Source organism: Bradyrhizobium sp. CCBAU 11357 (genome assembly GCF_028128865.1).
Classification (GTDB): domain Bacteria; phylum Pseudomonadota; class Alphaproteobacteria; order Rhizobiales; family Xanthobacteraceae; genus Bradyrhizobium.
Genome location: NZ_LBJW01000108.1, coordinates 280,671 through 328,680, shown reverse-complemented (window position 1 = coordinate 328,680; position 48,010 = coordinate 280,671). Strand labels below are relative to the sequence as shown.

Sequence of the window (48,010 nt, the reverse complement as noted above, 5' to 3'; positions counted from 1 at the left end):
GCTACGGCGTTTGTTGCTGCGTGGGCCCCGGCTCTGCAGGGCATCACTTCGTGCTACGCAGCGTCCGGGGCACGAGAGCGGAGGTTGGCGCACACCTGCCTCAACATCGTCATTGCGAGCGCAGCGAAGCAATCCAGAATCTTTCTGCGGATGCATTTCTGGATTGCTTCGCTGCGCTCGCAATGACGGAGTGTGGCAGGAGATCGCCCTGCAAATGCGACTGTCATTCCCCGCGAAGGCGGGGAATCCAGTACGCCGCGGCCTATCGATTGAGCCATAACTGTCTCGGAGTACTGGATCGCCCGGTTAAACCGGGCGATGACAGCGAGTGTGTCGTTGCAGGCACGCCTTCGCGTCCTCGCGGCGCATCTCGCCCGAGCTTTGCCTGGTGGCTTCGCCCTCTGTGAAAAGGGCGCAGGGAAGACCGGGTGCCGGCCGGGCACCCACGGTCCACTGTGCGAAAGGTGGCAACAAGAATTTGCACAGCGGCATACAGGTGAAGCCAAACATCCGGCCTTCCCTGCGCAGTGGTTTTACGGCTTATGTCGCGCTCTCCCCGGGGAGCGATGCACTATTGCCCCCGTCGCCTTGCGGATGGCTGATGCGCATCGCCCGGTCGGGCAACCACATCACCACAAGACTTGACACACAGACCCCGGGCGTCAGGACCACACGATTTTGCCGTACGCCGATGGCACCGGTCGTATGCGCGAGGTCCTCGCTCACGGTTGCCCGCCCTGCAAAGCCGTTCGCGCCGACGCCATCCGCGTCCACCGCCGCCCGGCCCGCGTTCGTGACGATCGCGATACGCCCCTCTTCCTTGGGCCGGGTTGCGCGACACATACGTCATTTCCGAATTTCGGTAAAGTGGAATATTTCATCGGCCTCGTCTTGACCGATGCCTTGGTGTTTTGCCCGACGGACAACGCAAGGTTTGGTAGACCTCCCCGTCATTCCGGGGCGCGACGAAGTCGCGAGGCCGGAATGACGGCTGCGGTGTTGATTTGCCCATCCCACCGCCACGTTGGTATGGTTCCTGCAGGCACCTCAGCCTTCCTGCTCTCCAACAGAATATGACAATGCCAAGCTCAAGACCCGACCGCATCCGAAAGCTCCTCGCCGACCTCGTCTCGTTCGACACCGTCAGCGACCGCACCAACCTGCCCCTGATTGCCCATATCGAGAGCTATCTCGCCTCCTTCGGTATCAAGGGCGAGCGCATCGTCGACGACACTGGCGAGAAGGCTTCGCTCTGGGTCACGATCGGGCCGGAGGATCGGCCGGGATTCGTGCTGTCGGGCCATACCGATGTGGTGCCTGTCGTGGGCCAGGACTGGAGCCATGATCCGTTCAAGCTGGTGGAGCGCGACGGCAAGCTCTACGGCCGCGGCACCACCGACATGAAGGGCTATGTCGCGGTGTGCCTCGCCATGGTGCCGGAGATGGTGGAGGCGAGACTCAAGACGCCAATTCATCTGGCGATCTCCTATGACGAGGAGATCGGCTGCGTCGGCGTGAGGCCGATGCTGCACGAGGTCGCGAAGAAGACGATCAGGCCGCTCGGCGCCTTCATCGGCGAGCCGACCCAGATGCAGGTCATCATCGGCCACAAGGGCAAGCATGGCGTGCGCGCCACGTTCCGCGGGCTCGCGCGTCATTCCTCGATCGCCCCCGACGGCGTCAATGCGATCGAATATGCCGCCGAACTGATCGTCGAGATCCGCCGCCGCGCCGTGGCGCTCGAGGCTGCGCGATCGAGCGACAGCATCTACGACGTGCCGCATTCGACGCTGCTCACCAGCATCGTGCATGGCGGCGCGGCGCTGAACATCGTGCCGGATACCTGCACCGTGGATTTCGAATGCCGCGGCATCGGCATCACCGAGTCCAAGGAGGTGACCGATGCGATCGTCGCCTGGGCCAAGGCCGAGATCGAGCCGGCGATGAAGGCGAGGCATCCCGACTGCGGCATCGATTTCGAGGAGATCCTCGACTATCCCGCACTCGACACCGCCGCCGGCGCCGCCATCGTGACGCTGGCCAAGAGCCTCGCGGGGCGCAACGACCACGCCAAGGTCGCTTTCGGCACCGAGGCGAGCCTGTTCGCCAGCATCGCCGACATCCCCTCGGTGGTGATCGGCCCCGGCGCGATCGCACAGGCGCATACGCCGGACGAGTTCGTGGAGATGGCAGAGCTGGAGAAGTGCGCGGGGTTTGTTGAGAGGCTGATCGCGCATTGTGCGAAGACGGCGTCTTAGGCGGCGCTGCCGTAGGGTGGGCAAAGCGAAGCGTGCCCACCACTATTACCTGATCGCGCAAAGATGGTGGGCACAGCGCTACGCGCTTTTGCCCACCCTACGAGAGCCAGGCTGGCCGCCTCACCGCTCCTGCAGGGCGAGCCGAACGCCGACTGCGCAGTAAATGGTCCCGACCACCTTGCCCTGCCATCTGACGACAGCCGGGTGACGGCGAAGAAGTTGGCCGAGACGCCCCGCCCCTACGGCGAACACGACCGTGCTGACGAGGCCGAGCAGCACGAAGACCATGCCGAGGATCGCAAGCTGAAGAGCGGTTGATCCGGACTCCGGCTGGACGAATTGCGGCAGGAACGCCAGGAAGAACAGCGCGGTCTTGGGATTGAGCACTTCGGCCAGCACGGCCTCGCGGAATGCGCGACCTGCGCTGATCGTGGGGGCGCTGCCGTTCAGCTCGATCGGCGCCTTGTCCAGCATCGCGCGAATGCCGAGATAGATCAGGAACGCGGCGCCCGCATATTTGACGATGCTGAACAGCAACGCCGATGTGGCGATGATCGCCGAGAGTCCGACAATCGCCATCCCCGTGTGTACCACGTCTCCAGCGGCGATTCCCGCACCCGTGGCGATGCCGACCTTCGTTCCCGAGCTTGCCGCCCGCGCCATGGTGAGCAGCGTTGCCGGTCCCGGAATGAAGACGAAACCGAGCACGATGAGGACGTAAGTGATGAGGGTAGTGTGGTCGATCATGCGCGGGTCTCCCGGAGCGGATTGGGCACACAAGGAATACAAGGACTCGGTCGCTGCGAAAGGCGCTTGCGCGGTGTGAATTGCGAGTCTCGCATTCCGCCTCCTCGTCATTGCGAGCGCAGCGAAGCAATCCAGGCTGCCACCGCTGAAATAATCTGGATTGCTTCGCTGCGCTCGCAATGACGGAGACTACGAAGCGTAGGTGCCGTAGGGTGGGCAAAGCGAAGCGTGCCCACCGTTTTCGTGTGATCGCGGAGAGATGGTGGGCACGGCGCTACGCGCCTTTGCCCACCCTACGAAACCAGCCGCGAAGAAAAAAGGCGCGGCCATCAGCCGCGCCTTCGTTGTTCCTACACCGCGCCTGCCTTCTGCGCGTATTCCCATGAGGCCTTTGACAGCGGCACGGTGCGCTTGGCTGACTCCAGCGCCTTGGCGTTGGCGGCGGTGCCGTCGCGGACGCGGCCGGCGATGCCTTGGGTGATGCCGGCGAGACGGAACAAATTGTAGGCGAAATACCAGTTGAGATCAGGCACCGTCATCTGCGTGACGTTGCAGTAAATCTGCGCCGCCTCCTCCACGCTCGGGATATTGAGCGCCTTGAGATCGGCGCCCTCGAGGCCCGGCATGATCCACTGCATCAAGAGATAGGTGAAGTCGGCCATGGGATCGCCGAGCGTCGACAGCTCCCAGTCCAGCACGGCCTGCACGCGCGGTTCCGTCGCGTGGAAAATCATGTTGTCGAGGCGGTAATCGCCATGGACGACCGAGACGCGCGCCTGCTCCGGCACGGTCCTGGGCAGCCATTCGGCGACCTTCTCGAACTCGGGAATGTGCTGGGTCTCGGAAGCCCGGTACTGCTTGGTCCAGCGGTCGATCTGCCGCGCAAAATAGTTGCCGGGCTTGCCGAAGTCGCCGAGCCCGATGGCAACAGGATCGAACATGTGGAGCTTGGCCAGCGTCTCGATCTTGCTGGTGAAGATCTTTCGGCGCGCGTCAGGATCCTGGCTCGGCAGCGTCGGATCCCAGAACACGCGCCCCTCCTCCATCGACATGATGTAGAAGGCCGCGCCGATGACGCCGTCGTCCTGGCACAGCGCATAGGCGCGCGCGACCGGAAAGCCCTGCTTTCCAAGGGCCGCGATGACGCGATATTCGCGGTCGACCGCATGCGCCGAGGGCAGCAGCTTGCCGAACGGCTTGCGGCGCATCACGTAGGAACGGTTCGGCGTGTTAAGGCGATAGGTTGGGTTGGACTGGCCGCCCTTGAACTGGAGCACGACCAGCGGGCCTCCATAACCTTCCACGTTCTCGCGCATCCACGCCTCGAGGCGCAGCTCGTCGAAACGATGCCGCTCCTCGACCGGCTTGGTGCCCGAGAACTCTTCGTCTTTCCTGACGCCGTCAGCCACGGTGACGCTCCCTCTTCAGTCCTGACCATTTCAGGTCGAGCATGATCCTAATCGGTAACCGCTGACGCACTTGCGTCAAGCGGTCACCGGATCAAGCCCTGTCGTTGCTTCAGGTCGGGAGCGCCGTCGGGCCCTCCCTCTCAGTGACTTGGAGAGTTTGCATACTTCCGAAGCTCGAGCCTGGCAATGGCGCGGTTGTGCACCTCGTCCGGGCCGTCGGCGAGACGGAGCGTGCGGATGTGGGCGTAGTCCTTGGCAAGGCCCGCTTCATCCGAGACGCCGCCGCCACCGAAGGCCTGGATCGCCTCGTCGATGATCTTCAACGCCATGTTGGGCGCGGCGACCTTGATCATGGCGATCTCGGCCTGTGCGGTCTTGTTGCCGACCTTGTCCATCATGTCGGCCGCCTTGAGGCACAAAAGCCGCGTCATCTCGATGTTGGTGCGGGCTTCGCCGATGCGCTGCTCCCAAACGCTGTGCTCGACGATCTTCTTGCCGAACGCGGTGCGCGAGGCGAGCCGCTTCACCATCTTCTCCAGCGCCTCCTCGGCCTTGCCGATGGTGCGCATGCAGTGATGGATACGGCCCGGACCGAGACGGCCCTGCGCAATCTCGAAGCCGCGGCCTTCGCCGAGCAGGATGTTCTCCTTCGGTACGCGCACGTTCTCGAGCAGCACCTGGGCATGGCCGTGGGGCGCGTCGTCGAAGCCGAACACCGGCAGCATCTTCTCCACCTTGATGCCTGGCGTGTCGAGCGGAACCAGGATCTGCGACTGCTGCTGGTGCTTGGCCGCCTTGAAGTCGGTCTTGCCCATCAGGATCGCGATCTTGCAGCGGGGATCGCCGACGCCGGACGACCACCATTTGCGACCGTTGATGACGTAATGGTCGCCGTCGCGCTCGATGCGGGTCTCGATGTTGGTGGCGTCGGACGAGGCGACCGCCGGTTCCGTCATCAAGAAGGCGGAGCGGATCTCACCGTCCATCAGCGGGCGCAGCCATTTCCGCTTCTGCTCCTTGGTGCCGTAGCGGATGAACACTTCCATGTTGCCGGTGTCGGGCGCGGAACAATTGAACACTTCCGAGGCCCAGGTGATGCGGCCCATCTCTTCCGACAAAAGCGCGTATTCGAGATTGGTCAGTCCCGCGCCGCGGAATTCGTCGTCCTCATGCTCGCTCGGCGGCATGAACATGTTCCAGAGGCCTTCGGCCTTCGCCTTCTTCTTGAGGTCCTCGAGGACCGGGATCACCTTCCAGCGGTCGCCGCTCTTGTCCTGCTGATCGTAGATCGGCACAGCCGGGCGCACGTGCTTGGCCATGAAGGACCGCACGCGGTCGAGCCATTCCTTCTGCTTGGGCGACATATCGAAGTCCATGGGACGCTCCTCTCTTTCGCTAGTCCTTTTGCCCGGACTGTCCTCCCGCATCGCGTGACCCGCAAGCGCGAATGCGCCGGCGTTGCGGACCTGTCGAAACCCGGCCGCTTTTGCGAACGAGTCCCGAATGCGGATTGACTTTTCCCGGCCTTCAAACGATAGTTTCATACAACTGTTTGAATTGCAACTCCCTCCCCGAGGGCATCCATGGCCAGCGATCATACGAGGTCTGCCATTCTCGCCGCCGCCGAACGGCTCTATGCCGACCGCGGCTTCGGCGACGTGACGCTGCGCGACATCGTCGCGGAGGCCGGCGTCAACCTCGCCGCGGTGAACTATCATTTCGGCTCCAAGGACGAGCTGATCGCGGAACTGTTCGTCACGCGGTCGATCGCCACCAACCGCGAGCGCCTGCGCGAATTGAAGGCGGCGGAGGAGCAAGGCGGCGGCCGCGCGCCGATCGAGGTGATCCTGCGCGCGCTGGTCGGGCCGACCTTGCGCGGCTGCCTGGGGCCGGAGAACCAGCGCTCGACCGCCGCGCGCTTCATGATCCGCGCCTCGATCGAATCCGTGCCGCCGATCCGGCGCATCAAGAACCGCGAGATCGACCATTTGCGCAAATTCGCCGGCGCGATGCGACGATCCCTGCCCGACCGCAGCGACGTCGATATCTATTGGGGCCTCAACTTCGCGCTCGCGATGGCGCATCACACCATCCGCGAGAGCGAGCGGCTGACCAAGCTGTCGGAAGGCAAATGCGATCTCGACGACGTCGAGGACGTGGTCGCGCGCGTCGTCAGCGTGGCGACGATGGCGCTGACGGCGGGGCGGGCGGAGAGCAAGGCGCCTTCAAAGGTAGCGGCGCGCTAGCGCATGATCCGGACCCGAAGGGCCGCGTTAGCGCAAAGTGCGAAGCGGTTTTCCGAAAAGACCATGCGTACTTTGGAGCCTCACATCATCGCGATGCAGTCGATCTCGACGTCGAAGGGGCCAAACCATTCCGGCGTGCAGACGAAGATCCGCGCCGGCGGGTCATGCGGGAAGTAACGCGCATAAACCGCGTTGAAGGCGGCGAAGTGTTTGGTCGAGGTGCAATAGACGTTGCACTTCATAACGTTGTCGAGGGAGGCGCCGGCCGTCTCGAGGCACAGCTTCATCTGCTCCATGATGATCTCGCTCTGACGCTCGATCGGGGCAACGGCGATCTCGCCGGTGCCGGGGTCGAACGGTGGCAGGCCGGACACGAAGATCATGTTGCCGGCGCGCGTCACCGGCGAGGTCGGCGCCTTCCAGCGATCGAGGAACGACGAGATCGGTTCGACGCGGAGCGCTTCGCGTTTCATGGCGGCCACCTTCGGTTCGAGCGAGTCTATCCGCTGACTACACGATTCTGCAGCCGGCATGGTTCGCTTAAGCTCGAAGTGTGGATGCGGGGAACTACGCCCGCTGCGGCATCTCCTCGGCCTCTTCCTTGGCAAGCAGCAGCAGCATCTCGATGCCCATCTCGCCTTCCTGCGGTGAGCGGATGAACTTGATCTCGTCAGCGCTTTGCCGCAGCGCGGCAATGATGGCGACGGCCTGATTGGCGGTGGCCGCCTCGGTCGCCAGAACGGCCTTCTGGTCCTTGGCCTGGAACCCGATCGTGTAGGACATTCACTTCCCTCCCCGAACTCAAGTGGAGAGATCGAAACAGAGTCTGAGGCAAAGCGGAAGCCTGTGCGACTACGGACCGGGATTAACGGGGGTTGCGGGCAAGCTTCACGCAAGCCCCAGCATGGTGCGCGCGTCGCATGGCTGCCGCAACAGTCGCGCTGCGCTTGAATCCCGGCCTCTTGGCGGCGGGAACAGAGAGCGTCAGATGATGCCCTGCTGCTTCAGCGCATCGATCTTGCCGGCATCATAGCCGAGCTTGCCGCCGAGCACCTCCTGGGTGTGCTCGCCCAGAAGCGGCGGGGCACGGTAGTCCTTGATCGGGGTCTCCGAGAGCGTCAGCGCGTTGCGGACCAGCGACAGATCGGGCTCGAAGGGATGGTTCACATTCACCCGCATGCCGCGCGACTGAACGTGCGGGTCGGAGAACACCTGCTCGAAATTGTTGATCGGCCCCGAGGGCACGCCGGCCTCCTCCAGCTTGTCCAGCCAGTAGGCCACCGGCTGCTTCAGGAACAGGCCGGCGAAGATCGCCATGATCTCCTTGCCGTGCACAACGCGGTCGTTGTTCTTGACGAAGCGCGGATCGTTCGCGAGCTCGGGCGCACCGAGCACGGCGCAGGTGCGCTGAAACTGGCCGTCATTGCCGACCACCAGCATCAGCTCGCCGTCGGCGCAGCGGAACACGCCGGCCGGCATGCCGCCATTGCCCCAGGTGCCGCGGCGCGGCGGCGTCTTGCCGTTGACGAGATAGATCTGCAGCCAGTGCGACAAGGATGCGATCACGGTATCGAACAGGCAGACGTCGATGTGCTGTCCCTGCCCGCCCCTGGCGTCGCGATGGTAGAGCGCCGAGAGAATTCCGATCGAGGCGTTCATGCCGGTCATGTAATCGACGATCGACGGGCCGACCTTCATCGGGCCCTCGCCAGGCTCGCCGTCGATATGGCCGGTGACGCTCATCAGCCCGCCCATCGCCTGCAGGATGGCGTCGTAGCCGGCGCGCGGCGCATAGGGTCCGGTCTGGCCGAAGCCGGTCACCGAACAATAGATGATGCCGGGATTGATCGCCTTGATGGTCTCATAGTCAAGGCCGTAGCGCTTGAGATCGCCGACCTTGTAATTCTCCATGAAGACGTCGGCGTCCTTGGCGAGCTCGCGGACGATCGCCTGCCCTTCGGGCTTGGCGATGTTGACGGTGACCGACTTCTTGTTGCGGTTGGCGCAGAGATAGAACGAATTGTTGTTGTTGGCCTTGCCCTCGGGGTCGGCCAGGTAAGGCGGTCCGAAGGCGCGCGCGTCGTCGCCGGTGCCCGGCCGCTCGATCTTGATCACCTCTGCACCGAGATCGCCCAGCATCTGGGCCGACAGCGGCCCGGCCAGCACGCGGGTGAGGTCAAGGATCTTGATGCCTGAGAGCGGCAGGGCCGACATGTAAGCTTCCTCCGGGAACTGGATCTTGGCGCGGCGCGCGGGATCGCAGGCGGCGCTTCCTGCGGATACCATCATTTTCGCGCCCTGAGCACTGCACTGGCGGCATACGGCTATCTCCTCCTGTGGCCGGAGGTGATCGCCATCCGCAAACTTTCCGCGCCGCGAATATTGCGTGATCGGTTCAGGTCGCAACCACCGCCACCCGCGGCCGGCGTCGAGCGAGCAGAACCAGGATCAGCACCGTCGCGCAGGAGAACACCAGCGTCAGGCCGAGCGCGCCGCGGCTGCCGAATTGGGTGAGCAGACCGACCAGGAGCGGCGGCGAGATCGCGGAGGCCAGATTGAGCGGCAGCGCGATCATCGACATCGCCTTGGCGAACTCGGCCTGGTCGTAGAACACGAGCGGGATGGTCGCCCGCGCCACCGCCATTGCGCCGCTGCCGGCGCCATAGAGCAGGATGAAGACCGCCACCGCCCAGGTGGCGCCCTCGCTCGTCATCAGCAGCAGCATGGCGAGCGGCAACGCACTGCCCGCGACGAGCCCGGTGGTGATGCCGTCCCATCGCCCGCCGCCGAGGAAATCCAGCCCGCGGGCGCTGACCTGGATCACGCCCAGCATCGAGCCGAACAAAAGCGCCTGAGCCGGCGCCAGCCCCTCCGCCCGCAACAGCTCGATCAGGATCGCGCCGATGCCGAAATTGACGAAGGCGTTCAGCGTGATCGCGGCGACGACGAGGCCGAAGGTGCTCCGTGCAATCGCGGGTGGCGGCAGCCGCTTCGCCGGCGCGGCGCCATCGTCCTTTGCGATCTTCCGGCGCGGCGCGGCGAACGCATAGAGCGGGAGGCTGACGAGGAGCATCATCGCCGCGTAGACCAGGCACGTCCCCCGCCAGCCGAGATGACCGCTCAGGAACGAGGTCGTCGGCCAGAAGATGCTGCTGGACAGGCCCGTCACCAGCATCAGCGCGCCGATCGCGTTCTTGGCCTGCCGGCCTGCGATCTCGTTCAACATGATATAGGCGCCGGTCGACAGCGTGGCGCTGCCGGCGACGCCGAGGATGATCCATGCGGCGAAATACAGCATCGGCTCGCGCGCGAGTGACAGCAGCACGAAGCCCGGCGCAGTGACGATCGTGCCGACCATCATGACCGTCCGCGCCCCGTGCCGCGCAAACGACTTCGCGAGCAGCGGGCCGCACAGCCCCATCGAGACGTAGAGGACGGACGTCCCGGCGAACACTGCCGGCAGGCTCATGCCGAGATCGGCGGCGAGATCGCGCCCGACGATGGCGGGAAGCCCGATCGTGCCCCATCCGACCAGCTGCGTGATCGCAAGCACCAGCAGGACCCCGATGAGCCTGCCGTCAGATTTCAAGAACTGCATTCCAAACGTCGCCTGCCCGGCAGGCGCCGAGTACGCCTGTAGCACCTGTCTACTCGGAGACTCGGGCCACGGGAACGCCGGCCGCCGAATGGCAGGCGGGAGCCGGAAGCATGTCAGGCGAGGAAGTCGCCCTACCCTGCTATGGCGAGCAGCGATCGCGCTTCGGTCGCGGTCGCAACGCGCCGGCCATGGCGCGCGACCGCCTCGCAGGCCAGGGTCACGAGCTCGGCGTTGCTGGCAGCAAGGCGCGTCTTGTCGATGCGGATATTGTCCTCGAGCCCGGTGCGGACGGCGTCCGCGCCGCGGGCGAGCGCCCAGCCCATGACTTCGGCCTGGTGGCGGCCGATTCCGGCCGCGGTCCAGGTCGCCTTCGGGATCAGCCGCCTGAGCTCGCCCAGGAGAATGTCGAGCACATGCTCGTCCGCCGGCATGGCGTTCTTGACGCCCATGACGAACTGCACGTGCGGACGCGCGTCGATGAGGCCCGCCTCGATCAGGCGGCGGGCGCCATGCAGATGCGACAGATCGAAAATCTCGATTTCCGGCCGGATGCCGTTCGCCTTCATGCCGGTGGCGAGCGTCTCGACCAGCGCGGCGCTGTTCTCGTAGACGATGGTCGGAAAGTTCACCGATCCGGTCGAGAGCGAGGCCATGTCGGGCTTGAGGTAGAGCGCCGATCCGCGTGCCGAGGGATCGCGGCCGCGCCCGCCGGTCGAGAACTGGACAATCATATCCGGACAATGCTTTTTGATCCCCTCCTGCACCCGGGCAAAACGCTCGGGGTCGGAGGACGGCGTCTCGTCATCGTTGCGGACGTGGATATGCGCGAGCGTGGCGCCCGCCTCGAAGGCCTGATGCGTCGATTCGATCTGCTCGGAGGGCAGGATCGGCACCGCCGGATTGTCCTTCTTGCGCGGAACGGAGCCGGTGATGGCGACGGCAATGACAGCGGGGTTCATCCAGCGACCTCATGATCTTCGCGCTCGCGCGCACAACGTTCGGCTCGTCTTGCTACGCGTGAAACCCTGCCGCCGCAACATTGGTCAATCGCAGCGACAGGGCCTTGTTCGTCCGGGTCAGGTCGGAAGTGCGGTCGCCCGGCTTGCTGCTGCCGCACGCTGCCGCTCATAATCGTCCCGGGCCATCGGAACGGCCTGGGGATTGCCGAGATCGTCGATCTTGATCCGATAGGTCTCGCGGGCCGTGACAGCCGCCAGCGCCGCGATGACCGTGATGCCGAAGGCGATCGCCCCGACCGTCAGGGGAATGTTGGCCGATCCGGGAGGCGCCACGGTCGCGAACAACGCAGGCAGCAATGCGGTGATCGTGGTCCCGATGTTCTGCGAGATCGCCATCGCCGACACCCTTGTGCGGGTCGGAAACAGCTCCGGATAGAAGCTCGGGAAGATCGCGTTGTAGCCCTGATAGACCACGCCCCACATCAACAGCGACAGCAGGATCGCGAGCGGCACGTTCCGGATGCTGATGGCATAGAGATAGCCGAAGGCGAGCAGGCCGGAGAGCAGCGCGCCCACGATGATCGGAGGCTTGCGGCCGACCTTGTCGGAGAGATGGCCGACGAAGGGAATGACGAATACGGCCAGCATGTTGCCGAGCACCGGGATCCAGAGATAGACGTCCTTCGCAAAGCCGATGCCATAGGCCGGCTGCACCGCATAGGCCGCGCCGAAGATGGTCGCAACGACCGGAATCACGTTCATCAGCGCCATGCAGATGACCCGGAGCATGTCGGGCCAGCTCAAGCGGATGGCCTGGACGATCGGAGCCCGCGGCGTTTCTCCGCGCTTCTCCTCCCGGGCAAAGGCCGGCGTTTCGTCGACTTCGCGGCGGATAATGTAGCCGGCGACGATGACGAAGAAGCTGAGCAGGAACGGGATCCGCCAGCCCCAGCTGTTGAAGGCCTCGGTCGGCATGTAGGCCGCCAGCGGCAGGAAGACGGCTGCCGCGAGAATTTGTCCGGCCTGCACGCCCTGAAGAGCGAAGCTCGCATAGAAGCCGCGCCGGCCGAACGGCGCGTGCTCCAGGATCATCGAGCTCGCGCCGGAGATTTCGCCGGCCACGGCAAATCCCTGCACGAGGCGCAACATCACGAGCAGGATCGGCGCCAGGATGCCGGCTTGCTGATAGGTCGGCAGCAATCCGACCGCCATCGTCGAAATGCCCATCAGGAACATGCAGACGATGAGCACGGTCTTGCGGCCATGCGTGTCGCCCCAATGACCGAGCACGAACGCCCCGATCGGCCGCGCGACGTAGCCGACGCCATAGGTCGCAAGCGATGCGACGATCGCAACGGTGGGGTTGTCGGATGGGAAGAAGATCTGCGGGAAGATCAGCGACGCCGCCGTCGCGTAGATGAAGAAGTCGTAATATTCGAGAGCCGAGCCGATCCAGCCGCTTGCAGCAGCCTTTCTGGACTGACTCATGTCATGGATCGCACGCGTGGTAGCCATCAGAGAATGTCCTCCCGATCTGTCTTGTTTGTTGACGTCCCGTTGGCGGGCTTCGTTGGAAAATTCGGCAGCAATCCCCAGGCGCTCTGCGGAGCTCCGCGAGCGCTTGGCACTGCCGATCGGTGTCTTGAGTGAGGAGGAGCATAGGCTTTCGCCTGGATAACACAATTACCCAGTTATGCGATAAACCTAACATGATGTTATGGCGGGCGAACGCCCGGGCAGCGGCGATGCTCGGGGCCGGCGGCACGCACGATGTCCTCGAAGCCGATGGCTCGATTTCAAATGCCTATGCGGAAATGATGGGGGGTTGCCGCGCGCCGCGTGCGGTTCATCGGGTAGCCGCGGCGGAGCCGCCTCAAGCCGTGTGGCCGGGATCGACCTGCTTCGGTGTCTTCTTCTCGCGCTGCGGCGTCATTTTGGCCGGATCGGGCGCGCCCGGCACGCCGCGGGGACCGAGCTGCTCGCGCTGAATGTCGTCCTCGGAGCGGGATGGCTCGACGCCGTTGGGCTCACGGGGCTTGGTCATCGCGTCTCCTTTTAAAAGCGTAGCCTTGCTTCTCAAGCGTTGTCCTTGACGCCGAGCGCGTTGCCTCCCACCTCGCGGCCGGGCACGCTGACCTGGACTTCATGTCCCTCACGCAACGCGAGGGATGCGGCGGCGACTGCGGACTCGAAAGCAGCTTCCTTGGTGGCGTATGTGTTCTTGACGTCGCCGTCATGAAGCACGCCCCACTCGTCTCGCACCGGCACGATGGCATATTGCGCAAGGCCCATTGTCCACTCCTGGCTCTGTCAGAATCTGGCTTTCAGCACCTGTTGTCCGATAACGCGCCGGCGGGCTTAACGTTGCGTCAGCTGCGGATGGGTCGCGCTCACCCGCCAGACCGTGTTGCCGCTGTCGTCCGCGACCAAGAGCGCGCCGGTTTTGTCGAAGGCGACACCGACCGGGCGGCCGCGCGCCTTGTTGTCGCTGTTGAGGAACCCGGTGACGACGTCCTGCGGCGGGCCGCTCGGCTTGCCGTCCTGGAACGGCACGAACACGACCTTGTAGCCATTGAGCACCTGCCTGTTCCAGCTGCCGTGCTCGCCGACGAAGGCGCCGCCGCGATAGGCGGCCGGCAGGCCGGTGCCGGTGTTGAAGGCAAGCCCGAGCGGGGCGACATGCGAACTCAGCGCGTAATCAGGCACGATCGCCTTGGCGACGAGATCCGGCCGCTCCGGCTTGACCCGGGGATCGACGTGCTGGCCGAAATAGCTGTAGGGCCAGCCGTAGAAGCCGCCGTCCTTCACCGAGGTCATGTAATCGGGCACGAGATCGGGACCGAGTTCGTCGCGCTCGTTCACGACCGTCCACAATGCGCCGGTCTGCGGCTCGAAGCTGAGGCCGTTGGGATTGCGCAGGCCGCTTGCGAAGACGCGCCAGCGGCCGCTGGCGCGATCGATCTCGAGGATGGCGGCGCGGTTGTGCTCGGCCTCCAGGCCGTTCTCGGTGATGTTGCTGTTGGAGCCGACACCCGCATAGAGCTTCGAGCCGTCGGGGCTGGCGACCAGGCTCTTGGTCCAGTGATGGTTGATCGGACCGCCCGGTAGCGGGGTCAGCACCGTGCCGGGTGCGGTGATCTTGGTGTCCCCCTCCGTGTAGGGATATCTGACGATGGCGTCGGTATTGGCAACATAGAGGTCGTTGCCAACTAGCGCGACGCCGAACGGCGAGTTGAGATGGTCGAGGAAGACGGTTTGCGTCTCCGGCACGCCGTCGCCATTGCTGTCGCGCAGCAGCGTGATGCGGTTACCCGGCCCGGTGTCGTCACTGCCGGAAGTCGCCCAGGATTCGATATATCCCATGACGAATTCCTTGGGCCGCTTGATCGCGCCTCCCTTGGGCGCCTTGGATTCCGCCACCAGCACATCGCCATTTGGAAGAACGTAGATGAAGCGAGGATGCTGCAGGCCGGTCGCGAAGGCCTTGATTTGCAGCCCCTCAGCCACATTAGGCGTCTCATCCTTCTTCCAGCCGACGATGCGCGCAATGTGGACCGGCGGCAGCAGATATTGCTGGATCTCCGGAAGCGCCGGGTTGGCGCCGACTTGGGCGTTGGGATCGCCGCTGCCGTCATTGCAGCCGGCCAGACCCAGCAGCGACGCGCAGAGCAGCGCGCGGACCATCGCAGACTTCATCGCGCAACTCCCACGCCGTGGCGATAGACCATGGCCCAGCCGAGCCAGCCCGTGATCGGCAGGATCAACACAGTGACCGCGGACAGAATGAGCCCGCTCGGCCACACCGAGGTCCAGGCATCGCGCATGTGGATCATGGTGTTGAAGATCGCCAGGATCAGCGCCAGCGCATTGCCGATCAGATGCGGCCAGGCCGGCGCCTGCGCCCGCACCAAGCGGTTGCCGAGGAAATCGATCAGCCCCGCGATCGCCGCCAGCACACCGAAGATGACGCCGGCGAGCAGCAGCCAGGCCGAAAAATCCGCCCACATGATCTCGGCGCTAGCGACATAGGCGATGTCGGTCAGCAGCGCCCCGATGAAACACGCGATCGGGATCGGCACCAACATGGGATGAATCGGATGACCCGCGATCTCAGCGGTCGAACGCACGCGCACGTCATCTTGCACGGCTGACCTCGTGACTTTTAGCCTTGCCCGTACGGCGAACTCCCGCTCATGACGAAGGTTCCTGCGCGCTCTGCATCGCACACCGAGCCAGGCCACACCGTTTACGGGAACTGAATGGGACACCGAAAGTCTTGACTTGGATCATCCTTCTGGAGATCGCAGCGTGGATCAACCTGGCGACGGCGCCTCATTCAGCCCTGCATCCAAGCTCGACGGCGTGTCGCCACGCCAGACCAGGCAGATCGAGTCTCAGAGCCGGCCGAGCGCCGCGCTGATCCATGAGACGATCCGCGCCGAAGGCGAGCAGGAGCTGGAGCGACGATGGTGGGCCATCGTGCTATCAGGTTTTGCCGCCGGCCTTTCGATCAGCCTGTCGCTGATCGTTCAGGGCGAGTTTCACGCGCTGATCTCGGACGAGGCAATACGACGCCTGGTGGCTCCGCTCGGCTACACCGTCGGCTTCCTGGTCGTCGTGCTGGGACGACAACAGCTTTTCACCGAGAACACGCTGACGCCGATCCTCCCGCTGCTGCACAACAGGGATCTCGGCACCTTGGGACGCGTGCTCAAACTGTGGCTCCTGGTTCTCGCCTCGAACATCGCAGGGACCTGGGCAGTCGCCTCCGCGCTCGTTCACACCAACGTCTTCGAACCGCGCATCGTGGACGCCTTCGTCGATCTCAGCCGACCCACGATCGAGGGGACGTTCTCAACCACCTTCGTCAAGGCCATCTTCGCCAGCTGGCTGATCGCCTCGATGGCCTGGCTTCTTCCGGCTGCCAAAGGCTCGCGCGCGCACATCATCGTGGTGATGACCTATGTGGTCGCACTCGGCCAGTTCGCGCACATCGTCGCGGGTTCGGTCGAGTGCGCCTTTCTGGTGCAGAGCGGCCGGGCATCGTTCGCCCAATATGCGTCCGACTTCTTCATGCCGACGCTGCTCGGCAATATCCTGGGCGGAACGACTCTGGTTGCGCTGCTGAACTACGGACAGGTCGCCGCCGAGATCGACGAGCATAGGGAATAAAGCCGGCGCGAGAGCGACTGTTTTGGACGGGAACCCTCGCGAGCCCGGTCTCGGCTTAGGGCGAGCAGGAACTGGAGCGGCGATGGTGGGCTACCGCGCTGTCCGGTTTTGCCGCCGGCCTTCCCTCAAGCCAGGAGTGGCAACACGTCAGTTGAGGGAACGATCATTGTGTCACTTCGCGTAGCCCTGCGATCGAAGCCAAGCGATCCGGCGCTCCCCGTCCATCCACTCATCGATTTCGGCTTTGCTCGTGAAGCCCGTGATCTCTCGAGGTTCTGCGCCGGGGTACTCGGCGACGATGGTCCAATCGCCCTCCGAGTTACGACGTGGTTTGAAGCTCACTTTTACTTTTGCCATGCCGAACTATGCAGGATAGCGCGCGAAATAGGAACCTCAGATCGTGCAGACCAGGAGCCTCTTACAACACCTCGCGCTCAGCATTGGTGACCACGGGCTTCAACTGAGGTGCAAAATGCGCCAGCCATGACGAGAAGAGCTGTCGGTTCTCCTTGTGATCTCCCGATTGCTCATGTATAGTCTCAAGCATCGATACTGGCCGAACCACTGTTCCGCTTTCGCCTCAAGTCCTGACGGCGCGCACGTTTCAGACATTCTCCCACATCGAAAGACTGGATACTGGCCGCAAGTCCGCGCGCCAGCTCCTGCGCGCATGCGAAAGAAAGACCGATGAATACAGGTACAGTGAAGTGGTTTAACAGCCAAAAGGGCTTCGGCTTCATCCAGCCGGCAAACGGCAGCAACGACGTTTTCGTTCATATCAGCGCGGTTGAACGCGCCGGAATGGGCACGCTGAACGAAGGTCAGACGCTGTCTTACGACGTCGTCGCGGACCGTCGTACGGGCAAGTCCGCTGCCGATAATCTTCGTGCTGCTTAGTTAAGAGCACGGCCGACCTGTTGCTCTGGCCACGGATGTACTGGCAGAGCTTGTGGTCCCCCCGCGCCTGATTCATCAGGGGCGGGGATTTTGCTTCGACCCGGGTTGCGACAGGCCAGCGAACTTGTCGTGGCTCCTCTTCGACGTTCGGTCCGGTGCTGCCAAGCCAACATGAGCGGACTGAACAGGTGAAATGACGGGGCGTCGCGGCCCGAGCCGACGAGTCAGATCGAATTTTCGAAGTGGCTTATCTGTCTTTCGGGCGCGCAGATCGGCATGTTCGTCATCACCGATCCTCCCGGTCCGGCGCCGTCTATCGTCGCACCGAGCCAATAGCCTCGAGCCATCTTTGTCCCGTGCCAGGCGTGTGATTCCTTGAGTGATGTCGCGCACTCCTTCAGCGGCTTGTTCCACCTCTCTATGACGCCATCCGCCCGTGCATGGGCTGCGATGCATCGGAAGAACGTCGATCAGCGCAAAACAGGAGATTCAATGAGCATTGTAAAGCGGCATCTCGCCGAGCAAGAAGAGCGACTGGCTCTCATCGAAGAAATTTGCATCGATAAAGGCGCGCTTGTCCTGGATACCGCCACAGATGAGGTCTACTTCTCTGCAGACGAAGAGGCTTACAAGAACGCCTACGTGACCGTGTTTCAGGCCTGGGCCAAGGGCACGATCGAAGGCACAGCGGAACAGATATTCGAGGCTACAAAATCCATTCTCGAGGACTAGAGCGTCTCGTATTCGGCCACGAGCTTTAGCCGGGGGCGACAGAACAGCGTTCGCCTCAAGCTATGGCAGCCGCAAACATTGAGGTCACACATGTCGCATGCTTATAAGTTGAATGAAGACGTTCGCCACCAACCCCAAGGGCCACAAGGACGTGCCACTGCTGAACCGCCGATGATCTATACCATCATTCGACATATGCCAATCGAGTCCGATGGACGAGTTAGATACCGCATCAGGGGCAAGTCAGAGAAGATCGAGCGAATTGTTACGGAAGATCAACTTTCGCATTTTCAATAGGCACTGCGCAGGAGGATAGGTGACGATCTCAACTGATCGGTTCAGGGAGGAGATTCGATCTCGGTTGGACACAGCCACCATTGGAGGAGGCTGCAGTCTTATCATTGATGCCAAAGAGCTCTACTACACCGTCTGCAAGGAGCAGGTTTCTGACCGATGGATGATCTTCTGCTGTAACGCAATGCGAGCTGAAATGGCAGAACCCGACGATCTTATTTTCGACTACGCGAACGACACGCTGCTGACTGTGAATTACAAGCTGCCGCGCAATTCGCTCCGTCGATGAAAGCGGGAGCGCCGCAGCTTCAACTGAAGTAACGAAGTGGCGCGTCGAGCTGCGCCTCTCTGCCGCCGCGGCTCAGCCTCTCATGGCTTCTTCTCCACTAATGGCGCGATCCAGCGCATCGACCAGCACCTGGATCTCGACAAACTTGTTGCGTGCCCGCTCGGCCTTGTCCCAGTCAAAAGGAGCGGCCAGCACCTTTGCATGCGCGTCCCTGTCTTCGATCATGCGCTCACGGGCCTTCTTCAGCGTTTCGACTCGTTCACTCATTTTGGCTTCCTGAACTTTCAACGGATGAAATGGCGCCGCGCAAGCGGCCGTCAACCCTTCATCGCCTGCACCAGGGCCGGGATCCCGATGGTCGGAAATTGGGGAAAATTTCCAAGACCGCATATGGCAGAGTGACGTGGTCGTTATGCGGTGTCGCCCCGCGAGTATACACGATAGCAATCGGCTCGACTAACGATCCAAGCGCACGAAATCGCATTTTGGCGCACACGATCGTGCAGACGGCGAAGCTCGAGTGGCAGTCAAACCCACGATTTTCGATCATCCCACATCGTTAACTTCAAGGAGGATGCGCAGATGAGACGCATCGAGCGCCCCGGAAACAAGCGAGAGGGAAGTAAACGTTTGTCAGATTGACAATGCGCGGCTGGTCAAAATGGAAGGCCTAGACGCGCTAATCATCGAAAATTGGAGCGGGTGAAGGGAATCGAACCCTCGTATTCAGCTTGGAAGGCTGCTGCTCTACCATTGAGCTACACCCGCGTCGGGCGATCCCCTAACACGGCTCGGCGGCGGTCTCAACTGCCCGGACGGCGGCTTTCCGGGCTTTTGCGCAGCCGGCCGGTACCGGCTCGGCCGCCCGCCCCTTAACAGCGGCGGAATCGCCGCCTATATTAAAGACTTCCGCAACCAACGAAAGGAGGTGATCCAGTGTCTTATCGCAAGCGCTGTCACCTCGCTGGGATCGCCCGCTAGGCTTTGAGTAGGGCTTGGCATCGGGGCGCTCTCAGCCCTGGACCAGCGAGCAAGAAATCGGGCGCGACGGGGCTTCCCCGCCGCGCCTTTTTCGTCTGTCGCTGCGGCCTCAGGCGGGCGGCTCGCCGGCCAGCGCCTCGCGAATCTTCTGCGCCAGTTCCGCCTTCCGGTATGGCTTGAACAGCAGCGCCACGCCGGGATCGAGATGTCCGTCATGGACGATGGTGTTGTCGGTATAGCCTGAGGTGTAGAGCACCCTCACGCCCGGCCGGCGGAGCCTGACGGCTTCGGCGAGTTCATGCCCGTTCATGCCGCCGGGCATGATGATGTCTGTGAACAGGAGATCGAATTTGGCGCCCTGGTCGACCAGCGCCAGCGCGGACGCGCCGTCGCTCGCGGCAAGCGTGCGATAGCCGAGGCCGCCGATTTGCGCGATGACATAGCCTTGGACCAGCGGATCGTCCTCAACCACGAGTATCGTCTCCCGCCCGCGCGCCGTGGCGGGCGGCTGAACCGGCGCCGTCCTGGCCACCGCCTCGCCCTTTGCCCGTGGCAGGAACAACCGCATCACGGTGCCGCGCCCCTCCTCGCTTTCGATCGCGACGGCGCCGCCGCTCTGGCGGGCAAAGCCGTAGACCATGCTGAGCCCCAGCCCGGTGCCGCGGCCGACCCCCTTGGTGGTGAAGAACGGCTCGAAGACACGCTCGCGGATGTCGGCCGGAATGCCGTGACCGGCGTCGCCGACTGCAACCATCACGAAGGCGCCGCGCACGCCCTCGCCGGCGTTCGCCGTGCCGTCGAGCTCGCGGTTGGCGGTCTCGAGGGTGAGCTTGCCGCCGCCCGGCATCGCGTCGCGCGCATTGACGGCGAGGTTGACGATCGCGGAGGACAGCTGCGACGGATCGACCATCGCGGACCAGACCTCAGCGGCAAGCCGCGTCTCGATCTCGATGTGCTCGCCGAGCATCGGCCTCAGCAGCTTCGCGGTGTCGACCACGAGGGCGTTGACGTCGATCTCGCGCGGCTCCAGCGGCTGGCGGCGTGCGAAGGTCAGAAGCTGCGAGGTGATCTCCGCCCCGCGCGCGGCCGCATCGTCGATCAATTGCGCGATCGCGGCCAGCTCGGGCTTGTCCGCAAGCCCCTCCTGGATGATCTCGATCGTGCCGGTGATGACCGTGAGCACGTTGTTGAAATCGTGCGCGACGCCGCCGGTGAGCTGGCCGATGGCGTCCATCTTCTGCGATTGCCGCAGCCGCTCCTCGGTGTCGTGCTGCGCGGTGAGGTCGGTCGCCGAGCCGCGGTAGCCCAGGAAGCGTCCCTCGCCGTCGAAAACCGGCTTGCCGTTGACGCTGAAATAATGCGTCCGCCCGCGCGTGTCGCGTCCGCGATATTCGAATTTGCGGAACGGCTCGTGACGGTCCAGCGTCGCCAGATGCGCGCGCCATTTCTCGGGCTCGGTCTCGCGATCGAGCGCAGCATCGGTGCGGCGCGTGCCGATCCGCACTTTGGGATCCATGCCGAAGGCAATCACCCGGTCAGAGAGGTAGGTGAAGCAGTGGTCCGGCCCGGTCTCCCAGAACCAGTCGGACGCGGTCTCGGCATAGTCGCGGAACCGCTCTTCGCTCGCTCGCGCCTCCGCTTCGGCGCGCCGGCGGATGGTCAGATCGCGCTCGAGATTGGCATTGGCCTCGCGCAGCTCGCCATAGGCCTGCTGGAGGTTCGCGCACATCGCGTTGAAGGCCTCGATCACCTTGTCGAGCTCGTCGGCATCGGAGGGCGGCCGGCGCTCCAGGCGTAACGGCGGCGGCGGCCGCGCCAGGTTGTACTTGCTGACGAACTCGGCGATGGCGACCAGATGCCGCGTCACCAGCAGATGGACCATGTAGATGATGAACAGCGAGACGAGGAAGGTCTTCGCGGCCTGGCTCGCCAGAATGACCAGCGCCCGGTTCAGCAATTGCCGATAGACCTCGCTCAGCGTGGCCTCGACGTGAAGCACGCCGATCGGGCGCGCGGTCCCCTGAACGATGGTGTTCAAGGGATAGTCGCGCGTGACGATCGAACGCGTGCCCGGTTCGCCGACCGCGATGCGGATCGGATTGGGACGATCGGCAATCTCGCGCACCTCGGCGGCGCGGATATCGGGCAGCCGCAGGATACCTTCGAGCTGGAGCTTGAGCTGGTTCTGGTCGAGATTCCACAGGCTTTCGCCGAGGCTGCCGGTCGTGCTGCGGCCGATCTCGTCGAGCCGCGTCTCGATGAGACCGACTTCGCGATTGTAGTCGAGATAGAGCTGCAGCGCGGTCAGCGTCAGCGTCACGGCCGAAGAGAACAGCAGCACGGCCGCGAGCAGCCGCGGCCCGACGCCGCTGCGCGACCAGTTGAAGAAGCGTGCCGGCAGCGATGAGAACATCGAAGGCGCAAGCGCGCCGATGCCGGTCAGACCCGGCTTCGCCGCCATCGGCGCGATGGCGTGGCTGCGCTTGGCGTCCTCGTCACCTGCGTTGGCCATGCACCATGTCCCCGAAATGGCGGCTCGCTGCTGCGGTCGAGCGGTTGCAGTCTCGAGCAATCCATGGGTTGAGACGCCCGTCTCGTCACCCGATGCAAGCGACATCCCGTCGGCCCGCGAGCCCGAGGTCGGCAAGTCACGTCTTCCGCCCCGCGGCGGGACCGGTGGGCAAGCTACCACTGCCCGTGCTAGAATGACATCGGTGAAAGTCCGGTAGGCTCGCGGAACGAGCGGGCAGCGATCGTTGCGGCCGGCGTGCAGGCGCCAACTTGCAGTAGATCGCGCCGGCATCCGAATGCCTGGGGTAGCGATGCACGGCCGAAGGAGACGCCTGATGTGGCGGCTAGCCGTCGCCTGCTTGTCGCTGCTCGCCGCTGATCCTGCGTTGGCGCAGGACACGATCCGGCTGGCGCGCATCGCCGACATCCCCGATCAATATGTCGGCGGCGAGATGCTGCGGGCCGTCTACGCCAAGCTGAACATCAGGCTGGAGTTCGAGGACGTGCCTGGCAAGCGCGCGCTCGCATTGTCGAGCGCCGGCGAGGTCGACGGCGAGATCCAGCGGATCGGAACGCTCTCGCGCGACTACCCGACGCTGGTCCAGGTCACGCCGGCGATCAACTACATTGAGCCGGCGGTGTTCGCGACCAAGCTCCGGTTCGAGGTCGCAGGCTGGGATTCGATCAAGGACTACAGCATCGGCATCGTCCGCGGCGTCGGCTCCTCGGAAGCCGGCACACGCGGCATGACCCGCGTCACGGCGACTAGCAGCCTCGAGAACATGGTCAGGATGCTCGACGCCGACCGCTTCGACGTGATGGTCACCGACCTCTTCAGCGGGCTCGCCACGGTGAGGAAACTCAATCTGCAGGCCAGGATCTACCCGCTCTCGCCGCCGCTCGAGCGCATCCACATCTACCACTACCTGCATGAGCGCCATCGCGATCTGGTGCCTGAGGTTGGCAAGGTGATCGCTCGGATGCAGGCGAGCGGCGAGCTGGCGGCACTGCGCGAGGCCCTGGTCAGGCAGGTCTTGAGCGGGCAATGACGAATGCTGCGTCAGCCGGTGCGAAGCCGCTCGCGCAGCGCGACCGCGGCGATCAGCATGCCGACGCACCAGGCCACGACCGCGCGGTGCGGCTCCTCCCCGAGCAGCACCGTGAGCAGGCTCGTCAGAAGGCACGGGACGATGGCCTTGCAAGTCCGGCTCGTCAGCGCGAGCAGGAACGGCATCGCCGCGATCGATATCTGCAGCACGTCCATTTCGAATGCCGGTCTTGCCGGAAGGCTTCAGAAACCGAAGATGCTGAGCACGCGCCGCCGTTTGCCGCGCCGACTCTCGACGATCCGCTCGCCGCCGTTCTCGGCCGAGCTGCCGTAATAGCGGTGATGGCCGGCCTGGTCGTGAAGATCGGCCGGCTCAGACTGTCCCGCCCGCCGCGCGTCGCAGATGATCTTGATGGTTTGACCCGACATTGCCGCCTCCAGCAAAAGCTTGTTGTTCGTGGTTCATCAGTCGCGGCCCGTTCCGGCGGCGTTCACATGGCAAGGCCGCAATTGGGTTTCAGGATGGTTTCGCCGCTTGCCGGCCACGCAATATTCTGCTTCGGGAGTGTCGGCAGGGGCTGCCGTGCTGCGTCCTTGGGACTTGGATAAAAACCACGCGCAAAAGAAAAAAGAGAGGTGACGATGCTCTACGCGATCCTGGCCTACCACGTGGAAGACGAAGTCCTGTCCTGGACACCGGAGCAGGACGCCGCGGTCGTCGCCAAAGTCATCGAGGTTCAGGCGCCCCTGCGCGCCAGCGGCCAGTTTGGACCGGCGGCCCGGCTGGATGAGACCCGGAAGGCCCGCACCTTGCGTGGCCCCGGCGCGGGAATGGTGCTGGACGGGCCGTTTGCCGAGACCAAGGAGCAGCTTCTGGGCTTCCATTTAATGCAATGCGCCACCGAGGAGGAGGCGATCGCAGCGGCGCGGAAGCTGCGTGCGGTCAATCCGACGGCGGTGTACGAGATCCGCCCGGTCAAGCTTTACGTGCCGGCCGATGGGTTCGGCGCGACATCCGGCTAAAGTCCTAAAGCGCGATGCGATCAGGATGAATCGTCATCGCGCTTTAGGTTATTGTTTGAGCATGATCTTTTCGGAAAACCGCTACCCACTTTTCCGGATCATGCTCTACGCGCCCGGCTCGGTCCGGTTGGGAAGGAAGCGCTGGATCACGATGCCGCCGAAAGCGACGAACCACAGGAAGGGTGCGACCTGCGGCGCGAACGCCGCAACGATCGTGCCCGGAATGAACACCAGCAGCGGAAACAGCGAGGCCATGATTTCGTTGCGCCAGCCGCCGAGGATCGTCCACCACAGCCAGGCGTTGAGGCCCGCGATCGCGGTCAGATGCAAGCCGTAGAGCACGGCGACGGCGCTGCTCATGCCGTAATTGGTGTAGAGGCCGTTTGTGACAGGCAGCAGCACGATCGAGAGCAGGAAGAACAGGTTGAGGATCACGTCGCCGCGGCTGCCGATCGGCTGGCGTGCCAGCCGGCGGTGATGGCTGATCCAGAACACGCCGGAGATGATGAAGCTCAGCGCCAGCCCGGCCAGCTTGCCGGAATAGACATGGGCGAGCTCGCTCCAGCCGGGGGCGCTGGTGAACACCGCCGCCTTCGGCAGGTCGTAGGCCAGCAGCGTCATGGCAACGCCGAAAATGGTGTTGCTGAGCGATTCCAGCCGCCGCATCTCGAACTGGTCGGGCTTGAGCTCGGTCATCTCGCCATGGGATGCTGGAACCAAAGGGCCTCTTCCCCCTAAATCCTAATTCCAGTTCCGTCCAGCCGCATTGCGCTTCGCGCCGGGATCGCCGAGTCTCATCCTTTCACCGGGGCGATTCGTGGCGACATATCTGGACACGCTCAATGCGGAGCAGCGCCGCGCCGTCGAGCATGGCGTGGCCGAGGGCTCGACCGTGGGCGGCCCCCTGCTCGTCATCGCCGGTGCCGGCTCCGGCAAGACCAACACGCTGGCCCACCGCGTCGCGCATCTGATCGTCGCGGGCGCCGATCCCCGCCGCATCCTGCTGATGACGTTCTCCCGCCGCGCCGCCGCGGAGATGGCCGGCCGGGTCGAGCGCATCGCCCGCAAGGTGCTGGGCGAGAACAACGCCGCGATCATGCGCGATGCGCTGACCTGGGCCGGCACCTTCCACGGCATCGGCGCGCGGCTCCTGCGCGAATATGCCGAGCGCATCGGCGTCGATCCCGCCTTCACCATCCATGACCGGGAGGATTCCGCCGACCTGATGAACCTTGTGCGGCACGAGCGCGGATTGTCGAAGACCGAGAGCCGCTTTCCCGCCAAGGGCACCTGCCTGTCGATCTATTCCCGCTGCGTCAATGCCGAGATGGAGATCGAGAAGGTGCTCGGCCAGCATTATCCCTGGTGCGCAGGCTGGGCCGCCGAGCTGAAGGGCCTGTTCGCGGCCTATGTCGAGGCCAAGCAGGCCCAGCACGTGCTCGATTACGACGATTTGCTGCTGTACTGGTCGCAGATGATGAGCGATGCGCTGATCACTGAGGAGATCGGCGGCCGCTTCGATCACGTGCTGGTCGACGAATATCAGGACACCAACCGCCTGCAATCCTCGATCCTGCTGGCGCTCAAGCCCAATGGCCGCGGCCTCACCGTGGTCGGCGACGACGCGCAGTCGATCTACTCGTTCCGCGCCGCCACCGTGCGCAACATCCTGGACTTTCCGCAGAGCTTCTCGCCGCGCGCGGAGATGATCACGCTCGACCGCAATTACCGCTCGACGCAAGCAGTGCTGTCGGCGGCGAACGGCGTCATCGGCCTCGCCCGCGAGCGCTTCACAAAAAATCTCTGGACCGACCGCACCTCGGGCAGCAAGCCGCAGCTCGTCACCGTGCACGACGAGGCCGACCAGGCGCGCTACATCGTCGAGGCGGTGCTGGCGAACCGCGAGCAAGGCGCGCTGCTCAAGCACCAGGCGGTGCTGTTCCGGACGTCCTCGCATTCGGGTCCGCTGGAGATCGAGCTGACCCGCCGCAACATCCCGTTCGTGAAATTCGGCGGGCTGAAATTCCTCGATGCCGCGCATGTCAAGGACGTGCTGGCCCTGTTGCGCTTCGCCGAAAATCCGCGCGACCGCGTCGCCGGGTTTCGCATCCTGCACCTGCTTCCGGGCATCGGCCCGGCGACCGCACAACGCGTGCTCGACCAGATGGCGGAGAGCACCGACCCGCTTGCGGCGCTCGGCCGGCTGCCGGGGCCGGCGCGCACCGGCGAGGACTGGACCAGCTTCGTCCGGACGGTCGAAAACCTTCGCTACTCGGAATGGCCCGTCGATCTCGAGCGCGTCCGGCTCTGGTACGAGCCGCATCTCGATCGCCTTCACGAGGATGCCGAGACGCGCCGCGCCGATCTGATGCAGCTCGAGCAGATCGCGAGCGGCTATGCCTCGCGCGAGAAATTTTTGACCGAGCTCACGCTCGATCCGCCGGATGCGACCAGCGACAAATCAGGTCCACCGCTCCGTGATGAGGATTATCTGATCCTCTCCACCATCCACTCCGCCAAGGGCCAGGAGTGGAAATCGGTGTTCGTGCTCAACGTCGTCGACGGCTGCATGCCGTCCGATCTCGGCGCCGGCACCAGCGCCGAGATCGAGGAGGAGCGCCGCCTGCTCTATGTCGCGATGACCCGCGCCAAGGACGATCTCCACCTCGTCGTTCCCCAGCGCTTCTTCGTCCACGGCCAGGCCGCCAAGGGCGACCGCCACGTCTACGCCTCGCGCACCCGGTTCATCCCGGAGCAATTGGTCTATTTGTTCGAGCGCACGGCCTGGCCGAAGGCAGCAAGCGGCGCCGCGCGCACCGCGGCGCAGGGGCCGAAGATCGACATCGGGGCAAGGATGCGCGGGATGTGGCGGTAGTTACGCGTCCAATCGGTCGAACTGCACCTTCCCTGCCTTCATCACCAGCGGAATGTGCTCGCCCTGGCCGAGCAGGCAGGCGACGTCGCGCAGCGGATTGCCGTTGACCACCAGCAGGTCCGCGATGGCTTCGGGTGCGATCCGGCCGAGCTTGCCTTCCATGCCGAGCACCTCGGCGCCGATCAAGGTTGCGCTGGCGATGACGGCGCGCGGGCTGAGAATCTCGGCGCGGATACGGAACTCGTCGCTCTGCAGGCGCTGCGACGGCCCGAGCAGGTCGCTGCCGAAACCCATCTTCACGCCCGCGTCGCGATAGATCGCGAGCGAGCGCAGGCCGGCGTCGCGGACATCGGCGATCTTGGCGACGCTCTCCGGCGGCAGGCCATATTGGGCGCCCTCGTTGGCCAGCGCCTCGTAAGTGACGAGCGTCGGCACGACATAGGCGCCCTTCTCGGCCATGAAACGCGCGGTCGGCGCATCGACCAGATTGCCGTGCTCGATGGTGCGCACGCCGCAGCGGACCGCGCGTTCGATGGCCGCAGCGGTATAGGCGTGGGCGAGCACATAGGTCTGGCGCCCGCGCGCCTCCTCGACGATGGCGCGGATCTCGTCCTCGGAGTAGCCGAAGGCGCCGACCGGATCGGTCGGCGAGGCGACGCCGCCGGAGGCCATGATCTTGATCTGGTCGGCGCCCATCTGGAGCTCCTCGCGCGCCGCCTTGCGCACGCCGTCGACGCCGTCGGCAACGCGCGCCAGCGCACCGACCCGCACGCAGCACGGACATGGCGCATCGCTGGCGAGGTAATCGGAACGTGCCCGCATGTCGCCGTGGCCGCCGGTCTGGCTGAGCGCGCGGCCGGAGACGAACAGCCGAGGACCGTCGGTCAGGCCGGTGTCGATCGCCTGCTTCAGCGCGTGGCCGGCGCCGCCCGCGTCGCGCACAGTGGTGAAGCCCCGCCGCAGCATGCCGCGCAAGAGCAGCGTCGAGCGCAGCGTCACCAGCACGTTCGGCATATGCACCTGCTGCGCCAGGTTGAGCTCGACGGCGATGGCGTGAACATGCAAATCGATCAGCCCGGGCATCAGCGTCTTGCCCTTGAGATCGATGATGCGATCTGCGCTGGCCTGGAGCGGCCGGTGCGAGACCTCCTTGATCACATCGTCCTCGACCAGCACGTGCTGTCCCTCCAGCAAATCCGGCTGGAGCGGGTCGAGCAGAGCGGCGTTCTTGAAGAGGATGCTGGTCATGGTCGTTTCCTGTCATGTCAGGACGAAGTCGCTGTCAGCAGCGCGGGCAGCGCGAGCTGTGCAAAGGGAAGGCACGCGGCGACATCATCTTCGCCGTACCAGCCCGCCTCGTGAAGCAGATTGAGCGAGCCGAGCGTGCGCCCACGCCAGCGCACGGGCATGTTCAGCACGCTCTCGCAGCCGAGCGAGGCGATCAACTCGTGATCGGAGAACACGGTGCGCAGATCATCCCGCGTATAGCCGATATAGGCATCGCCGCGGTCCAGCACGGCCTCGGTCCACGGGCCCGGTGCAAGGCACTTGCGTCCGCCAGCCGGGTACGCACCAGGCAGATTGGAGTAGAGCCGCGCCAGTTCGCTGGCCGCCTCGTCATAGGTCAGGACCGTGAACAGCTTGTGCCCGATCGCCAAGTTCAAGCCTTGGTCGAGCGCAGCGAATAGAGCATCCGGCTGATCCACCCTGCCCTGCGCCGCCGCGACGGCGCAGAGCAGCGGATCGGCCTTAAATTTCGTCCGCGTCATGCCACCTCGCCCGCCGCGATCTCCTCCAGCGAACGGCCGCGCGTCGGCACGCCCATCAGCACGACGGTGACAGCCCCGAGCAGCAGCACGGTGGTTGTGACGCCGAACACGCCGGCAAAGCCGAAGTTCGGATAGAGATAGCCGACCAGGATCGGCGAGACGATCGCGCCGATGCGGCCGATTGCCGACGCAAGGCCTGCACCCGTGGTCCTCACCGGCGTCGGGAACACCTCGGCGGTATAGGCATAGACGCCCGCATAGGTGCCGTTCATGAAGAAGGACAGGAAGATTCCCGCCGCCATGATCTGCTGGTCGCTCTGCGCGAAGGCGAGCCCGAGCGCGCTGATGCCGCCGAGCACCATGTAGGTCGCGATCGTCGCTTGCCGGCCGATGCGCTCGTTGAAATAGGCGGCGCTGAAATAGCCGGGAATCTGCGCGCAATAGATCGCGATCGAATAGGCGAAGCTCTTGGTGATGCTCATGCCGTTCTGGACCAGCAGGCCAGGGATCCAGACGAAGAAGGAATAATAGCTGAAGGTGATCGCCAGCCACATGATCCAGGTCATGACGGTGATGCGCGCCTGGCGGGGCGCAACAAGCGCCGCGAAATTGGCCAGCAGCGTGCCACCGGTCCCGGTGGGTGCCGCGACTTCGACGACCGGCGGCGGCAGGACACGGCCTTCGCGCGCAAAGCTCGCCTCGATCCGGTCGAGCACGGCTTCGGCTTCCTTCTCCCGTCCCCTGCTCTCCAGCCAGCGCGGCGATTCCGGCAGCGCCCGGCGCCACCACAACAGCATGACGACGGGCACCGCGGTGATCACCAGCACGATGCGCCAGCCGTTGTCGGAGGTGGGAACGATGAAGTAACCGAGCAAGGCCGCGGCAACGAAGCCGAAGGAGAAGAAGCCCGCGAGCGCCCCGGTGAAGCTGCCGCGATAACGCCGCGCGACGAACTCCGCGAGATAAGGCGCGATGATCGCGCTCTCCGCGCCGGTGCCCATGCCGGCGACGACGCGCGCGGCGAAGAAGGATGGCCATGTGTCGACCATCGCGCTCACGATCGATGCGGCGCAATACAGCGCCAGCGCCGACATCATCACCGCGCGGCGGCCGATCAGGTCGCCGAGCGTGCCCGCCAGCAACGCCCCGAACAAGAAGCCGATATAGGTGCTGCTGCCGAGCACGCCGATCTGCACGCTCGTCAGGTTCCACGCCGTGCGCAACACCGGCAGGATGAAGGCCAGCACCGCCGCGTCCATCGCGTCGAACATGTAGCCGAGCCCGCCCATCAGCAGCAGGTGGGTGTGGAAGCGTGCGAACGGAAGGCGCTCGATGCGCGCCGATATCATCGACATGAAAGTCCCCCTCTGATGTCACGGGCCCGGCGCGCCGCTCGGGAGGGAACCATAGACAAAGTGACATTATCGTCATAATTTATAATCATGATCTGATATATCACCGTGGTGAATGTTCGTGTCGTTCCGCGCGCTCGACCTCAATCTCCTGAAAGTCTTCGAGGCGCTGATGACCGAGGGCAGCGTCACGCGCGCCGCGAATGCATTGCGGATGACCCAGCCCGCGGTCAGCAACGCGCTGGCGCGGCTGCGCGATGCGCTTGGCGATCCCCTGTTCGTGCGCGCCGGCACCGGCATTCGCCCGACCCAGCGGGCCGTGGTGCTGTGGGAGCCGATCGGCGAGGCACTGGAAAGCGTGCGCGGCGCGCTCGACGAGCAGGTATTCGATCCTGCACGTGCGCAGGCCGAATTCAGCCTGTCGATGTCGGACTACGTCTCCTCGCTGGTGATGCCGAACCTGCTCGGCCATCTCGGCAAGGTTGCGCCGAAGTCGCGCGTTCACACCGTGCCCAATACCGTCGTCGAGATCGCCGACCAGCTCGAGGACAACAGGGTGGACTGCGTGCTCAGCGTCTATGTCAACGAGGCGCAACAGCCGGCCGCCATCCGCTCGCGCTCGCTGTGGACGGTCGACTATGCCTGCTTCATGCGACGCAGCCATCCGCTCGCCGCCCAGAAACGGCTGAGCACGCGGACCTTCCTGAACGCGGGCCATGTCGACGTCAGCCTCGCCGGCAAGACCATGCCGTCCTACGACCTCTTCCTGGCCTCGCGCGGGCTGTCGCGCAACCTCGTCGCGACCGTCAATCATTACAGCGCTGCCTACGAGGTCGTGCGGCAATCTGACCTGATCGCGGTGCTACCGAGCGACCTGCGCTCGCAATCGAGGCACGCGCCGCTCCTGCATGCGATGCCGCTTCCCCTCAAGGCGCCGCCGCGCATCGTCAGCCTGTTCTGGCACCAGCGCAACGACACCGTGCCGGCGCAGCGCTGGCTGCGCGAGACCCTGGTCGAGATGTTCGCCAGATCCGATTGAGCCCACAGGTTCGATGTAGAATCGGAAACGTTGCCTTTCCCGGATCAGCATTGTCGAAGCCGCCTCCCCGCCCTAGCTGCACCGCAACTATTTCCCTCCCATAAGGGGCCTGTCGCGCCCTGCAGAGACCTCATCGATGACCGCACCGCTCGAATTCGGACTGGATACCTTTGGTGACGTCACCAAGAACACCTCAGGCGCCCTGATCTCGCATGCGCAGGTGATCCGCAACGCCGTCGATGAAGCGGTGCTGGCCGACGAGCTCGGCCTCGACTTCATCGGCCTCGGCGAGCATCATCGCGCCGATTTCGCGATCTCCTCGCCGGAAACCGTGCTTGCGGCGATCGCATCGCGCACCAGGCGCATCCATCTCGGCTCGGCCGTGACGGTGCTGTCATCGGACGATCCCATCCGCGTGTTCCAGCGCTTTGCCACGCTGGATGCGGTTTCGAACGGACGCGCCGAGGTGATCCTCGGCCGCGGCTCGTTCACTGAATCCTTTCCGCTGTTCGGCTTCGACCTGCGCAAATATGAAGAACTGTTCGAGGAGAAGCTCGATCTGTTCGCCGCGCTGTTGTCGCAGCAGCCGGTCACCTGGCAAGGCAAGCTGCGTCCGCCGCTGCGGGATCAGCTGGTCTATCCGCCGGTCGAGAACGGCACGCTGAAAACCTGGATCGGCGTCGGCGGCAGTCCGCAATCGGTGGTGCGCGCTGCGCACTACGACCTGCCCCTGATGCTCGCGATCATCGGCGGCGATCCCACCCGCTTTGCGCCCTATGTCGAGCTCTATCATCGCGCCTTCAGGGAGTTCGGCCGCCCGGCCCAGCCGATCGGCGTGCATTCGCCGGGCTATGTCGCCGAGACGGATGCGCAGGCGCGCGAGGAGCTGTGGCCCGACTACAAGGCGATGCGCGACCGCATCGGCAAGGAGCGCGGCTGGCCGCCGATGGGACGCGACGAGTTCGTCCATGAGGCCGAGCATGGCTCGCTCTATGTCGGCTCGCCGGAAACGGTGGCGCGCAAGATCGCGAAGACCGCCAAGGCGCTCGGCATTTCGCGGTTTCAGTTGAAGTATTCGGCGGGACCATTGCCGCACGAGAAGCTGATGCGGAGCATCGAGCTTTACGGGCGGAAGGTGGTGCCGATGGTGCGGGAGATGATGGGGTAGTGCTGAGCCCGCCTACGCCCTAGCGGGCTACGGCGCGGCAGCCTTCGCTAGCTTCGCGCCTCTACGTTCTGAGGCTGGCTTGCCGAGCCGTAGCTCGCGAAGCGAGCGAAGGCTGGTGGGGGAGGCAGGACTCGAACCTGCGAAGCCATGAGGCGGCTGATTTACAGTCAGCTCCCTTTGCCACTCGGGACACTCCCCCGCTCGACGGCAGCACAATCGGGCCGGACCTTGCCGGCGGACCGAAGACGGCCATGGAACGTGAAGGCCGCGTCAACCCGGATCGGGGCGCGACCGGGCGCGTTTATGGGCGAAGCGGTGGGGCAAAGTCAACCGAGGCAAGCAGCTAAAATCGCCCTCACAGGCACCGAAATTGCCATATTCCGGAACCCATGACAGAAGCGAGCCCATGAAGGATCGAAAATTCGGCCCCAAGGGGGCTCGCGGCGGGGCTAAGCCCTTCAACAGACCTGGAAAATCGGCCGGCCGACCGGCTTGGCGCGACCGTGATTCGCACGGCGACGGCCCGGTCATTCTCTACGGCTGGCACACCGTCACCATGGCGCTCGCCAACCCGCGGCGGCGGATCCGCAAGCTGACGCTGACCGAGAACGCCGCAAGGCGCCTTGCGGAAGAGAACATCGAGACGCGGGTGGCGCCCGAGATTGTGCGGCCCCAGGAGATCGACCGGCTGCTGTCGCCCGACGCCGTGCACCAGGGCCTCCTCGCTGAGGCCGATCCCCTGCCCTCGCCCGAGATAGAGACGTTGACGCAGGACGGCATGGTGCTGGTGCTCGACCAGATCACCGATCCCCACAATGTCGGTGCCATCCTGCGCTCGGCCGCCGCGTTCGGGGTGAAGGCGATCGTCACCACCGCGCGGCACAGTCCGGAAGCGACCGGCGTGCTGGCGAAGGCAGCCTCCGGTGCGCTCGAGCTGGTGCCTGTTGTCACCGTGCAAAATCTCGCCCGTGCGCTGACGGCGCTGAACGAGCGCGGCTTCCAGACTGTCGGCCTCGACAGCGAAGGCAGTGAGGATATCAGCGATGTTGCGCTGCGCGAGCCGCTTGCTCTCGTGCTGGGCGCGGAAGGCAAGGGCCTCAGGCAATTGACCCGCGAAACCTGCAGCGTCGTGGCGCGGCTCGACATGCCCGGCGAGATCAAGAGCCTCAACGTCTCGAACGCTGCAGTGCTCGCGCTCTATGTCGGCGCGAGCCGGCTCGGGCTGATGAAGCGCTCCTAAAACGAAACGCCCGTCCGCATCACGCGAACGGGCGCCTCGCTAGTCTCAACCGATCAGAGATCAGTAATAGCGGCGCAGCACGCGGTGACCGCCATAATAGTACGGCGCGGCGCGGCGAGCGTAGCCGTAGCGGGGGCCGTAGTGCACGCGCGGCAGGTAGCCGTAGCGGGGGCCGTAGCCGTAGCGATACGGACGGAAGTACGGGCGGCGATAGGGATAAGCGGCCGGCGGCGCGACCGCAGCGGCACGATAGCCATAGCCGTAGCCGTAATTGGCGGGCGCGACGACTGCGTCCTCGCGATAGGTCGGATACGGCGCGAAGGCGCCCGGACCGGTATAGGTCGGGCCCTGGTTGACGTAGTAATACTGCGTGGTCGGCTCGGCGAGACGCTCATAGGCGGCGTAGCCGTAGCCATATCCACCGCACCCGGTGTTGCAGCCGGTATAGACCGGCGCCGCCGGCGCGCACGTGGTGAAGCCGCAGGCCGCGGCCGGCGCGGTGGCGGCGAACATCACGGCAGCTGCCGCGACCAGTCCCGAAATCATCTGACGCATTATACTCTCCTGTTGATTTCCGTTTTTGGTTGTCACGTTTCTCAACCCGGCGGCCTGCCGGGTATCTCTGTGCGCGGCCGCGGCCGCGGAGGCCGAGGACGGTCGTTGATCTCGGGCGCGTAGATCACCGGCGGCGGATCGACGGGCGGGTCCATCTGCGCCGGCAGCGGCGCGGACGAGGCGCCCCAGCTCTGGTGATAGCTCTCGGCGGGCTTGGGCAATTTGCGGTTCGCCGGCGGCTCGACCTCGAGCCGGCCGTAGCCCGGCCGCAGGCCCAGTGTCGGATAATAATGGCCGACGTCGTCGGGCTGCCGCTCGGCGATATAGCGTCCGCCATAGATCGTGGGCTGCACCTGCTGGCCCTTGCCGAGGCCCCAGGTGCCCTCGACGACGGCATAGGACGCGTCGATGTTGTTGATGATGATGGGCACGCCGGGACGGCCGGGAACGACGACCTCGAAGCCGCCGGCCAACGCCGTCGCAGGCAGTCCGATCAGAAAGGCGGCGAGCGCCACGGCGCGCATGAGGAGACCCCGGTTATCCGGGCGGCAACCTAACCGATCGCAACGCAGAGAGGGTTAAGGCCCAATCACCAAATTCCGGTAAGCCTAACGTGCAAGGATTGCACGCCGCTCAAATGCTGCACGGCGAGCTAGCGAAGCGTTAACGGCGCGGAACCGCGCGGCTGGAACAGCGCACGCTGCTCACATCGGTTTGACGGTTCGCAGTCGAAAAATCCCAGGGTTGCATCGGAACGTCCTGCGCCGTCGGCGTTTAGCTCCTGTCAACAAAATGGGAGCGAACAACCATGACCATCAAGCTTCTCGGGGCCACGGCGATCGCAGCGACCATGCTGGCAGGCTCTGCCATGGCGCAGACCGCCGTCAACAATCCACGCTGTTCGGCGCAATTCCCCAACGCCAACTGCCAGACCCTCGGCCCCGCAAAGGCATCAGCCGATAGCGGCTACCGCCACCGTCGCATGTCCTATCGCCAGACCAACCTCGATTGGAATAACGACTGGAACAGGAGCCCCACCGGGTTCTGGCCGACCGATGTCGCGGCCGGCGTCGCCGGCGCCGCCATCGGCACCGCTGGTGCGATTGCCACCGCCCCATTCCGCGCCTGGGACAATTCCTACGCCTATGACAATTCGTGGGACCGCGGCTGGAACAATCGTAGCTGGGACACCCGCACCTATGCCCAGCGCAACGGCTTCGTCTGTACGCCGGGCACCTGGTTCAAGGGCGCAGACGGCCGCCGGCACATCTGCCAGTAAGGCAGCTTGATCCGAACGCCACACATCGGGCGGCCGCGAGGCCGCCCGATTCACGTCTTGCGCCGGCGACCTCCCGGTTCTGGCACTTTCCGATCAAGTCTGGTATTGCGGCGCGCACGGGTGGACGGCCTCGGCGCAAGCCGAGCTCTGTCCCTGCCTCCCAGGCGTCGCCGGCTTAGCTCAGCGGTAGAGCAGCGGTTTTGTAAACCGAAGGTCGGGGGTTCAATCCCCTCAGCCGGCACCATTGGTTGAGCCGACACCCGTCGTGGCCTGACGTGCTATGTCGAACTTGCAATCGACCCGGGCGGCAATGCTTCGACCGCCCTCCGCGACCGCACATCAAAGCCTGTCAATTGCCACGGCTCCTTGCCTTCGGCGACCACCGCAAGAACTAAATCATCGGTTTGGCGTTCTTCCTTCGCTATAGAGCCGTCTCGCGGAGGTCTGGCGATGGACCCGAATGATCGGACAGCCTTAGTCTTAGCCGCTGTCGGCTTGGCCATCGCCATTGTGGTTGCATCGACAGTCACGCTAGAGCACGTCAATACCCGTACGGCCAGCAGCGACGCACCTCCCGGAACGGTAGGACTCGCCAGGCCTCACCCGCCGCTGGACCGTGCTCCTGGTGAGGCGATACAGACATCAGGAGCGCCGTCCAACGCAAGTCATCGGCAGCGGCCTTGACCGAACACCGGCCGCGCCGGCACCAGCGCTCGAACCCTGTGCCTCAGCCTGAACTCTTGCGCGCGCTGCTCTGTTCGAAGTGCTCGACCGAGCCGCCGATCTCGACCCAGGCATGTTTCGATTGCTCGAACACCGATCTGACCGGGGCCGGAAAATCCGGATCTGCGATCGCGCCAACGGCAACGCCGATCATGTCAGGCAGATTGTCGGCTTGCCAGTAGACCGTTGAGCCGCAGTCGGGACAGAAATATCTGCAGACCTTGCCGCCGCTCATCGCGGTTCGAACGTACGACTTGCATACTCCAGAGATCGTGACGGTCTCTGCGGCATAGAAGGCACCGACGCCGAACGGCGCGCCGGTTCGTCGCTGACAGTCGAGGCAGTGACAGGCAACGACGAGGCGCGAGGGTCCCGGAAGCGACAGCGAAAGCGCGCCGCAGCTGCATCTGGCATCGATCATCGAATCTGATCTCCCTCATTGGCTGGCTGCGAATTGAAAAGGTTACGTCCGCGCTCAACCTCCGTCATTGCGAGCGCAGCGAAGCAATCCAGACTGCCTTCGCCGAAAGATTCTGGATTGCTTCGCTGCGCTCGCATGACGCGTTCGCGGCGGCAACCTCAATCCGTCTGCAAACGCGTTGCAGCGCGTCCGAAACGCCGCGGCGAGATTGTCACTCCGTCCCGGCCTCGAATGCCAGCAGCACGTTGCCGGCGACGCCGCTCCACTGGCCGTAGCCGGAATTGGTGTAGAGCATGCCGCCGGCGATGACGGGACCGGGGCCGTCGATCGCGCCGCCGTGGGCAGGGACCCCGTTCACCGCCTTGAAATCCCGCGCGGTGTCGAACTCCCAGAGCAGCTTGCCGTCGGTGGCGTAGGCGCGCAGGAAGCCGCTGACGCCGCCCGAGAACACGACACCCGGGATCAGGCTCACCGCCGCCGAGAGCGCGGGGCTGCATTGCGGGCGCTCGCCGCAGGCGACCGGCGGCACTTCCATCACGACTCTGCCGCTGGCAAGGTCGAGCCCGAACAGGCCGCCGCCTTGCGTGGAATCGAGCTGCCGCGAGCCGTCGCGCTTGAAGCGCACGTCGGAGTTGGCGACATAGATGCGCTCGCCGTCCGAAGCCGAACCCCATTCGCTGCCGCCGAGCGCACCGCCCTTCCCGATCCGGGTCTGCCACAGGATCTTGCCGCCATCGTCGGGATCGAGCGCGTGCACGACGCCGGATTTCTGCGCGATGGCGAGAATGCGCCTGCCGTCGCGCAAGGTGACGAGGATCGGCGACTGGCCGAAATCGTGATCGGGCCCGGGCTCGTCGGGACAATTGGTCTTGTCCATGCTGAAGCAGGCGACGACGAAGGCGTCCTTTGGCGTCGCCTGCTGCGTCCAGAGCAGCTTCCCGGTTGCAAGATCGAACGCAAGGATCGCATCGGCGGTGGCGGCCGGCGGATTCGAATAGGAATTGCTAGTCGCCACATAGACCGCGCCCCGCTGCGCATCGATCGTCGGCGCCGACCAGATGGCGGCGCCGGATGGTCCGAACAGCTGCGTGCCCTTGGCATTCTTGCTGGTCGGATGCGGCATCTCGGGGATCGTGTACGCCTGCCAGATCATCTTGCCGGTCGCGGCCTGCAACGCCACCACGCTGCCACGGAAGGTGCAGCATTCGTAGGAGGCTTGCGAGCCGGCGGCTTCCTCGAGCGAGGACACCGGCACGTAGAGCACGCCGGCATGCAGCGTCGGCGCGCCGGTGATGCGTGCGCCGGCATGCTCCTCCACCTTGGCCTTCCAGATCAGCGCGCCCGTCAGCGCGTTCACCGCATAGGCATTGGCGCGCAAATCGCCGAAGAAGATCGCGAACTGATCGGAGCCCGGAAGCGGCGCAAAGCTGATCGCGGCGCGCACCGCCGCATCAAGCGCCAAGGTCCACAGCGTGCAGCCGCTTCGCGCATCGAGCGCATGGACCTTGCGATCGGTGCCGCCGATGAACAGCATCCCGCCCACGATGGTGGGTGGCGCAAACGACACCGAGGCGCCGGGAAAGGCATAGGCCCATTTCAGCCGCAAATGCGGCACCTGCACCGCGGTCAACCCGGCCATGTCGGCCGGCTGGAAGCGGCTGTTGCTGGCGTCAACGCCCCAACCGTTCCAGCGCGGACCGTCGAGGGCTTGCGGAAAGCCGCCCGCCTGCTGCACGCAGCGGCCCTCCGCGTCGGCGGCGGCGCTGCCCGTCGGCATCTTGCCGGTCACGAACGAGGCGATCGCGCGGCGTTCGGCATCGCTGCGGTCCTTTGCCATCGCCGCCATGCTGCCTGTCGTCAACGTCGCCAGCACATGGTCGAACGACATCGCCTGCAGGGCGGCGCGACCCGGCATGCGGGTCTGCGCATCGCCGTCGTGGCATTGCGCGCAATGCGCGGCATAGAGCGCGGCGCCCTCCTGCTGCGCCAGCGCCGGCGCGCTGCACCAGATCATCAACGCGGCCAAGACGGCACGTATGCTCATGGTGGGCTCCGGCGATGCGAGGGGAGATCGCTTCACGCAACCAGAAGTCTATCCCCGGCGCGAGCGCGGATGCAATGGACGTGGTGCCCGCCGCTGTCAGATATCCGCGGCCATGCGGACAGAATCCGGCAATTCCTCCAGCCGCCACAGGCCGAGGCTCTTGTCGCGCCAGGCGCCACCGCCCTCCTCGCAACGCTCATCGATCAGCGCGTGCGGCGCCGGCCAGCCGAACGGCGCCTTCTCCAGGTTCAGCGCCCGCCAGTCGCCGTCCTCGCAATCGTGGTTGTCGTCCCATTCCGGAAAGGTCGTGACGAGCAGATATTGCGCGCCGCTCTCGCGAAAGCGGGCGGTGGCCCGGGCGATGTTCTGAAAGCTCAGATGCACCAGGCAGTCGCGGCACAGGATCAAATCAGCGCGCGGCAGCGCATCACGCGTGATGTCCGCAACCAGGAATCGGCCGACGAGTTCGCCGTCCGCCACACGCCGGTTGTTGGTGGCGATCAGCGAGGGCACGATGTCGATGCCGATATAGTCGAGGTCGAGCTTGACGCGGCCGATCCAACCCGCATCGCCGCAAGGTGCATCGAGCAGCGAGCGCACGCCGAGCCGCTGCAGCAATGGCGGAAGCGCGTCCTGGATGGCCGCGGTGGCAAGGTCCTCCGAGCCGAGGCCCGATACCGAGCCGGCAGCGCCCCAAAGGTTCGTGCGCTCGATCCGCTCGAACCGCGCGGCGAGATCCAGCCCTGAGAAATTGTCACGGTCGGCGACGAAGCGCTCGTGGGCGAGCACAGGAGGACGATCGGGGATCATGGGGCGAGCCTTTTCCGGTGCAGGCACACTATACAACCCAGGCGAACTGTTCGAAATTGCCTGGCAGCAAACCTACGAAGCGTTATTCGTCTCGTCCATATCCCATGCGCTCCACCACGCCCAAAGAGAAGGCCAAGATCGTCGCCGGCGCGGTGACGGCCGTCGTCATGACGGCCATGCTGTTCGTGTTCGCGCTCGGCCTTGTGCTGCCGCATTAGCCGCAGCGCCGGCGGGGGAAAGCCGCGGTACGACGGCTTACGCCGAGCGCACCGTGCGCAGGAACTTTCCGACTTCGTCCTTCAGCCGGGTGCTGTCGCTCGCCAGCATCTTGGCGGTCGAGAGCACCTGCGAGGAAGCCGAGCCGGTCTCGGCGGCGCCGCGCTGCACGTCGGTGATGTTCGAGGAGACCTGCTGGGTGCCGTGCGCGGCCTGCTGAACGTTGCGCGAGATTTCCTGGGTCGCTGCGCCCTGCTCCTCGACGGCCGCAGCGATGGTCGAGGACACTTCCGAGAGCCGCTCGATCGTGGCGGAAATGTCGCGGATGGCGCTCACCGATTCCTGGGTCGCGGACTGGATGCCGGAAATCTGCTGGCTGATCTCGCCGGTCGCCTTGGCGGTCTGCTCGGCCAGCGTCTTCACCTCGGAGGCGACGACCGCGAAGCCGCGGCCGGCCTCGCCGGCACGCGCCGCCTCGATCGTGGCGTTCAGCGCCAGCAGGTTGGTCTGGCCGGCAATGGTGTTGATCAGCTCGACGACGTCGCCGATGCGCGTGGCCGCGACCGAGAGCTCGCTAACGCGCTCGGTCGTGGTGCGGGCCTGGGCGACGGCTTCGCCCGCCATCCGCGCCGATTCCTGCACCTGGCGGCTGATCTCGTTGACCGAGGAGGACAGCTCTTCCGTCGCGGTCGCCACCGACTGGACGTTGCCGGTGGCTTCACCCGAGGCGACGACGACGACCGAGGTCAGCTCCTGCGCGCGATGCGCGGTGGTGGCCAGCGTCGAGGACGATGCCTCGAGCTCGGTGGAGGCCGAGCCGACCGTGTCGATGATCTCGCCGACGGCGCGCTCGAAACCGTCGGCAAGATTGATCATGTCGCGGCGGCGCTGCTCGGCCGCCTGCTTCTCTGCTTCGGTCTGCGCCGCCTTGAGGCGCTCGACCTCGAGCCCGTTGGTCTTGAACACCTCGACCGTCCTCGCCATCTCGCCGATCTCGTCGCGGCGGTCCTTCTCGGGCACATCGGTCGCGAGATCGTTGCGGGCGAGGCCCTCCATGGCGAGCTTGAGCCGGGCGATCGGCTGCGACATCGCCTTGAGGCCGATGAACAGCGCGATCGCGATGCCCAGGATCAGGCCCCCGGCGCTGACGCCGATCACGGTCCAGGTCGCGGCATGAGCGTCGCGGTTGATGACATCCTTGCGCTTGGCAACGGCCTGGCCGGTCTCGGTCGTGAACTGCGCGATGCGTCCCAGGGCCGCATCGAGCAACGGATCGCACTCCTTGTGCGCCCGCTCGGCGGCCTTGGCATTCTCTTCCGTGGTGCTGGCCTGCGATCCCGCCTTCAGCACCGGGTCGCAGCCCGCGAACGCCGCCTTCAGCTGGTCACCGATGCTCTTGATCTGGCTGCCGCGCGCCGGATCGTCCTGCTCCGCCGCGTCCAGGTATTGACGGATCTCGTCGCGGTTCTGGTTCGCGATCTTCAGGCGGGCCGCATTGCCGGCCTCGGTCGCCTCGGTGAAGACGGCATAGAGCGCGGCATGATAGGTCTCCGCGCGGCGCTGGGCGCGCGCGAGGCTGAGAGCGGAGGATTGCGCGGCGGCGAGTTCGCCGAAGCCGTCGACCGTCGCGGATAGCTCGCGCAGGCCGAAGCCCGCAACGGCGATCATCGCGCAGCCCATCACCGCCACGATCAGCGCCACCTTCCACACGATCTTCAGATTGTTCAAAAAGCTCATTTCAGCCGCCCAATGATGTCCGACTCGCAGCACCGCGAGCAATTCCCAGCGGTGGGATTGGAACCAGCGGACGTACCAAGAGACAGGAGTAGTCTTACGGAAAAATAACGCTTTGGGACTCCGTCGTAAGCTTGGCGTAAGCTCCAGCCTGTTTTCGCGTCGGAGAGCGCAGGCCCGGAACCGGCTCCGGCGTCAACCGTTGTCGGCGCATGCGGATCCAGGAAGAAAACCGAAACATGATTCTGCTGTCCACGGTGACGCTGTGCTGTAGCGCCGTGGCCGGGACGTTGGCGCTGTTCGAGCCGATGCGGGGACAGGCGCCCGATAAGCTGGTCGCCGATCGAGCCGTGATCGACCTCACCCCGCGCACGCCTGCTCAGATCCCGGTTCGGGTGGTCGGCGCGCCGTTCGAGCCCAACGTCAATCCGCGCGAGCGGTAGCGCTCACCTCGGCGAAGCCTTCGCGCCCTCCTCGGGCCGGCCGTGAACACGTGCCAATTCCTCGACAAACGCGATCACCTCCGCCCGCTTGTCGGGCGGGAGCGTCAGGAACGCGCGGATGAGCCTCAGGCCCTCCGCCTCGTCCGGGCGTTCTTTCGATGCATCCATCTGCCCAGTGTCGGACCACCGGGAAAATTATGCAATCCCTTACAAACTGCCTTGATTCGAAGCAGCCGCTTTGCTGGAATGCGCGCGGCTGAGGTGGATCATGAAATGGATCAGGGAGCGCGACGCACTGATCGCGCAGACACTGGCCTTCGTCCAATCGGTGACCGGCAGGAAGGATGACGTCCTTCAGCCGGAGGCGCCTGCATTTGGCCCCGCCGTTGCAGTGGAGATCGTCACCGTGGAGGCGGTCGAGGTCGAGCCGCCGCAAGCCCCCCTTCCGCTGCGGCCCGCGCCTCTGCCGCCGCGGACCAGCGGCGATTTCCGCAGCGAGATGCAGGCCCGCATCGCCAATTTCCGCAAGCACCAGGAACGCTTCGAGCGCGAACGTGAGGAATATTGTACGGCGACCCTGACCAAGTTGCGTGCCGCCATCCGCGACGCCTCCGGCCCACCGGCCGATAAATAAGGCCGCCCGACCAGACTCTACAGCCAGGACCAGACCAGCCAGAGATTGGCTGCGCAGGCGCCGAACAGCGCCAGCGTGAGCGGCAGGAGCATGTGCCCGCAGGATGTCTTCAGGTCGCTCGTCATGGCGGAAAACATCCGCTGATTCCGACCGAAGAGTCCCAGGGATTCTTTTTCCCGGGATTCAGGACTCGTTAAGGACTCAGGGACCGTCCGCCACGATCACGGCCCCGTGATCGGGCCAATGGCCGGAACTCCTAACCCCGTGAGCTCGTTAACGGGCTTTCCTGGAGTCGGGATGCATGCCCTACGCCCTCTTCTGCAACGACGCCCAGATCAGCAAGGCCTATCCGAGCGAGGCCGACGTCTGGAAGCTCGCCCAGCGAAGTGGTCTCGTCGTGGACGTGACCGCGGACGACGAGCGGCCGGGGCCGCGCCGGGTGCTCGACAACGACTACAAGATCGAGCCGTGCCAGGCGGCCCAGGGCGAGGACCCCGCCAAGAACAAGGCGGAGGCCGATCGGCAGTCGAGGATGGAGCTCGAGCTGAATTCCTGAGCTCCGGCACGGAGCCGGAGCGAAAGCTCAGGGGGTGGCGGCCGCAAGCGAGGCCTGCTCGCCCGGCATCGGCACGCAGGCCTTGCGGCGGTGCAGCCCGCGGATGGCGCCGGTGACCTTCAGCACCTTGCCTGACGGACAGGAGGCGTCCTTGACGAAGGCCACCTCATACGGTGCCAACATCAGAGGCTCGGATTTGAGGATTGTCTGTGCAGAGCACGGCAGGCAGGAGAAGCACGAGAGCGCCACTGCCGACACCAAGATACGCATGTCCGTCGTCCCACCTGCCCGGTAAATTGTCATATAACGCGTTCCGGAGCGCGAGTTCCGTAAATCGCAAAAATTATTTTTGCTTTACACCGGCCCCATGACGCGCGTGAGAATGCGCGCCAGCATCGTTTGCAAGCAAATGACGCGCCAGATGGTTCACGGAATGCAAAGAAAGCGCTGCCGGGGGCGCAGATCGGCAAACGAAAGGCCGGCGGAGCCGGCCTTTGCCAGGTCCTGGTCAGGTCCTGGATGGTCAGGTTCTTGGATCGGCGACGGCCGTCAGTAGCGCGAGGCCGTCGGGCCGCCCCAGCCAAAGCGGTAATTCACACCGGCCTTGACGGTATGCTCGTCCTCCCGACCACGAACGCCGACAATGTCGGCCGGGCCGGAGGTGAAGGTGGTGCTGCCGAAATTGTAATACTGGTACTCGGCCTTGGCCGACCAGTTCGGCGCGAACATGTATTCGAGGCCTGCGCCGACGGTATAGCCGTCCTTGTTGTTGCCGGTGGTGGTGAAGGCCTGCGGCACCCCGGCGATGTTCACGCCAAGGCCGTTATTCCGCCAGGCATAACCGCCCTTGGCGTAAAGCAGCGTCGGTCCCCAGGTGTAGCCGACACGACCGGTCACCGACCCGATCTGGTCGGTGTTGGAGGTCACCTGCGTTCCCAGCGGGAAGGTGACGCCGTTGTTGTTGGTCGGCAGCCAGGAATACTGGGCCTCGATACCCACCACCCAGTTGGGCGCGAACTGGTAGTCGAAGCCGCCCTGCACGCCGCCCAGGAACCGGGCGTCGCTCGAGCGGAAGCTGTTGTCGCCGGCAAACGCGCCGCCGACATGGCCGCCGATGTAGAAACCGGTCCAGTTGTAGATCACCTGCGGCGGCGTATAGGCCGGCGCCTTGGTGTAGGTGCGCGGCTGCACGTCTGCGGCTGCGGCCGGCGCCGCCAGCGCAAGCAGAGCTGCTGCACCCAGCAAGATCGACTTCATGATCATCCCCGTTCTTTCATCAACGACACTCGGGAAACAACGTGGCGTGAATTGGGTTGCTTCGCGGCAATGCCGGAACGTTGATCGTTCGTGACTGTGACGGGCCGGCAACAACACGATTTTGTTCCGTCACGTCGTGCGGTACTGGCTGTTTTTGTCGCCAGCGCAAGGCCCGCCGTAACGATTTGTCGCAAGTCGAAACCACCCCGTTCAAAGCTCGCCGAAATGTGATCCAGCTTCTGTCTAACACCGGGCGATGAAGGCGGGCTTTGCGCTACCGCGTCATCTTTTCCAGTTCCGGAAAGGGTGCGTAAACCGCACCGGCGCAGAGATCGCTGGTCTGGTCCACCACGCGATCAGCACGGCCGTTGACGAAGATCACGGCCCGCTCGCGCACGCCCTTGTAGCTGCCATCGGTCTCGCGCGGGGTGAAGTTCAGGCAGCTCACATAGAACTGCCGGCCGCCGACCTCGCGCTGTACCGGCTCGGCCATGCCGGCGTTGCGCACGCCGACCGGATTGTTGAGGTAGGCCCGCATCAACGCCACGGTGTCGCTTCGGAAATTGTCGGGAAACGGCTGCGGCCCACCGGCCTGGGTCCCGCCCATGAAAGTCGGACGGTCACCGTCGCTGCCGAAACATGCCGCAAGCGCCAGCGGCAACGCCAGGATCACCGTACATCTCGCCAGTCGCCCCACAGGCCCCGCTCTCCGCTCGAACAGATCAGGAGACGTTCTAGCCCCTGGCCTGCATGAAGGGAATTCGCTTGCTGAGGCGCAAACAGCGCACCGGCCAGCCGCCGATGCCTCGGGCTTCCGCACGAGGCACGGCAACGGGCCAGGCCTGACGTCCGCGCGCGGCGGCGGGGCAATGCCAGGGATGCCGCCGCGCGGGATCAGTCGTCAGTTGCGCTTGTCTGACGTCGCGGGCTTGGTGACATCCGGCTGCGCCTTCTGCGCGTCCTTGGCCGTGACCTGCTTGTGGTGATGGCGATGCTTGCGCACGGTCTTGTGCTCGTCGGTGGTGACCGCGGCGTTCGCGTTCAGCGCCTTCGACTTGCCATCCACCTTGGCGTCCGCCTTGACGTCGGGAGCCTTGGCGCCAGTCGTCTTCACGTCCGTTTTGGCGTCGGTCGTCTTGGCATCGGCCTTGACGCCGGCTTCCGGTTTCGCGGCGGTGGTCGCCGCCTTGGTCTGGCTCTGGTCGGCCTTGATCACCGGGGCGGTCGTGGTGGTCTTGCCGGCCTCGGCAGCGAAGGCCGGGGCTGCGATCACGGACGTCGCGAGCAAGACTGCAGAAATGGTCTTCAACATGGTGGTCTCCTCTTGGAAGGATCTTCAGGCGGCGCCCTCTTGCCTACCCATCGATCGTAGGCCGGAGCCTAGGAGGGGGGCACTGAACCCAGTCTGAAGCGCTCAGCAGGCTCCCGTTCATCTCGATGACAAGTTTGTCATCCGCGGCCGGGCGAATAGGTCGTGCGAAGCGGGAATGTTTTTGCCCGAGAGGTGTTCCGGTCTTCGGGCAATCGTGTAGGATCGCCACGTTCCATACGGGAGAACTTAAATGCGCATACTCTCAACGCTCGTTATGCCTGGACTCCTCGCCGTGACGCTCGCGGCCGCGCCTGTGCTGTCCAGTGCGTATGCCGCGGCCGGCGACTCCCCTTCGTCGCCGCCGAGCTCGGACTCCTCGACCAAGAAGGGCAAGAAGAAGAGCTCTTCCGTTAGCGACCCCAAGTTCCTCGCGGCCTATCGCACCGCCTACGCAGCGATCTACGACAAGCACGATTACACGGGCGCAATCGACCAGCTGAAGTCGCTGCGGCGTGACGACGTCGCCGATGTCGCCAACCTGATCGGTTACTCCTACCGCAAGCTCGGCGACTACCAATCGTCGAAGGTCTATTACGAGCTGGCGCTGAAGGACGATCCGAACCACGTCCGCACCTGGCAATATTACGGCCTGTGGCAGCTCGAGCAGGGCAACCGCGAGCAGGCGCAATATCACCTTGGCAAGATCGCCTCGCTCGCCGGCACCGGCAGCTCGGAGTATCGCTCGCTGGCCGAAGCGCTCGACAAGCCGACCGGCGCGACGCTCGTCTACTGATCATTGCATCTTTGAACGAAGCGGACGGGCACAACCTCAGGGTTGTGCCCGTTCTGCGTTTTCGGCTAGCCTCGCGCACCAACCTCCCTCGCAAACCGGTAGCGCAATGGACACGTGGCTGCGATCCGCGATCGACTACATCGGCTCCTGGATCGACTACCAGCTGACGACGATCCAGCAGCCGGGCGTCATCGTGGCCTTCGCCCATCGCGGCGAGGTCGTCGCCGAGCATGCGTTCGGCCTCGCCAATCTCGATGCCGGCGAGAAGCTCACCCCGCGCCATCGCTTTCGCATCGCCTCGCACTCCAAGAGCTTCACCTCGGCCGGCATCATGAAGCTGCGCGAGCAGCGTAAGCTCCGGCTCGACGACAATGTCGGCCAATATGTCGGCGGCCTCCATCCGCGCGTCGCCCAGACCACGATTGCGCAAGTGCTGTCGCACAGCGCGGGCCTGACACGCGACGGCGCCGATTCCGGCCAGTTCATCGACAGCCGCCCCTATCTCGACGCGAGGGAGTTGCTTGCGGAATTGAAGCTGCCGACCGCGATCGAGCCCGGCACGCGCTTCAAATATTCCAATCACGGCTTTGGCCTGCTCGGTCTCGTGATCGAGACGATTGCGAAGGAGCCCTACTCCGTCTGGATCAAGCGCGAGATCATCGAGTCCGCAGGCCTTCGCGAAACCGAGCCGGACGCACCGCTTCCCAAGGGTGCAGCGTTCGCGCGCGGCCACACGCGAAAGGTGCCGTTTGGCGAGCGCTGCGTGATCCCCGGCGACAATCCCGCACATGCGATGGCATCTGCCGCAGGCTTCGTCGCCACCGCCGCCGACACCGCCCGCTTCTTCGCGCAATTGGCACCCAATGCGAAGAAGAGTGTGCTGTCTTCTGCGAGCCGCCGCGAGATGACGCGAAACCATTGGCGCATCCCGCAGAGCTTCGAGGCCTATTATGGCTTGGGCGTCAATGCCGGCAAGACCGATGGTTGGGACTGGTTCGGCCATGGCGGCGGCTTTCAGGGCTATATCTCGCGCACCTGCTCCATTCCGGCTTGCGAGCTTTCGATCAGCATCCTCAGCAACTCGATCGACGGCGCGGCGCCGTTCTGGATGGACGGCGCGATGCAGATCTTGCGCATCTTCCAGACCCGCGGCGCGCCCGACCGGCGCCTGCGCGACTGGACCGGGCGCTGGTGGACGATCTGGGGCGCGACCGACCTCGTCCCGGCAGGCAACCGCGTGCTCGTCGCCAACCCGCAATTCAACAACCCGTTCATGGATGCCGCCGAGATCGAGGTGACCGGCCGCGACACCGGCAAGCTCGCCTGGGCTGCCGGCTATTCCAGCCACGGCGAGCCGGTGCGCCGGATCCGCGACAAGCGCGGCAAGATCAGCGACATCTGGATCGCCGGCGCGAACGTGAAGCCGGAAAAAGTCGTCGCTCGCGAGATCGCGCGCCGGTATCCGCCGCGCAAGCGCCGGCCTACTCCCTGATGAGCGCCTCGACCTCGCTGCGAAGCGCCTGCCGCGAGCCGTCGCGCGAATAGAACATGTGGCCGCCGGGATAGACCACGAACTTCACCCGCTGGGTCGCGAAGGCCGGCAGCTGGTCGAGCACCCGCTTCGTT

At 64.8% G+C, this 48,010-nt stretch carries 54 protein-coding genes and 3 tRNA genes (1 of these 57 running past the window's edge); 20 read left to right on the top strand and 37 right to left on the bottom strand.

From position 1 onward, the window contains the following. A partial coding sequence (locus XI05_RS28370; RefSeq protein ID WP_271507973.1) for a hypothetical protein occupies window positions 1-186 on the top strand: 186 nt, incomplete at its 5' end. Between the two features lie 354 nt (window positions 187-540). On the opposite strand, the gene XI05_RS28365 is transcribed toward XI05_RS28370, so the two are convergent. Continuing rightward, a complete protein-coding gene (locus XI05_RS28365) occupies window positions 541-843 on the bottom strand; it encodes a hypothetical protein (protein ID WP_271507970.1) in 303 nt (100 codons plus the stop codon). Window positions 844-1,079: 236 nt separating this feature from the next. Between XI05_RS28365 and argE the strand changes: the two genes are divergently transcribed. Next, window positions 1,080-2,258: an acetylornithine deacetylase gene (gene argE / locus XI05_RS28360; protein ID WP_271507968.1), complete on the top strand. Its 1,179-nt coding sequence runs from the start codon at window positions 1,080-1,082 to the stop codon at window positions 2,256-2,258. 120 nt (window positions 2,259-2,378) lie between these two features. Here the strand turns inward: argE and XI05_RS28355 are convergent, their stop codons facing one another. From XI05_RS28355 to XI05_RS28345, 3 genes are all read right to left on the bottom strand, one after another. Continuing rightward, entirely contained in the window at window positions 2,379-3,005 is a 627-nt protein-coding gene (locus XI05_RS28355; protein ID WP_271507965.1) for a LysE family translocator, read from the bottom strand. Window positions 3,006-3,355: 350 nt separating this feature from the next. After that, window positions 3,356-4,414, bottom strand: coding sequence for a phosphotransferase family protein (locus tag XI05_RS28350; protein WP_271507961.1), 1,059 nt, complete (start codon window positions 4,412-4,414; stop codon window positions 3,356-3,358). A 140-nt stretch (window positions 4,415-4,554) separates the two neighbouring features. Next, a complete protein-coding gene (locus XI05_RS28345; protein ID WP_172783166.1) occupies window positions 4,555-5,790 on the bottom strand; it encodes an acyl-CoA dehydrogenase family protein in 1,236 nt (411 codons plus the stop codon). A gap of 207 nt (window positions 5,791-5,997) precedes the next feature. Here XI05_RS28345 and XI05_RS28340 point away from each other — a divergent pair, with 207 nt between their 5' ends. Further along, the gene (locus tag XI05_RS28340) at window positions 5,998-6,660 is read left to right on the top strand and encodes a TetR/AcrR family transcriptional regulator (protein WP_271507959.1); all 663 of its coding nucleotides are present in this window, start codon (window positions 5,998-6,000) and stop codon (window positions 6,658-6,660) included. Window positions 6,661-6,740: 80 nt separating this feature from the next. Here the strand turns inward: XI05_RS28340 and XI05_RS28335 are convergent, their stop codons facing one another. From XI05_RS28335 to XI05_RS28290, 10 genes are all read right to left on the bottom strand, one after another. Further along, window positions 6,741-7,133, bottom strand: a complete 393-nt coding sequence (locus tag XI05_RS28335) for a RidA family protein (protein ID WP_271507956.1) — start codon at window positions 7,131-7,133, stop codon at window positions 6,741-6,743. 94 nt (window positions 7,134-7,227) lie between these two features. Next, entirely contained in the window at window positions 7,228-7,443 is a 216-nt protein-coding gene (locus tag XI05_RS28330) for a hypothetical protein (RefSeq protein WP_025037058.1), read from the bottom strand. Between the two features lie 201 nt (window positions 7,444-7,644). Beyond that, window positions 7,645-8,874 (bottom strand): CaiB/BaiF CoA transferase family protein, encoded by a 1,230-nt coding sequence (locus XI05_RS28325; RefSeq protein ID WP_271508001.1) that lies wholly within the window; start codon window positions 8,872-8,874, stop codon window positions 7,645-7,647. 181 nt (window positions 8,875-9,055) lie between these two features. After that, window positions 9,056-10,258, bottom strand: a complete 1,203-nt coding sequence (locus tag XI05_RS28320; RefSeq protein WP_271507954.1) for an MFS transporter — start codon at window positions 10,256-10,258, stop codon at window positions 9,056-9,058. A gap of 131 nt (window positions 10,259-10,389) precedes the next feature. Then, window positions 10,390-11,217, bottom strand: coding sequence for a 3-keto-5-aminohexanoate cleavage protein (locus XI05_RS28315; protein WP_271507951.1), 828 nt, complete (start codon window positions 11,215-11,217; stop codon window positions 10,390-10,392). A 117-nt stretch (window positions 11,218-11,334) separates the two neighbouring features. After that, window positions 11,335-12,732: an MFS transporter gene (locus tag XI05_RS28310; RefSeq protein ID WP_271507949.1), complete on the bottom strand. Its 1,398-nt coding sequence runs from the start codon at window positions 12,730-12,732 to the stop codon at window positions 11,335-11,337. Between the two features lie 358 nt (window positions 12,733-13,090). Further along, entirely contained in the window at window positions 13,091-13,261 is a 171-nt protein-coding gene (locus XI05_RS28305; protein WP_271507946.1) for a hypothetical protein, read from the bottom strand. A 32-nt stretch (window positions 13,262-13,293) separates the two neighbouring features. Further along, window positions 13,294-13,509, bottom strand: coding sequence for a hypothetical protein (locus XI05_RS28300; RefSeq protein ID WP_271507942.1), 216 nt, complete (start codon window positions 13,507-13,509; stop codon window positions 13,294-13,296). 66 nt (window positions 13,510-13,575) lie between these two features. Continuing rightward, window positions 13,576-14,913: a PQQ-dependent sugar dehydrogenase gene (locus XI05_RS28295; RefSeq protein ID WP_271507940.1), complete on the bottom strand. Its 1,338-nt coding sequence runs from the start codon at window positions 14,911-14,913 to the stop codon at window positions 13,576-13,578. Beyond that, the gene (locus XI05_RS28290) at window positions 14,910-15,362 is read right to left on the bottom strand and encodes a DUF2231 domain-containing protein (RefSeq protein ID WP_271507938.1); all 453 of its coding nucleotides are present in this window, start codon (window positions 15,360-15,362) and stop codon (window positions 14,910-14,912) included. The genes XI05_RS28295 and XI05_RS28290 overlap by 4 nt, the downstream gene beginning before the upstream one ends. 163 nt (window positions 15,363-15,525) lie before the next feature. Here XI05_RS28290 and XI05_RS28285 point away from each other — a divergent pair, with 163 nt between their 5' ends. Then, the gene (locus tag XI05_RS28285; protein ID WP_271507936.1) at window positions 15,526-16,389 is read left to right on the top strand and encodes a formate/nitrite transporter family protein; all 864 of its coding nucleotides are present in this window, start codon (window positions 15,526-15,528) and stop codon (window positions 16,387-16,389) included. A 171-nt stretch (window positions 16,390-16,560) separates the two neighbouring features. Here XI05_RS28285 and XI05_RS28280 read toward each other — a convergent pair whose 3' ends face one another. Further along, on the bottom strand, window positions 16,561-16,746 hold the full coding sequence (locus tag XI05_RS28280; protein ID WP_271507933.1) for a hypothetical protein: 186 nt from the start codon (window positions 16,744-16,746) through the stop codon (window positions 16,561-16,563). A gap of 330 nt (window positions 16,747-17,076) precedes the next feature. Here XI05_RS28280 and XI05_RS28275 point away from each other — a divergent pair, with 330 nt between their 5' ends. From XI05_RS28275 to XI05_RS28265, 3 genes are all read left to right on the top strand, one after another. Continuing rightward, a complete protein-coding gene (locus tag XI05_RS28275) occupies window positions 17,077-17,286 on the top strand; it encodes a cold-shock protein (protein ID WP_271507930.1) in 210 nt (69 codons plus the stop codon). 375 nt (window positions 17,287-17,661) lie between these two features. Then, on the top strand, window positions 17,662-18,018 hold the full coding sequence (locus XI05_RS28270; protein WP_271507927.1) for a hypothetical protein: 357 nt from the start codon (window positions 17,662-17,664) through the stop codon (window positions 18,016-18,018). A gap of 361 nt (window positions 18,019-18,379) precedes the next feature. After that, the gene (locus XI05_RS28265) at window positions 18,380-18,601 is read left to right on the top strand and encodes a hypothetical protein (protein WP_271507924.1); all 222 of its coding nucleotides are present in this window, start codon (window positions 18,380-18,382) and stop codon (window positions 18,599-18,601) included. A 72-nt stretch (window positions 18,602-18,673) separates the two neighbouring features. On the opposite strand, the gene XI05_RS28260 is transcribed toward XI05_RS28265, so the two are convergent. The 3 genes from XI05_RS28260 to XI05_RS28250 form a co-directional block, all read right to left on the bottom strand. Beyond that, window positions 18,674-18,868, bottom strand: a complete 195-nt coding sequence (locus XI05_RS28260) for a hypothetical protein (RefSeq protein WP_271507921.1) — start codon at window positions 18,866-18,868, stop codon at window positions 18,674-18,676. A 427-nt stretch (window positions 18,869-19,295) separates the two neighbouring features. Continuing rightward, window positions 19,296-19,369 (bottom strand) — tRNA-Gly (locus XI05_RS28255). A 322-nt stretch (window positions 19,370-19,691) separates the two neighbouring features. Continuing rightward, complete coding sequence (locus tag XI05_RS28250; RefSeq protein ID WP_271507919.1) at window positions 19,692-22,094, bottom strand: ATP-binding protein; 2,403 nt, start codon at window positions 22,092-22,094, stop codon at window positions 19,692-19,694. Window positions 22,095-22,428: 334 nt separating this feature from the next. On the opposite strand from XI05_RS28250, the gene XI05_RS28245 reads away from it, so the two are divergent. Next, the gene (locus XI05_RS28245) at window positions 22,429-23,142 is read left to right on the top strand and encodes a substrate-binding periplasmic protein (protein ID WP_271507918.1); all 714 of its coding nucleotides are present in this window, start codon (window positions 22,429-22,431) and stop codon (window positions 23,140-23,142) included. Window positions 23,143-23,153: 11 nt separating this feature from the next. On the opposite strand, the gene XI05_RS28240 is transcribed toward XI05_RS28245, so the two are convergent. Together XI05_RS28240 and XI05_RS28235 are read right to left on the bottom strand one after the other, a co-directional pair. Continuing rightward, window positions 23,154-23,357, bottom strand: coding sequence for a hypothetical protein (locus tag XI05_RS28240; RefSeq protein WP_212260352.1), 204 nt, complete (start codon window positions 23,355-23,357; stop codon window positions 23,154-23,156). Window positions 23,358-23,384: 27 nt separating this feature from the next. Continuing rightward, window positions 23,385-23,570 carry a hypothetical protein gene (locus tag XI05_RS28235; RefSeq protein WP_172783149.1) on the bottom strand — a complete coding sequence of 62 codons (186 nt, stop codon included), beginning with the start codon at window positions 23,568-23,570 and terminating at the stop codon, window positions 23,385-23,387. A gap of 213 nt (window positions 23,571-23,783) precedes the next feature. On the opposite strand from XI05_RS28235, the gene XI05_RS28230 reads away from it, so the two are divergent. Next, the gene (locus XI05_RS28230; protein ID WP_172783148.1) at window positions 23,784-24,164 is read left to right on the top strand and encodes a YciI family protein; all 381 of its coding nucleotides are present in this window, start codon (window positions 23,784-23,786) and stop codon (window positions 24,162-24,164) included. A 105-nt stretch (window positions 24,165-24,269) separates the two neighbouring features. On the opposite strand, the gene XI05_RS28225 is transcribed toward XI05_RS28230, so the two are convergent. Then, window positions 24,270-24,860 carry a TMEM175 family protein gene (locus XI05_RS28225; protein ID WP_271507997.1) on the bottom strand — a complete coding sequence of 197 codons (591 nt, stop codon included), beginning with the start codon at window positions 24,858-24,860 and terminating at the stop codon, window positions 24,270-24,272. A 121-nt stretch (window positions 24,861-24,981) separates the two neighbouring features. Between XI05_RS28225 and XI05_RS28220 the strand changes: the two genes are divergently transcribed. Continuing rightward, window positions 24,982-27,039 carry an ATP-dependent helicase gene (locus XI05_RS28220; RefSeq protein WP_271507916.1) on the top strand — a complete coding sequence of 686 codons (2,058 nt, stop codon included), beginning with the start codon at window positions 24,982-24,984 and terminating at the stop codon, window positions 27,037-27,039. Here the strand turns inward: XI05_RS28220 and XI05_RS28215 are convergent, their stop codons facing one another. The 3 genes from XI05_RS28215 to XI05_RS28205 are packed head-to-tail and all read right to left on the bottom strand — an operon-like array spanning window position 27,040 to window position 30,163. Next, window positions 27,040-28,287 carry a metal-dependent hydrolase family protein gene (locus tag XI05_RS28215; protein ID WP_271507913.1) on the bottom strand — a complete coding sequence of 416 codons (1,248 nt, stop codon included), beginning with the start codon at window positions 28,285-28,287 and terminating at the stop codon, window positions 27,040-27,042. It lies immediately after the preceding gene. A 17-nt stretch (window positions 28,288-28,304) separates the two neighbouring features. Next, window positions 28,305-28,808, bottom strand: coding sequence for a GAF domain-containing protein (locus XI05_RS28210; protein ID WP_271507911.1), 504 nt, complete (start codon window positions 28,806-28,808; stop codon window positions 28,305-28,307). After that, window positions 28,805-30,163: an MFS transporter gene (locus XI05_RS28205; RefSeq protein ID WP_271507908.1), complete on the bottom strand. Its 1,359-nt coding sequence runs from the start codon at window positions 30,161-30,163 to the stop codon at window positions 28,805-28,807. Before XI05_RS28205 ends, XI05_RS28210 begins: the two co-directional genes overlap by 4 nt. 112 nt (window positions 30,164-30,275) lie before the next feature. On the opposite strand from XI05_RS28205, the gene XI05_RS28200 reads away from it, so the two are divergent. Both XI05_RS28200 and XI05_RS28195 read left to right on the top strand, forming a co-directional pair. Beyond that, window positions 30,276-31,199, top strand: a complete 924-nt coding sequence (locus XI05_RS28200; protein WP_271507906.1) for a LysR family transcriptional regulator — start codon at window positions 30,276-30,278, stop codon at window positions 31,197-31,199. Window positions 31,200-31,335: 136 nt separating this feature from the next. After that, window positions 31,336-32,367: an LLM class flavin-dependent oxidoreductase gene (locus tag XI05_RS28195; protein WP_271507904.1), complete on the top strand. Its 1,032-nt coding sequence runs from the start codon at window positions 31,336-31,338 to the stop codon at window positions 32,365-32,367. A 113-nt stretch (window positions 32,368-32,480) separates the two neighbouring features. On the opposite strand, the gene XI05_RS28190 is transcribed toward XI05_RS28195, so the two are convergent. Then, window positions 32,481-32,566, bottom strand: a tRNA-Tyr gene (locus XI05_RS28190). Window positions 32,567-32,773: 207 nt separating this feature from the next. On the opposite strand from XI05_RS28190, the gene rlmB reads away from it, so the two are divergent. Next, window positions 32,774-33,607 (top strand): 23S rRNA (guanosine(2251)-2'-O)-methyltransferase RlmB, encoded by an 834-nt coding sequence (rlmB, locus tag XI05_RS28185; protein ID WP_271507901.1) that lies wholly within the window; start codon window positions 32,774-32,776, stop codon window positions 33,605-33,607. A gap of 60 nt (window positions 33,608-33,667) precedes the next feature. On the opposite strand, the gene XI05_RS28180 is transcribed toward rlmB, so the two are convergent. Together XI05_RS28180 and XI05_RS28175 are read right to left on the bottom strand one after the other, a co-directional pair. Further along, window positions 33,668-34,162 carry a hypothetical protein gene (locus XI05_RS28180; protein ID WP_271507897.1) on the bottom strand — a complete coding sequence of 165 codons (495 nt, stop codon included), beginning with the start codon at window positions 34,160-34,162 and terminating at the stop codon, window positions 33,668-33,670. Between the two features lie 41 nt (window positions 34,163-34,203). Next, complete coding sequence (locus XI05_RS28175; protein ID WP_271507890.1) at window positions 34,204-34,686, bottom strand: hypothetical protein; 483 nt, start codon at window positions 34,684-34,686, stop codon at window positions 34,204-34,206. A gap of 284 nt (window positions 34,687-34,970) precedes the next feature. Between XI05_RS28175 and XI05_RS28170 the strand changes: the two genes are divergently transcribed. Both XI05_RS28170 and XI05_RS28165 read left to right on the top strand, forming a co-directional pair. Continuing rightward, window positions 34,971-35,441 (top strand): hypothetical protein, encoded by a 471-nt coding sequence (locus tag XI05_RS28170; protein ID WP_271507887.1) that lies wholly within the window; start codon window positions 34,971-34,973, stop codon window positions 35,439-35,441. A 169-nt stretch (window positions 35,442-35,610) separates the two neighbouring features. Next, window positions 35,611-35,685: transfer RNA gene (locus XI05_RS28165), tRNA-Thr, on the top strand. Between the two features lie 483 nt (window positions 35,686-36,168). On the opposite strand, the gene XI05_RS28160 is transcribed toward XI05_RS28165, so the two are convergent. The 4 genes from XI05_RS28160 to XI05_RS28145 all read right to left on the bottom strand — a co-directional run bounded on the left by XI05_RS28160 (window position 36,169) and on the right by XI05_RS28145 (window position 41,392). Further along, complete coding sequence (locus XI05_RS28160; protein ID WP_271507883.1) at window positions 36,169-36,585, bottom strand: GFA family protein; 417 nt, start codon at window positions 36,583-36,585, stop codon at window positions 36,169-36,171. Window positions 36,586-36,796: 211 nt separating this feature from the next. Further along, window positions 36,797-38,629, bottom strand: a complete 1,833-nt coding sequence (locus XI05_RS28155) for an outer membrane protein assembly factor BamB family protein (RefSeq protein WP_271507881.1) — start codon at window positions 38,627-38,629, stop codon at window positions 36,797-36,799. Window positions 38,630-38,725: 96 nt separating this feature from the next. After that, a complete protein-coding gene (locus XI05_RS28150) occupies window positions 38,726-39,439 on the bottom strand; it encodes a class I SAM-dependent methyltransferase (protein ID WP_271507878.1) in 714 nt (237 codons plus the stop codon). Between the two features lie 255 nt (window positions 39,440-39,694). Further along, on the bottom strand, window positions 39,695-41,392 hold the full coding sequence (locus XI05_RS28145) for a methyl-accepting chemotaxis protein (RefSeq protein WP_271507876.1): 1,698 nt from the start codon (window positions 41,390-41,392) through the stop codon (window positions 39,695-39,697). A gap of 236 nt (window positions 41,393-41,628) precedes the next feature. Here XI05_RS28145 and XI05_RS28140 point away from each other — a divergent pair, with 236 nt between their 5' ends. Continuing rightward, complete coding sequence (locus XI05_RS28140; protein ID WP_271507873.1) at window positions 41,629-41,832, top strand: hypothetical protein; 204 nt, start codon at window positions 41,629-41,631, stop codon at window positions 41,830-41,832. A 3-nt stretch (window positions 41,833-41,835) separates the two neighbouring features. Here XI05_RS28140 and XI05_RS28135 read toward each other — a convergent pair whose 3' ends face one another. Beyond that, entirely contained in the window at window positions 41,836-42,000 is a 165-nt protein-coding gene (locus XI05_RS28135; protein ID WP_271507870.1) for a hypothetical protein, read from the bottom strand. A 100-nt stretch (window positions 42,001-42,100) separates the two neighbouring features. Between XI05_RS28135 and XI05_RS28130 the strand changes: the two genes are divergently transcribed. Both XI05_RS28130 and XI05_RS28125 read left to right on the top strand, forming a co-directional pair. Next, the gene (locus XI05_RS28130; protein ID WP_271507868.1) at window positions 42,101-42,466 is read left to right on the top strand and encodes a hypothetical protein; all 366 of its coding nucleotides are present in this window, start codon (window positions 42,101-42,103) and stop codon (window positions 42,464-42,466) included. Between the two features lie 301 nt (window positions 42,467-42,767). Then, complete coding sequence (locus tag XI05_RS28125; RefSeq protein WP_271507865.1) at window positions 42,768-43,022, top strand: hypothetical protein; 255 nt, start codon at window positions 42,768-42,770, stop codon at window positions 43,020-43,022. Between the two features lie 27 nt (window positions 43,023-43,049). Here the strand turns inward: XI05_RS28125 and XI05_RS39580 are convergent, their stop codons facing one another. The 4 genes from XI05_RS39580 to XI05_RS28105 form a co-directional block, all read right to left on the bottom strand. Continuing rightward, window positions 43,050-43,292: a DUF6719 family protein gene (locus tag XI05_RS39580; protein ID WP_172783126.1), complete on the bottom strand. Its 243-nt coding sequence runs from the start codon at window positions 43,290-43,292 to the stop codon at window positions 43,050-43,052. A 279-nt stretch (window positions 43,293-43,571) separates the two neighbouring features. Further along, a complete protein-coding gene (locus XI05_RS28115; RefSeq protein ID WP_212260323.1) occupies window positions 43,572-44,279 on the bottom strand; it encodes an outer membrane protein in 708 nt (235 codons plus the stop codon). 274 nt (window positions 44,280-44,553) lie between these two features. Then, window positions 44,554-44,949, bottom strand: coding sequence for a hypothetical protein (locus XI05_RS28110; protein ID WP_271507994.1), 396 nt, complete (start codon window positions 44,947-44,949; stop codon window positions 44,554-44,556). A gap of 231 nt (window positions 44,950-45,180) precedes the next feature. Further along, window positions 45,181-45,591 carry a His-rich protein BRANT gene (locus XI05_RS28105; protein ID WP_271507863.1) on the bottom strand — a complete coding sequence of 137 codons (411 nt, stop codon included), beginning with the start codon at window positions 45,589-45,591 and terminating at the stop codon, window positions 45,181-45,183. A 250-nt stretch (window positions 45,592-45,841) separates the two neighbouring features. Between XI05_RS28105 and XI05_RS28100 the strand changes: the two genes are divergently transcribed. Beyond that, window positions 45,842-46,384 carry a tetratricopeptide repeat protein gene (locus tag XI05_RS28100; RefSeq protein WP_271507860.1) on the top strand — a complete coding sequence of 181 codons (543 nt, stop codon included), beginning with the start codon at window positions 45,842-45,844 and terminating at the stop codon, window positions 46,382-46,384. 106 nt (window positions 46,385-46,490) lie between these two features. Beyond that, on the top strand, window positions 46,491-47,876 hold the full coding sequence (locus XI05_RS28095) for a serine hydrolase domain-containing protein (RefSeq protein ID WP_271507857.1): 1,386 nt from the start codon (window positions 46,491-46,493) through the stop codon (window positions 47,874-47,876). On the opposite strand, the gene XI05_RS28090 is transcribed toward XI05_RS28095, so the two are convergent. Next, window positions 47,866-48,010, bottom strand: the 3' portion of a protein-coding gene (locus XI05_RS28090; RefSeq protein ID WP_271507854.1) for a S10 family peptidase. It continues 1,415 nt past the right edge of the window; the window shows 145 of its 1,560 coding nt (coding positions 1,416-1,560); its start codon lies off the right edge, out of view; the stop codon is at window positions 47,866-47,868. The genes XI05_RS28095 and XI05_RS28090 overlap by 11 nt on opposite strands.

What these genes read in the sequence shown, in the direction of transcription:
- XI05_RS28365 (WP_271507970.1), bottom strand. Translation starts at nt 843, where the DNA reads ATGTGTCGCGCAACCCGGCCCAAGGAAGAGGGGCGTATCGCGATCGTC.
- argE (WP_271507968.1), top strand. Translation starts at nt 1,080, where the DNA reads ATGCCAAGCTCAAGACCCGACCGCATCCGAAAGCTCCTCGCCGACCTC.
- XI05_RS28355 (WP_271507965.1), bottom strand. Translation starts at nt 3,005, where the DNA reads ATGATCGACCACACTACCCTCATCACTTACGTCCTCATCGTGCTCGGT.
- XI05_RS28345 (WP_172783166.1), bottom strand. Translation starts at nt 5,790, where the DNA reads ATGGACTTCGATATGTCGCCCAAGCAGAAGGAATGGCTCGACCGCGTG.
- XI05_RS28340 (WP_271507959.1), top strand. Translation starts at nt 5,998, where the DNA reads ATGGCCAGCGATCATACGAGGTCTGCCATTCTCGCCGCCGCCGAACGG.
- XI05_RS28335 (WP_271507956.1), bottom strand. Translation starts at nt 7,133, where the DNA reads ATGAAACGCGAAGCGCTCCGCGTCGAACCGATCTCGTCGTTCCTCGAT.
- XI05_RS28330 (WP_025037058.1), bottom strand. Translation starts at nt 7,443, where the DNA reads ATGTCCTACACGATCGGGTTCCAGGCCAAGGACCAGAAGGCCGTTCTG.
- XI05_RS28325 (WP_271508001.1), bottom strand. Translation starts at nt 8,874, where the DNA reads ATGTCGGCCCTGCCGCTCTCAGGCATCAAGATCCTTGACCTCACCCGC.
- XI05_RS28320 (WP_271507954.1), bottom strand. Translation starts at nt 10,258, where the DNA reads ATGCAGTTCTTGAAATCTGACGGCAGGCTCATCGGGGTCCTGCTGGTG.
- XI05_RS28315 (WP_271507951.1), bottom strand. Translation starts at nt 11,217, where the DNA reads ATGAACCCCGCTGTCATTGCCGTCGCCATCACCGGCTCCGTTCCGCGC.
- XI05_RS28310 (WP_271507949.1), bottom strand. Translation starts at nt 12,732, where the DNA reads ATGGCTACCACGCGTGCGATCCATGACATGAGTCAGTCCAGAAAGGCT.
- XI05_RS28305 (WP_271507946.1), bottom strand. Translation starts at nt 13,261, where the DNA reads ATGACCAAGCCCCGTGAGCCCAACGGCGTCGAGCCATCCCGCTCCGAG.
- XI05_RS28300 (WP_271507942.1), bottom strand. Translation starts at nt 13,509, where the DNA reads ATGGGCCTTGCGCAATATGCCATCGTGCCGGTGCGAGACGAGTGGGGC.
- XI05_RS28295 (WP_271507940.1), bottom strand. Translation starts at nt 14,913, where the DNA reads ATGAAGTCTGCGATGGTCCGCGCGCTGCTCTGCGCGTCGCTGCTGGGT.
- XI05_RS28280 (WP_271507933.1), bottom strand. Translation starts at nt 16,746, where the DNA reads ATGGCAAAAGTAAAAGTGAGCTTCAAACCACGTCGTAACTCGGAGGGC.
- XI05_RS28275 (WP_271507930.1), top strand. Translation starts at nt 17,077, where the DNA reads ATGAATACAGGTACAGTGAAGTGGTTTAACAGCCAAAAGGGCTTCGGC.
- XI05_RS28260 (WP_271507921.1), bottom strand. Translation starts at nt 18,868, where the DNA reads ATGAGTGAACGAGTCGAAACGCTGAAGAAGGCCCGTGAGCGCATGATC.
- XI05_RS28250 (WP_271507919.1), bottom strand. Translation starts at nt 22,094, where the DNA reads ATGGCCAACGCAGGTGACGAGGACGCCAAGCGCAGCCACGCCATCGCG.
- XI05_RS28245 (WP_271507918.1), top strand. Translation starts at nt 22,429, where the DNA reads ATGTGGCGGCTAGCCGTCGCCTGCTTGTCGCTGCTCGCCGCTGATCCT.
- XI05_RS28240 (WP_212260352.1), bottom strand. Translation starts at nt 23,357, where the DNA reads ATGGACGTGCTGCAGATATCGATCGCGGCGATGCCGTTCCTGCTCGCG.
- XI05_RS28235 (WP_172783149.1), bottom strand. Translation starts at nt 23,570, where the DNA reads ATGTCGGGTCAAACCATCAAGATCATCTGCGACGCGCGGCGGGCGGGA.
- XI05_RS28230 (WP_172783148.1), top strand. Translation starts at nt 23,784, where the DNA reads ATGCTCTACGCGATCCTGGCCTACCACGTGGAAGACGAAGTCCTGTCC.
- XI05_RS28225 (WP_271507997.1), bottom strand. Translation starts at nt 24,860, where the DNA reads ATGACCGAGCTCAAGCCCGACCAGTTCGAGATGCGGCGGCTGGAATCG.
- XI05_RS28215 (WP_271507913.1), bottom strand. Translation starts at nt 28,287, where the DNA reads ATGACCAGCATCCTCTTCAAGAACGCCGCTCTGCTCGACCCGCTCCAG.
- XI05_RS28210 (WP_271507911.1), bottom strand. Translation starts at nt 28,808, where the DNA reads ATGACGCGGACGAAATTTAAGGCCGATCCGCTGCTCTGCGCCGTCGCG.
- XI05_RS28205 (WP_271507908.1), bottom strand. Translation starts at nt 30,163, where the DNA reads ATGTCGATGATATCGGCGCGCATCGAGCGCCTTCCGTTCGCACGCTTC.
- XI05_RS28200 (WP_271507906.1), top strand. Translation starts at nt 30,276, where the DNA reads ATGTTCGTGTCGTTCCGCGCGCTCGACCTCAATCTCCTGAAAGTCTTC.
- XI05_RS28195 (WP_271507904.1), top strand. Translation starts at nt 31,336, where the DNA reads ATGACCGCACCGCTCGAATTCGGACTGGATACCTTTGGTGACGTCACC.
- rlmB (WP_271507901.1), top strand. Translation starts at nt 32,774, where the DNA reads ATGAAGGATCGAAAATTCGGCCCCAAGGGGGCTCGCGGCGGGGCTAAG.
- XI05_RS28180 (WP_271507897.1), bottom strand. Translation starts at nt 34,162, where the DNA reads ATGCGTCAGATGATTTCGGGACTGGTCGCGGCAGCTGCCGTGATGTTC.
- XI05_RS28175 (WP_271507890.1), bottom strand. Translation starts at nt 34,686, where the DNA reads ATGCGCGCCGTGGCGCTCGCCGCCTTTCTGATCGGACTGCCTGCGACG.
- XI05_RS28170 (WP_271507887.1), top strand. Translation starts at nt 34,971, where the DNA reads ATGACCATCAAGCTTCTCGGGGCCACGGCGATCGCAGCGACCATGCTG.
- XI05_RS28160 (WP_271507883.1), bottom strand. Translation starts at nt 36,585, where the DNA reads ATGATCGATGCCAGATGCAGCTGCGGCGCGCTTTCGCTGTCGCTTCCG.
- XI05_RS28155 (WP_271507881.1), bottom strand. Translation starts at nt 38,629, where the DNA reads ATGAGCATACGTGCCGTCTTGGCCGCGTTGATGATCTGGTGCAGCGCG.
- XI05_RS28150 (WP_271507878.1), bottom strand. Translation starts at nt 39,439, where the DNA reads ATGATCCCCGATCGTCCTCCTGTGCTCGCCCACGAGCGCTTCGTCGCC.
- XI05_RS28145 (WP_271507876.1), bottom strand. Translation starts at nt 41,392, where the DNA reads ATGAGCTTTTTGAACAATCTGAAGATCGTGTGGAAGGTGGCGCTGATC.
- XI05_RS28140 (WP_271507873.1), top strand. Translation starts at nt 41,629, where the DNA reads ATGATTCTGCTGTCCACGGTGACGCTGTGCTGTAGCGCCGTGGCCGGG.
- XI05_RS28135 (WP_271507870.1), bottom strand. Translation starts at nt 42,000, where the DNA reads ATGGATGCATCGAAAGAACGCCCGGACGAGGCGGAGGGCCTGAGGCTC.
- XI05_RS28130 (WP_271507868.1), top strand. Translation starts at nt 42,101, where the DNA reads ATGAAATGGATCAGGGAGCGCGACGCACTGATCGCGCAGACACTGGCC.
- XI05_RS28125 (WP_271507865.1), top strand. Translation starts at nt 42,768, where the DNA reads ATGCCCTACGCCCTCTTCTGCAACGACGCCCAGATCAGCAAGGCCTAT.
- XI05_RS39580 (WP_172783126.1), bottom strand. Translation starts at nt 43,292, where the DNA reads ATGCGTATCTTGGTGTCGGCAGTGGCGCTCTCGTGCTTCTCCTGCCTG.
- XI05_RS28115 (WP_212260323.1), bottom strand. Translation starts at nt 44,279, where the DNA reads ATGAAGTCGATCTTGCTGGGTGCAGCAGCTCTGCTTGCGCTGGCGGCG.
- XI05_RS28105 (WP_271507863.1), bottom strand. Translation starts at nt 45,591, where the DNA reads ATGTTGAAGACCATTTCTGCAGTCTTGCTCGCGACGTCCGTGATCGCA.
- XI05_RS28100 (WP_271507860.1), top strand. Translation starts at nt 45,842, where the DNA reads ATGCGCATACTCTCAACGCTCGTTATGCCTGGACTCCTCGCCGTGACG.
- XI05_RS28095 (WP_271507857.1), top strand. Translation starts at nt 46,491, where the DNA reads ATGGACACGTGGCTGCGATCCGCGATCGACTACATCGGCTCCTGGATC.